The sequence below is a fragment of the Ensifer sp. Root31 genome (assembly GCF_001424825.1).
GTDB classification, from domain to species: Bacteria; Pseudomonadota; Alphaproteobacteria; order Rhizobiales; family Rhizobiaceae; genus Ensifer; species Ensifer canadensis.
In genome coordinates, this window is the sequence record NZ_LMCO01000029.1 from 1 (window position 1) to 55,276 (window position 55,276).

General features: G+C 57.9%; 54 protein-coding genes and 6 pseudogenes (1 of these 60 cut by a window edge). 21 read left to right on the forward strand and 39 right to left on the reverse strand.

Annotated features, from left to right (window positions below; genetic code table 11):
- Positions 1–560: 560 nt before the first annotated feature.
- Positions 561–1,057 (reverse strand): annotated as a pseudogene (locus ASD00_RS23375) (ATP-binding cassette domain-containing protein); the annotation flags it as partial.
- Positions 1,058–1,857: 800 nt separating this feature from the next.
- On the opposite strand from ASD00_RS23375, the gene ASD00_RS23385 reads away from it, so the two are divergent.
- The gene (locus ASD00_RS23385) at positions 1,858–2,145 is read left to right on the forward strand and encodes a hypothetical protein (protein ID WP_057209221.1); all 288 of its coding nucleotides are present in this window, start codon (positions 1,858–1,860) and stop codon (positions 2,143–2,145) included.
- A gap of 88 nt (positions 2,146–2,233) precedes the next feature.
- Here the strand turns inward: ASD00_RS23385 and ASD00_RS23390 are convergent, their stop codons facing one another.
- The 5 genes from ASD00_RS23390 to ASD00_RS23410 form a co-directional block, all read right to left on the reverse strand.
- A complete protein-coding gene (locus ASD00_RS23390; RefSeq protein WP_057209223.1) occupies positions 2,234–3,313 on the reverse strand; it encodes a glycine betaine/L-proline ABC transporter ATP-binding protein in 1,080 nt (359 codons plus the stop codon).
- Positions 3,306–4,193, reverse strand: a complete 888-nt coding sequence (locus ASD00_RS23395) for a proline/glycine betaine ABC transporter permease (protein WP_057209225.1) — start codon at positions 4,191–4,193, stop codon at positions 3,306–3,308. The genes ASD00_RS23390 and ASD00_RS23395 overlap by 8 nt, the downstream gene beginning before the upstream one ends.
- A gap of 102 nt (positions 4,194–4,295) precedes the next feature.
- Positions 4,296–5,297 (reverse strand): ABC transporter substrate-binding protein, encoded by a 1,002-nt coding sequence (locus tag ASD00_RS23400; protein WP_057209228.1) that lies wholly within the window; start codon positions 5,295–5,297, stop codon positions 4,296–4,298.
- Between the two features lie 66 nt (positions 5,298–5,363).
- Positions 5,364–6,164, reverse strand: coding sequence for a pyrroline-5-carboxylate reductase dimerization domain-containing protein (locus ASD00_RS23405; RefSeq protein ID WP_057209230.1), 801 nt, complete (start codon positions 6,162–6,164; stop codon positions 5,364–5,366).
- A gap of 7 nt (positions 6,165–6,171) precedes the next feature.
- Positions 6,172–6,801: a TetR/AcrR family transcriptional regulator gene (locus ASD00_RS23410; RefSeq protein WP_057209232.1), complete on the reverse strand. Its 630-nt coding sequence runs from the start codon at positions 6,799–6,801 to the stop codon at positions 6,172–6,174.
- A 149-nt stretch (positions 6,802–6,950) separates the two neighbouring features.
- Between ASD00_RS23410 and ASD00_RS23415 the strand changes: the two genes are divergently transcribed.
- From ASD00_RS23415 to ASD00_RS41885, 3 genes and pseudogenes are all read left to right on the forward strand, one after another.
- Positions 6,951–8,987 carry an NADH:flavin oxidoreductase gene (locus ASD00_RS23415; RefSeq protein WP_057209236.1) on the forward strand — a complete coding sequence of 679 codons (2,037 nt, stop codon included), beginning with the start codon at positions 6,951–6,953 and terminating at the stop codon, positions 8,985–8,987.
- Positions 8,988–8,989: 2 nt separating this feature from the next.
- A complete protein-coding gene (locus ASD00_RS23420) occupies positions 8,990–9,595 on the forward strand; it encodes a dimethylsulfonioproprionate lyase family protein (protein WP_057209243.1) in 606 nt (201 codons plus the stop codon).
- Positions 9,596–9,629: 34 nt separating this feature from the next.
- Positions 9,630–9,843: pseudogene (locus ASD00_RS41885) on the forward strand (hypothetical protein); the annotation flags it as partial.
- A gap of 45 nt (positions 9,844–9,888) precedes the next feature.
- Here ASD00_RS41885 and ASD00_RS23425 read toward each other — a convergent pair.
- Both ASD00_RS23425 and ASD00_RS23430 read right to left on the reverse strand, forming a co-directional pair.
- Entirely contained in the window at positions 9,889–10,974 is a 1,086-nt protein-coding gene (locus ASD00_RS23425; protein ID WP_057209245.1) for a hybrid-cluster NAD(P)-dependent oxidoreductase, read from the reverse strand.
- Positions 10,964–12,217, reverse strand: a complete 1,254-nt coding sequence (locus ASD00_RS23430; RefSeq protein ID WP_057209247.1) for an SRPBCC family protein — start codon at positions 12,215–12,217, stop codon at positions 10,964–10,966. Before ASD00_RS23430 ends, ASD00_RS23425 begins: the two co-directional genes overlap by 11 nt.
- A 120-nt stretch (positions 12,218–12,337) precedes the next feature.
- Here ASD00_RS23430 and ASD00_RS23435 point away from each other — a divergent pair, with 120 nt between their 5' ends.
- Entirely contained in the window at positions 12,338–13,249 is a 912-nt protein-coding gene (locus ASD00_RS23435; protein WP_057209249.1) for a LysR substrate-binding domain-containing protein, read from the forward strand.
- A 383-nt stretch (positions 13,250–13,632) separates the two neighbouring features.
- The gene (locus ASD00_RS41010; protein WP_164474995.1) at positions 13,633–13,809 is read left to right on the forward strand and encodes a hypothetical protein; all 177 of its coding nucleotides are present in this window, start codon (positions 13,633–13,635) and stop codon (positions 13,807–13,809) included.
- A 148-nt stretch (positions 13,810–13,957) separates the two neighbouring features.
- On the opposite strand, the gene ASD00_RS40330 is transcribed toward ASD00_RS41010, so the two are convergent.
- Positions 13,958–14,158, reverse strand: a complete 201-nt coding sequence (locus ASD00_RS40330; protein WP_156585754.1) for a hypothetical protein — start codon at positions 14,156–14,158, stop codon at positions 13,958–13,960.
- 298 nt (positions 14,159–14,456) lie between these two features.
- Between ASD00_RS40330 and ASD00_RS23450 the strand changes: the two genes are divergently transcribed.
- Positions 14,457–14,708, forward strand: a complete 252-nt coding sequence (locus tag ASD00_RS23450) for a hypothetical protein (protein WP_063963335.1) — start codon at positions 14,457–14,459, stop codon at positions 14,706–14,708.
- A 290-nt stretch (positions 14,709–14,998) separates the two neighbouring features.
- Here the strand turns inward: ASD00_RS23450 and ASD00_RS23455 are convergent, their stop codons facing one another.
- The 4 genes from ASD00_RS23455 to ASD00_RS23480 all read right to left on the reverse strand — a co-directional run bounded on the left by ASD00_RS23455 (position 14,999) and on the right by ASD00_RS23480 (position 19,116).
- Positions 14,999–15,331 (reverse strand): YciI family protein, encoded by a 333-nt coding sequence (locus tag ASD00_RS23455; protein ID WP_057209260.1) that lies wholly within the window; start codon positions 15,329–15,331, stop codon positions 14,999–15,001.
- 840 nt (positions 15,332–16,171) lie between these two features.
- Positions 16,172–16,924 carry an ABC transporter ATP-binding protein gene (locus tag ASD00_RS23470; RefSeq protein ID WP_057209268.1) on the reverse strand — a complete coding sequence of 251 codons (753 nt, stop codon included), beginning with the start codon at positions 16,922–16,924 and terminating at the stop codon, positions 16,172–16,174.
- Positions 16,918–17,982: an iron ABC transporter permease gene (locus ASD00_RS23475; RefSeq protein WP_057209271.1), complete on the reverse strand. Its 1,065-nt coding sequence runs from the start codon at positions 17,980–17,982 to the stop codon at positions 16,918–16,920. Before ASD00_RS23475 ends, ASD00_RS23470 begins: the two co-directional genes overlap by 7 nt.
- Before the next feature lie 3 nt (positions 17,983–17,985).
- Positions 17,986–19,116 (reverse strand): ABC transporter substrate-binding protein, encoded by a 1,131-nt coding sequence (locus ASD00_RS23480; RefSeq protein WP_057209274.1) that lies wholly within the window; start codon positions 19,114–19,116, stop codon positions 17,986–17,988.
- A gap of 108 nt (positions 19,117–19,224) precedes the next feature.
- Here ASD00_RS23480 and ASD00_RS23485 point away from each other — a divergent pair, with 108 nt between their 5' ends.
- The gene (locus ASD00_RS23485; RefSeq protein WP_057209277.1) at positions 19,225–20,043 is read left to right on the forward strand and encodes a class I SAM-dependent methyltransferase; all 819 of its coding nucleotides are present in this window, start codon (positions 19,225–19,227) and stop codon (positions 20,041–20,043) included.
- Positions 20,044–20,651: 608 nt separating this feature from the next.
- Here ASD00_RS23485 and ASD00_RS23490 read toward each other — a convergent pair.
- The gene (locus tag ASD00_RS23490; RefSeq protein ID WP_057209280.1) at positions 20,652–21,335 is read right to left on the reverse strand and encodes a hypothetical protein; all 684 of its coding nucleotides are present in this window, start codon (positions 21,333–21,335) and stop codon (positions 20,652–20,654) included.
- An 89-nt stretch (positions 21,336–21,424) separates the two neighbouring features.
- Here ASD00_RS23490 and ASD00_RS23495 point away from each other — a divergent pair, with 89 nt between their 5' ends.
- Positions 21,425–22,069, forward strand: a complete 645-nt coding sequence (locus tag ASD00_RS23495; RefSeq protein WP_057209283.1) for a TetR/AcrR family transcriptional regulator — start codon at positions 21,425–21,427, stop codon at positions 22,067–22,069.
- 290 nt (positions 22,070–22,359) lie between these two features.
- Here the strand turns inward: ASD00_RS23495 and ASD00_RS23500 are convergent, their stop codons facing one another.
- Positions 22,360–22,623 (reverse strand): hypothetical protein, encoded by a 264-nt coding sequence (locus ASD00_RS23500; RefSeq protein WP_146160880.1) that lies wholly within the window; start codon positions 22,621–22,623, stop codon positions 22,360–22,362.
- 203 nt (positions 22,624–22,826) lie between these two features.
- The gene (locus ASD00_RS23505; protein ID WP_057209287.1) at positions 22,827–24,656 is read right to left on the reverse strand and encodes an ATP-binding cassette domain-containing protein; all 1,830 of its coding nucleotides are present in this window, start codon (positions 24,654–24,656) and stop codon (positions 22,827–22,829) included.
- A gap of 248 nt (positions 24,657–24,904) precedes the next feature.
- Between ASD00_RS23505 and ASD00_RS23510 the strand changes: the two genes are divergently transcribed.
- The gene (locus ASD00_RS23510) at positions 24,905–25,132 is read left to right on the forward strand and encodes a hypothetical protein (RefSeq protein ID WP_057209292.1); all 228 of its coding nucleotides are present in this window, start codon (positions 24,905–24,907) and stop codon (positions 25,130–25,132) included.
- 51 nt (positions 25,133–25,183) lie between these two features.
- Here the strand turns inward: ASD00_RS23510 and ASD00_RS39170 are convergent.
- The 4 genes and pseudogenes from ASD00_RS39170 to ASD00_RS23525 form a co-directional block, all read right to left on the reverse strand.
- Positions 25,184–25,477: pseudogene (locus tag ASD00_RS39170) on the reverse strand (type II toxin-antitoxin system RelE/ParE family toxin).
- Positions 25,474–25,719, reverse strand: a complete 246-nt coding sequence (locus ASD00_RS23515; protein ID WP_057209295.1) for a CopG family ribbon-helix-helix protein — start codon at positions 25,717–25,719, stop codon at positions 25,474–25,476. The pseudogene ASD00_RS39170 and the gene ASD00_RS23515 overlap by 4 nt, the downstream one beginning before the upstream one ends.
- A gap of 149 nt (positions 25,720–25,868) precedes the next feature.
- Positions 25,869–26,059, reverse strand: a pseudogene (locus ASD00_RS23520) (GSU2403 family nucleotidyltransferase fold protein); the annotation flags it as partial.
- A gap of 32 nt (positions 26,060–26,091) precedes the next feature.
- Positions 26,092–26,823 (reverse strand): GntR family transcriptional regulator, encoded by a 732-nt coding sequence (locus ASD00_RS23525; RefSeq protein WP_057209303.1) that lies wholly within the window; start codon positions 26,821–26,823, stop codon positions 26,092–26,094.
- Positions 26,824–27,029: 206 nt separating this feature from the next.
- Here ASD00_RS23525 and ASD00_RS23530 point away from each other — a divergent pair, with 206 nt between their 5' ends.
- Both ASD00_RS23530 and ASD00_RS23535 read left to right on the forward strand, forming a co-directional pair.
- A complete protein-coding gene (locus tag ASD00_RS23530; RefSeq protein ID WP_057209306.1) occupies positions 27,030–28,043 on the forward strand; it encodes an SIS domain-containing protein in 1,014 nt (337 codons plus the stop codon).
- An 82-nt stretch (positions 28,044–28,125) separates the two neighbouring features.
- On the forward strand, positions 28,126–28,938 hold the full coding sequence (locus tag ASD00_RS23535) for a PfkB family carbohydrate kinase (RefSeq protein ID WP_057209384.1): 813 nt from the start codon (positions 28,126–28,128) through the stop codon (positions 28,936–28,938).
- 266 nt (positions 28,939–29,204) lie between these two features.
- Here the strand turns inward: ASD00_RS23535 and ASD00_RS23540 are convergent, their stop codons facing one another.
- The 3 genes from ASD00_RS23540 to ASD00_RS23550 form a co-directional block, all read right to left on the reverse strand.
- Positions 29,205–30,176, reverse strand: a complete 972-nt coding sequence (locus ASD00_RS23540; protein ID WP_057209309.1) for an amino acid ABC transporter permease — start codon at positions 30,174–30,176, stop codon at positions 29,205–29,207.
- A gap of 22 nt (positions 30,177–30,198) precedes the next feature.
- Positions 30,199–31,479 (reverse strand): FAD-binding oxidoreductase, encoded by a 1,281-nt coding sequence (locus tag ASD00_RS23545; protein WP_107027287.1) that lies wholly within the window; start codon positions 31,477–31,479, stop codon positions 30,199–30,201.
- A gap of 63 nt (positions 31,480–31,542) precedes the next feature.
- Positions 31,543–32,370 carry a transporter substrate-binding domain-containing protein gene (locus ASD00_RS23550; protein WP_057209312.1) on the reverse strand — a complete coding sequence of 276 codons (828 nt, stop codon included), beginning with the start codon at positions 32,368–32,370 and terminating at the stop codon, positions 31,543–31,545.
- A gap of 872 nt (positions 32,371–33,242) precedes the next feature.
- Here ASD00_RS23550 and ASD00_RS23555 point away from each other — a divergent pair.
- Together ASD00_RS23555 and ASD00_RS23560 are read left to right on the forward strand one after the other, a co-directional pair.
- On the forward strand, positions 33,243–33,998 hold the full coding sequence (locus tag ASD00_RS23555) for an SDR family oxidoreductase (protein WP_057209315.1): 756 nt from the start codon (positions 33,243–33,245) through the stop codon (positions 33,996–33,998).
- A 451-nt stretch (positions 33,999–34,449) separates the two neighbouring features.
- The gene (locus tag ASD00_RS23560) at positions 34,450–35,619 is read left to right on the forward strand and encodes a zinc-dependent alcohol dehydrogenase (RefSeq protein ID WP_057209317.1); all 1,170 of its coding nucleotides are present in this window, start codon (positions 34,450–34,452) and stop codon (positions 35,617–35,619) included.
- A 191-nt stretch (positions 35,620–35,810) separates the two neighbouring features.
- Here ASD00_RS23560 and ASD00_RS23565 read toward each other — a convergent pair whose 3' ends face one another.
- Positions 35,811–36,083: a hypothetical protein gene (locus tag ASD00_RS23565; protein WP_057209320.1), complete on the reverse strand. Its 273-nt coding sequence runs from the start codon at positions 36,081–36,083 to the stop codon at positions 35,811–35,813.
- 289 nt (positions 36,084–36,372) lie between these two features.
- Here ASD00_RS23565 and ASD00_RS39175 point away from each other — a divergent pair.
- The 4 genes and pseudogenes from ASD00_RS39175 to ASD00_RS23580 all read left to right on the forward strand — a co-directional run bounded on the left by ASD00_RS39175 (position 36,373) and on the right by ASD00_RS23580 (position 37,981).
- Positions 36,373–36,626: pseudogene (locus ASD00_RS39175) on the forward strand (aspartate-semialdehyde dehydrogenase).
- A 222-nt stretch (positions 36,627–36,848) separates the two neighbouring features.
- On the forward strand, positions 36,849–37,325 hold the full coding sequence (locus ASD00_RS23570) for an Hsp20 family protein (RefSeq protein ID WP_057209322.1): 477 nt from the start codon (positions 36,849–36,851) through the stop codon (positions 37,323–37,325).
- A gap of 66 nt (positions 37,326–37,391) precedes the next feature.
- On the forward strand, positions 37,392–37,691 hold the full coding sequence (locus ASD00_RS23575; RefSeq protein ID WP_057209325.1) for a DUF982 domain-containing protein: 300 nt from the start codon (positions 37,392–37,394) through the stop codon (positions 37,689–37,691).
- A gap of 8 nt (positions 37,692–37,699) precedes the next feature.
- The gene (locus ASD00_RS23580) at positions 37,700–37,981 is read left to right on the forward strand and encodes a hypothetical protein (protein WP_057209328.1); all 282 of its coding nucleotides are present in this window, start codon (positions 37,700–37,702) and stop codon (positions 37,979–37,981) included.
- Positions 37,982–38,270: 289 nt separating this feature from the next.
- Here the strand turns inward: ASD00_RS23580 and ASD00_RS23585 are convergent, their stop codons facing one another.
- Positions 38,271–39,314 (reverse strand): SDR family oxidoreductase, encoded by a 1,044-nt coding sequence (locus tag ASD00_RS23585; protein ID WP_057209332.1) that lies wholly within the window; start codon positions 39,312–39,314, stop codon positions 38,271–38,273.
- A 78-nt stretch (positions 39,315–39,392) separates the two neighbouring features.
- Here ASD00_RS23585 and ASD00_RS23590 point away from each other — a divergent pair, with 78 nt between their 5' ends.
- Positions 39,393–39,842, forward strand: a complete 450-nt coding sequence (locus ASD00_RS23590; RefSeq protein WP_057209334.1) for a MerR family transcriptional regulator — start codon at positions 39,393–39,395, stop codon at positions 39,840–39,842.
- 128 nt (positions 39,843–39,970) lie between these two features.
- Positions 39,971–41,227, forward strand: coding sequence for an arsenic transporter (locus tag ASD00_RS23595; protein WP_057209337.1), 1,257 nt, complete (start codon positions 39,971–39,973; stop codon positions 41,225–41,227).
- A 462-nt stretch (positions 41,228–41,689) separates the two neighbouring features.
- On the opposite strand, the gene ASD00_RS23600 is transcribed toward ASD00_RS23595, so the two are convergent.
- The 9 genes and pseudogenes from ASD00_RS23600 to ASD00_RS23635 form a co-directional block, all read right to left on the reverse strand.
- Positions 41,690–41,989 (reverse strand): hypothetical protein, encoded by a 300-nt coding sequence (locus ASD00_RS23600; RefSeq protein WP_057209341.1) that lies wholly within the window; start codon positions 41,987–41,989, stop codon positions 41,690–41,692.
- Between the two features lie 186 nt (positions 41,990–42,175).
- Positions 42,176–44,425 (reverse strand): heavy metal translocating P-type ATPase, encoded by a 2,250-nt coding sequence (locus tag ASD00_RS23605; protein WP_057209344.1) that lies wholly within the window; start codon positions 44,423–44,425, stop codon positions 42,176–42,178.
- A gap of 2 nt (positions 44,426–44,427) precedes the next feature.
- On the reverse strand, positions 44,428–45,234 hold the full coding sequence (locus ASD00_RS23610; RefSeq protein WP_057209347.1) for a DUF2189 domain-containing protein: 807 nt from the start codon (positions 45,232–45,234) through the stop codon (positions 44,428–44,430).
- A 22-nt stretch (positions 45,235–45,256) separates the two neighbouring features.
- A complete protein-coding gene (locus ASD00_RS42530; RefSeq protein WP_082523695.1) occupies positions 45,257–45,448 on the reverse strand; it encodes a hypothetical protein in 192 nt (63 codons plus the stop codon).
- The gene (ccoP, locus tag ASD00_RS23615) at positions 45,448–46,329 is read right to left on the reverse strand and encodes a cytochrome-c oxidase, cbb3-type subunit III (protein ID WP_057209350.1); all 882 of its coding nucleotides are present in this window, start codon (positions 46,327–46,329) and stop codon (positions 45,448–45,450) included. Before ccoP ends, ASD00_RS42530 begins: the two co-directional genes overlap by 1 nt.
- Positions 46,320–46,487, reverse strand: a complete 168-nt coding sequence (locus tag ASD00_RS23620) for a CcoQ/FixQ family Cbb3-type cytochrome c oxidase assembly chaperone (protein WP_057209352.1) — start codon at positions 46,485–46,487, stop codon at positions 46,320–46,322. Before ASD00_RS23620 ends, ccoP begins: the two co-directional genes overlap by 10 nt.
- 17 nt (positions 46,488–46,504) lie before the next feature.
- Positions 46,505–47,257 carry a cytochrome-c oxidase, cbb3-type subunit II gene (gene ccoO, locus ASD00_RS23625; protein ID WP_057209355.1) on the reverse strand — a complete coding sequence of 251 codons (753 nt, stop codon included), beginning with the start codon at positions 47,255–47,257 and terminating at the stop codon, positions 46,505–46,507.
- 4 nt (positions 47,258–47,261) lie between these two features.
- Positions 47,262–48,734, reverse strand: a pseudogene (gene ccoN, locus ASD00_RS23630) (cytochrome-c oxidase, cbb3-type subunit I); the annotation flags it as partial.
- A gap of 397 nt (positions 48,735–49,131) precedes the next feature.
- A complete protein-coding gene (locus tag ASD00_RS23635; RefSeq protein ID WP_057209358.1) occupies positions 49,132–49,335 on the reverse strand; it encodes a hypothetical protein in 204 nt (67 codons plus the stop codon).
- Positions 49,336–49,708: 373 nt separating this feature from the next.
- Here ASD00_RS23635 and ASD00_RS23640 point away from each other — a divergent pair, with 373 nt between their 5' ends.
- Positions 49,709–49,912 carry a hypothetical protein gene (locus tag ASD00_RS23640; RefSeq protein WP_057209361.1) on the forward strand — a complete coding sequence of 68 codons (204 nt, stop codon included), beginning with the start codon at positions 49,709–49,711 and terminating at the stop codon, positions 49,910–49,912.
- A 302-nt stretch (positions 49,913–50,214) separates the two neighbouring features.
- Here the strand turns inward: ASD00_RS23640 and ASD00_RS23645 are convergent, their stop codons facing one another.
- The 5 genes from ASD00_RS23645 to ASD00_RS41230 form a co-directional block, all read right to left on the reverse strand.
- Complete coding sequence (locus ASD00_RS23645; protein WP_057209363.1) at positions 50,215–51,495, reverse strand: MgtC/SapB family protein; 1,281 nt, start codon at positions 51,493–51,495, stop codon at positions 50,215–50,217.
- Between the two features lie 639 nt (positions 51,496–52,134).
- Entirely contained in the window at positions 52,135–52,866 is a 732-nt protein-coding gene (locus ASD00_RS23650; RefSeq protein WP_057209366.1) for a DUF899 domain-containing protein, read from the reverse strand.
- A gap of 201 nt (positions 52,867–53,067) precedes the next feature.
- Entirely contained in the window at positions 53,068–53,673 is a 606-nt protein-coding gene (locus ASD00_RS41225) for a hypothetical protein (RefSeq protein ID WP_057209369.1), read from the reverse strand.
- A gap of 7 nt (positions 53,674–53,680) precedes the next feature.
- The gene (locus tag ASD00_RS23660) at positions 53,681–54,586 is read right to left on the reverse strand and encodes a septal ring lytic transglycosylase RlpA family protein (protein ID WP_057209372.1); all 906 of its coding nucleotides are present in this window, start codon (positions 54,584–54,586) and stop codon (positions 53,681–53,683) included.
- A 465-nt stretch (positions 54,587–55,051) separates the two neighbouring features.
- Positions 55,052–55,276, reverse strand: the 3' portion of a protein-coding gene (locus ASD00_RS41230; protein ID WP_199197027.1) for a hypothetical protein. 36 nt of this gene lie beyond the right edge of the window; only the last 225 of its 261 coding nucleotides appear in the window; the start codon falls outside the window, past its right edge; it ends in the stop codon at positions 55,052–55,054.

Genomic DNA, 55,276 nt, shown 5'->3' on the forward strand with positions numbered 1-55,276 from the left:
TAAATGGCCGCCTTCAATTCGGAACGCCGGCCGGAATGAAATCGGAATGACCGGCCGGCTTCAAATCGGAATCGATGGCCGGCTTCATCGGAATACGCAGTCCAAATCGCCCCCCTCGCTGAGAGGTGTTGCTGCGATTGTCTTGATTTGTCGAGCGAGAGCCGCAAGCTTTTTTGCAAGATCCTGTAATTCGATCGGTGAAGCCGCGCGCTCGCGGGTGTCCTTGACGCTAGGTCCGTGCACGGTGTCCTCCTCTCCCATTGGACATAAGCACAATGTATATTTCAACAACGGAATATAAGGCTACCTCCCAAAACGCGCTATGATGGCGGTACACAGCCAATGGTTTATTTAGCAAAGGTGGCTGTCGCGTTGCCTCGCTATGGCTTGAAGTAGCCGGCTTTCGACGTAAGCGACCGGCATAGGCCGAGCCAAACTTTCTAGACGCGTCAGCGATGACAGATGCTGGAAAACGATGGCGCCTGTAGCTGACAGGGGTTGGATAATCGTCGCCAGTTATAAGCAAGCAGAATCATGGCAGGCTAACGATGAGATCATCGCTACAGAGGAACGTAGCCGCGACTGCCGTTGATCAGGGTGCGGGTGTAGGGGTGTGTAACGGCGCGCTCGATCAGCTGCCGCTTTTCCGCAACTTCGACGAAGCCACCATCCTGCATCACGGCAACGCGGTCGCACAGGTGGGCGACCACGGCGAGATCGTGGCTGACGAGGATATATGTCAGCCCTTCTCGCTCGCGCAGATCTTTCAGCAGGTTCAGGATCTCGGCCTGGATGGACACGTCGAGCGCCGACGTCGGTTCATCTAGCAGGAGAATGCGGGGTGACAGGATAAGCGCCCGGGCAATGGCCACGCGCTGGCGCTGGCCGCCGGACAGCTGATGCGGGAATCGGTATCGAAAATTCTGCGGCAAACCAACATCTTCGAGTGCCTTGTTCACCCGTTCCTGGCGCCGATCCAGCCCATGGATCTCCAGTGGCTCCAGAAGCGTGCGACCGATCGCGTGCCGCGGGTGGAACCGAATGGGTCCTGAAACAGCTGCGAGCCTAATCACCGGCGCGAACCTGCTGGGTGGACGGTGGATGATCCGTCGCCTGAGGCGGGGCTGCGTTCGACGAAGTAGATCTCGGGAAGGTGATCGTCGAGGGCGAGGACCGGTATGGCGAGGGCGTCAATGTCGCGGCCCGGCTTCGACAGGTGGCAGACCGGGCGAGATATGGTCTCGCCAAAGGTCACCAGAGGTTGAGAATAAGCTGGTTTCCGGCCTCGAGCCGATGGGCGCAGAAGGTGAAGAATATCGCGGAACCTGCAGGCTTTCCGCGTCATCCTTGAAGGACAAGTTCCACGCCAATCAAAGCGCATGGCCTGTTCGTCGAATGCATAAAACAGCGCCTGGCCGACCACGCGCTTGGCGCCACGCCCGCCGAGCGCTGCCTGAGGGAACCTTTCCTTTGGTTTCGATTTGAATCTTTAGAAAGACGACGAAATTGGAGACCAGCTGTGGACTTCGAGACGATCGGCCGTCGGCGTCTGATGATGCGCTTACCGGCGTATCGACGGCAGCTAGAAACGCTGAAAATCCCAGCCCTAAAGGACCTCCTAAAGGCCTACGGGTTCGCGGCCATTCAGAGAGACCAGGTGCGTGCGGTTGAAGGCCAAAAAACGCGCCATGTAACCCGACTGGATTGCGACTGCGCGAGGATCGAGATGGATGTTGTTCGGCTGCTCACGAATGTCGCCGCCCGGGCCGTAAAGGCATAGACCTCACCAGGAACTTTTCTTAGCAGTCAGAGTTGGACCGCAGCGGTTACTGCTTGTGGCCAAAACGGAGCAAGAAAATGAACCTGGAAAAGATCGGCAGAGCACGCATGATGCTTCGGCTGCCTGCCTACGGGCGCTTACTTTCCGAGTTAAGAAGCCGATCGATGATCGAGATTTTCATTGCCTATGCCGAGGCGTCAATCCAACTCGATGTGCTGCGTAGCACCGACACTCCCGATGGGGTCTTGATTGAAGAATACGACCAGATTTGCTTGAAGATCGAAAACAGTATCGAACCATATCTGAGGATGCTGACCGAGCAAAGTCTTACAAGTCACGCGACCAAAGAAACGCAGGCGCGATAGCACGCACCAACTACCCGGGACCTCGCGCTTTTCGGGGCAAAGGCCGTCCACCCGGAGCATGCAGCGTTTGGGCGACCGACCAGTCTTGTCACGCGGCGGTAGCTGCGACCGTCATTGTGCGATCGTAGGCTTCATGCGCATTGACCATCGCACCGGCCAGCTCGCGAAACGTGACGGTGCCGAGAGGCTTGCCGGAAGAATCGACGACGGTGATGTCGCCTTCGGGTGCAGCTGTGAGCGCACGTACCGCCTCTTCGATCGTGAAATCGGCGGGAATCCGTTGCCCGCTATCGACAGCGCCCGCCCCAAGTGGCGTCATGATGGCCTCGACATGCACGACGCGGCCCCGGTTCACCTCCTTCACGAAGTTCGCGACATAGTCGTCGGCGGGTCTCAACACAATATCCTGGCTGGTCCCCTGCTGTATGACCTCGCCGTCGCGAAGAATGGCGATCTGGTCGCCGAGTCTCAAAGCCTCGTCGAGGTCGTGGGTGATGAAGACGATCGTCTTCTTGATCTCCTTTTGCAGGTCCAGAAGCACCGTCTGCATATCCGTGCGGATGAGCGGGTCGAGTGCCGAATAAGCCTCATCCATCAAGAGCACCGGTGCGTCGTTGGCAAGCGCCCGGGCAAGGCCGACGCGCTGCTGCATGCCGCCCGACAGCTGGTTCGGGTACTTCTGCTCGAAACCTCTGAGCCCGACGCGCTCCAGCCATCGCATGGCGGTATCGATGCTCTGCGCGTGAGACACACCCTGGATTTCAAGGCCGAAGATAGTGTTGTCGAGCACGCTGCGGTGCGGAAGAAGGGCAAACTTCTGGAATACCATGGCCGTCTGGTGACGACGGAATTCGCGCAAATCCTTATCCGGCATCTTCACCACATCGATGCCGTCGACGAGGACTTCGCCGGCTGTCGGGTCGATCAGCCGGTTGATGTGGCGGATGAGCGTCGATTTGCCCGATCCGGAAAGCCCCATGATCACCTGAATGGAGCCCGACGGCATTTCGATGTTGATGTCGCGAAGTCCGAGCACGTGTCCGTGCCGCTCGTTCAGTTCGGTCTTGGTCAGACCGCTCCTGACCGCCTCGACATGAGCCTGCGCATTCGGCCCGAAGATCTTGTAGAGATGGCGGATCGCGATGCCGCCGAAAGCATGGTCAGCCATGGACAACCTCCCGATGCTTCTGGAGCCGTTCACCATAGGCCTGACTGACACGGTCGAACATGATAGCAATGCCGACGATGGCAAGGCCATTGAAGATGCCGAGCGTGAAGTATTGGTTCGCGATCGCTTTGAGCACCGGCTGGCCAAGACCTTGAACGCCGATCATCGAAGCGATGACGACCATGGCGAGCGCCATCATGATGGTCTGGTTGATGCCGGCCATGATGGTCGGAAGCGCTAGGGGGAGCTGCACCTTGAAAAGCTTCTGTCTGTTGTCAGCGCCAAAGGCGTCGGCCGCCTCCAGCACATCCTTGTCGACGAGACGAATGCCGAGATTGGTGAGCCGGATCATCGGCGGGATGGCATAGATGACAACGGCGATCAGACCGGGAACCTTGCCGATGCCGAGCAGCATGACGACGGGGATCAGGTAAACAAAGCTCGGCATGGTCTGCATCACGTCGAGCACGGGATTGACGATCCGCTGGACCTTGTCTGAGCGCGACATCAGAATGCCGGTCGGCAGTCCGATCGCGATCGACAGAACGGTGCACACGAAGATCATCGAGATCGTCCGCATCGTGTCGTCCCACATGCCGAAGTAGCCGATCAACAACAGCGTCGCGAGACAGCCGCCGACGATCCGCAGGCTCCTCGTGGCTGCCCAGGCGATGACCAGGATCAGGAGCGTGATGATCGGCCAAGGCGTCTTGGTCATGAACCGATCGGCGGCGATCAGAAAATGCTGCAGGGGCGTGAAGAAGCCCTCGATCAGGTCGCCGTAGCTGCGTGTAAAGCCGCGAAAAGTCTCGTCGATGACCTTCTTCAGATCTCGAAGTGCGTTGTCGTTCATGTGAGGAAATTGATAAAACCAGTCCATTCGGTTCCCCTTCTCGAAAGAGCCGATCCGTTCTTGTTGTTATATCGGCACGCACGGTGCGGTGTGCCGAAAGCGCACCGCACCGGCGTTCGGCGGTGGTGATTAAAGCGCAGCCTCGATCTTGGTGGCGGCCTCCGGGGAAACCCACTTCTTCCAGATATCCGGGTTTTCTTCGAGGAAGTGCTTGGCACCTTCTTCGCCGCTCGCCTGGTTGTCGGTCATCCAGGCCATGAGCTTGGCGATCGTCTCATTGCTCCAGGAGCGTTTGTTGAGATAATCCATGACCTCGGGGCCTGCCTTTTCGGAAAAGGGCTTGGCGACGAGCGTAACGATCGTGTCGACCGGCCATGCGCTGGGTTTGGGGTCGGTGCATTCGGCAACCGTAATGCAGCGCTTCCACTCGGCCGGATTGTATGGCACGCCGGCTTGCAGCTGCACCATCTCGTATTTGCCGAGAAGGGCGGTCGGCGCCCAGTAGTAGCCGACCCAGCCTTCCTTGCGTTCGTAGGCCTTGGCGATTGAACCGTCGAGACCTGCGGCGGATCCGGTGTCAACGAGAGTCCAGCCGGCTTTTTCAGCTTCGAAGGCCTTGTACAGCTGTGCGGTTACGACGGTGCCTCCCCAACCCTGCGGCCCGTTGAAGATTGCCCCCTTGCTCGGGTCTTCAGGATCCTTGATAAGATCGGGATGTTTCAGGAGGTCGGGAATTGTTTTGATGTCGGGGTGGGCATCGGCAAAGTACTTCGGGATCCACCAGCCTTGGATGCCGCCGTCGGGAAGGGGAGAGCCAACCTTGACGATGCGACCTTCCTCCGTACCTTTCTTGACCACGTCGGGCAGCAGATCGATCCAGGCTTCCGGCGCGATATCAGGCTCGCCTTTTTCGGCCATCGACGTGATGGTTGGGACGGTGTCTCCGATGGTGATCTCGGCGCTGCAGCCGTAACCTTCATTGAGGATGATCTTGTCGAGGTTGGAAATTACCTCGGCACTTTGCCAATTCATGCTGGCGATTGTGACGCCGCCGCAGTCCGCAGCATTGGCGAGCGACGAACCAGTGACGGTTCCAAGAAACAGGCATGTCGATGCAAGCAAGCGTTTCATTATCGTTCCCTCTTTTGGCGGCTTATCTTTTGAAAGCGGGGTGCCGCGGAACCCGCCCTTACGGCGCTAGGAGGCTTCCCCCATGCCAACCGATTTCCTCAATGCAGCCGTCAACCCGCGCGAAACGGCATCATCGAACCCGGCCGCGCGCATCTCCTCGATCGCGGCAGCTGTGGTGCCGCGATAGTCAAGGAAGGTCTGGACTGTTTCACTGGGACAGTCGTCCCGCTGTTCCAGCAGCCGGCCCGCACCCACCATGAGGGTGTTGACGGCCCGCTTGGCGATCTCGGGCGACAGTCCATGCGAGATGGCGTCTGTCATCATCGCTTCGGCGAGCAGCGCCGGAAAGGCGGGCCCCGATCCGGTGAGGCCGGTCAGATAGTCGATTTCCGCCTCTTCGCACACTTCATCTTGAGCGCCGCAGGCATCGAATATAGATCGCACGATCGCCCGATCATCTTTTCGCAAGCCCGCCGTGGCGATCCAAGGCGTGTAGGACTTTCGAACTTCGGCCGCCGCATTCGGCAGGGCACGGACCACACGGTCCGTCCGGTGGTGCGCACAAAGAGCGCTCAGGCGAATACCCGCCATGACGGAGATGAGCAGCTTGCCTTTGGCATCGACGTTCAGGGTGGGCCAGTCGGCCGGGCGGACGGAGAGAACGATAACGTCAGAGCGGTCGGCGAGTGCCTGGTTGTCTGATGTCCAGGAGGAGCGGTTGAAACGGTAGGGACGCTCGCTGCGATAGGAGAGGGACAGGTTTTCAGGTTCAACGACGCCTGCGCCGACAATGGCTTTGGCTATTGCGCCGCCCAGCCATCCGGCACCACCAAGTACGCCAACCCTCAAAGGTCCGCCCGTTTCCATTGTTCTCTCACTCTGCTTTGTAGCCATGCCGAGCGTAGAAGCGGTCGAGCTCCCTCTGCTGCGGCGTTTGTCCGGTATAAATCGCGATGTAATCCGGAATGCGCCTCATACGGAGCGCCAGGTCCTCCTTGGACTGCATCGAGATGTATCCAATCTGGACCAGGTAGGTTGTTCGCGCGCGAACATCCGCTGGTCCCGCCTCGTAGCCGAAACGCATGAACATGCGGCCCAGCGCCTCCATTCTGACCTGATCGGCCTGCTGGACTTCGGCCAGTATCTCCTGCGATTGCAGCGCCCAGCTACGAACGGCGAATTCGAACTGGGAGTCAAACAGGTCCTTGCTCACCCAGCAGTCGAAAACGTTCAGCATCGCCTCGGCCAGGGACTCCGCATAGGCTTCGGATTGCTTGACGAGGTTACCCGTATTCTTCTCCCTCCAGCGCGCAATGAGAGCGTTCAACAGTTCCTCGCGGTCCTTGAAGAACCAATAGAAGCTAGTCCGGGAAAGATTGAGCCGTTTGGCCAACGGCAGGATCTTCACCGACTCCACGCCAGACTCGAGCAGGGAGTCGTAGGCCGCTTCGAGCCACCCCTCCTGAGAACCGCGCCAGCCAGTGTCACTCATCGCCTGTTCCATGATTACCTCCTAACAAATCCAAAGGGCTGCTTCAAGCAAAATGTACACGAGTGTCGAAGTTCCAAACTACGGTGTTTTTGTTTGTTGACACTTGTGTACATTTTCGCTTACCGTTGCGAATTAAAGTCCCTTAAACCGGAGCCCATTGCATGTCGAACGATCCCCTGCTTCAGCCGTTTCAGTTGAAGCATTTGACCCTGCGCAACCGCATCATCGTCACGTCCCACGAGCCTGCCTACCCAGAAGACGGTATGCCGAAGGGCCGCTACCGCGCCTATACGGTTGAACGGGCGAAGGGCGGTGTGGCGCTGACGATGACTGCCGGCTCTGCTGCAGTCTCGAAAGACAGTCCCCCGGTCTTCAACAATCTGCTGGCTTACAAGGACGAGATCGTGCCATGGATTAGGCAGATGACGGACGCTGTGCACGAAGAGGGCGCTGCGATCATGATCCAGCTCACTCATCTCGGCAGGCGCACCCGCTGGGACAAGGGCGACTGGCTCCCGGTCATTGCACCCTCGCACCATCGCGAAGCCTCACACCGTGCGTTTCCGAAGAAGATCGAAGACTGGGATATCGAGCGCATCATCAAGGACTTCGCTGACGCGGCCGAGCGTATGAAGGCCGGTGGTATGGATGGCGTCGAACTTGAAGCCTACGGCCATCTCATCGACCAGTTCACCTCGCCGCTCACCAACGAGCTCGATGGTCCCTATGGTGGTTCGCTCGACAATCGCTTGCGTTTCTGTTTCGACGTCTTCAAGGCAATGCGTGAAAGGGTCGGTGACGACTTCATCCTGGGCGTTCGCTACACAGCCGACGAATGTCTTCCCGGCGGGACTGGAATGAGCGAAGGAATTGAGATCTCAAAACGCCTTCGCGACAGCGGCCTTATAGACTATCTGAATGTTATTCGCGGCCATATCGATACGGATGCGGGTCTGACCGACGTCATCCCGATTCAGGGTATGGCAAATTCGCCGCATCTTGATTTCGCGGGCGAGATCCGCGCCGCGACCAATTTTCCGACGTTCCATGCAGCCAAGATTCCGGATGTGGCAACCGCGCGCCACGCAATCGCGTCGGGCAAAGTGGACATGGTCGGAATGACCCGCGCCCACATGACCGACCCGCATATCGTGCGAAAGATCATGGAAAAGCGAGAGGATGATATCCGCCCCTGTGTCGGCGCCAACTACTGTCTTGACCGCATATATCAAGGTGGCATGGCCTTCTGCATCCATAATGCTGCGACCGGCCGGGAAGAAACGATGCCGCACCGGATCCCGAAGGCGGTGGTCCGCAAGAAGGTCGTAATTGTGGGGGCGGGCCCAGCTGGCCTTGAAGCCGCTCGCGTCTCTGCGGAGCGGGGGCATGAGGTCGTCGTTTTCGAGGCCGCGAACAATCCGGGCGGCCAGATCCGGCTTACGGCCCAAAGCGAGCGCCGACGGGAAATGATCAGCATCATCGACTGGCGCATGAACCAGTGCGAAAAGCTCGGCGTCACCTTCCGGTTCAACAACTGGGCCGAGGCTGACACCGTGCATGCCGAAACGCCCGATGTTGTCATCATCGCGACAGGCGGACTGCCGCATACGGAGGTTCTTTTGAAGGGAAACGAGCTTGTCGTTTCCTCCTGGGACATCATCTCGGGTGATGTAAAGCCGGGAACCAACGTGCTCATCTTCGACGATGCCGGCGATCATGCTGGTCTTCAGGCTGCGGAGTTCCTCGCCAGGGCCGGTGCGAAAGTCGAGATCATGACGCCGGACCGTTCCTTCGCGCCGGAAGTCATGGCGATGAACCTCGTTCCCTACATGCGCTCGCTGCAGAAACTCGATGTCACCTTTACCGTCACCTACAGGCTGGAGGCGGCAGAGAAGAGCGGCAATCAGATCATCGCGCATGTCGGCAGCGACTATGGCGGCGTGGCCAAGCAGCAGACCTTCGATCAGATCGTCGTCAATCACGGCACCATTCCGCTCGATGACCTCTATTTCGAACTGAAGCCTGGTTCGAGGAACCTCGGCGAAGTGTCCTACGACGACCTGATTTCTGGAACGCCGCAATCGGTTGAACGCAACCCGGAAGGTGCCTACCAACTTTTCCGGATCGGCGATGCGGTCGCGGCGCGTAACACGCATGCGGCCATCTACGACGCGCTGCGTCTTGCCAAGGATCTCTAACGATGGCGCGGGTCGACGCTCTGCAAGCTTTTCTGGATGCGGCTTTCGTCGCGTTCGACCAATTCGCTCAGGATTTAAGGGCGCGCCGGTCCGTCATGGAGATATTTGCCCAACTCGAAGCGCCACAACCCCAACGCTTGAACATCGGAAAGCGCCTTCCGGTGTGCAACCGACATATCGAGAGCGTTCTGGCAACGAAAACCTGGCGACCGTCACTGGATGCGCTGATTGAGCGCTTCGCGGACCTTGAGCCGATGCTCGAATGGAAGTGGCGCTCCGTCTACGATCATACGGCAAGCGAGAATTTCCTGATGAGCCACGCCAACACGATGATCGTCGGACCGGGTGGCTTGGAGGACCGAAGTGACCTATGGCTTGGAGCGACGCTGATGGCGCCGAACGTGCGTTATCCCGATCACGACCATGCCCCGGAAGAAACTTACCTGGTTCTGTCGGAGGGAGAGTTTCAGCATGGCACCTCCGAGTGGTTCTCACCCGGGGTCGGAGGCTCGTTTTACAATCCACCTGGTGTCCGGCACGCCATGCGCTCCGACGAAACGCCGTTGTTCGCCTTCTGGGCGTTGTTGCCTGATCGTCCGAGACATTGAAGTGAACGGCTCGGGTGCAACCGAGCGCAGGAGGAACATTGCCGATAACCATGCCTGCGGCTGCACCAAGTGCTGAAGCCCGATGGTGCTGTCTTCTCGGACGTCGCCGCCGCCCCGACAGACAATGTCGAGATACGAGAAAACGGCGACGAGAGCTTGGTATTGAGGCCTATGACTGCCACAACCCTGGCCTCATGGGACCCATCGCCACCTGGACGGCAAAGAAGAGTGGCGCGCTCGCGGCCTGACAAGCTAAGGCTCGAATGAACCCGTGTCCCGATGCTCGGATGATGCTAGCGATCGATGACGAGATCGCTCAGCGGCTTCGAACAGCACGGCAGAAAGAGTCCGGCATCTATCTCTCGTTGCCGGATGCCGCCATTGTGGTTGATCTCGACCGAGCCGGATACCAGTTTCGACTTGCATGTGCCGCAAACGCCATTCGAACAGGATGAGGGAAGCTTTACTCCTGCCTTTTTTGCGCAGGCGAGCACGGTCTGCTCACCTCCAACCTCGATCTTGCGAGCCTGTTTGGAAAATTCGACCTGGAATGTTCGGGTGGCGGGCTGTTCGACGTTAGGAATATCCACGTCGTCGATCACCGCTGCATCGAAGCTCTCCTCGATATAGTTGGACGCCTGAACGCCCAGTTCGGCCGTGATCGCGCGCGCCGCCGCCATGAACGGCGCAGGGCCGCAGCACATGATGATGCGTTCAGCGACGTCGGGAACCGCGAGTTGCATATATGCAGCCGATATGCGTCCCGTCAGACCGTGCCAATTGGCCTCACCGGAAACGACTTCCGGCAGAAACTGCAGTCGCAGGCCCTTCACTCGGTTGGCCAGATTGGCGAGTTCGTTGCGAAAGATGAGGTCCTTCGGGGTCCGCGCCGCGTGCATGAAGACAACATCGGCGGGTTCGCACGTGTCTGCCAACTCGCGGACCATCGCCATGACCGGGGTAATCCCTGATCCTCCGGACAGAAACAGATACTTCCGGCCGTTCGGCCGAACGAAGTGGCCGAGAGGACCGTTTGCCTTGACCTTGGCGTTGACGACGAGCTTGTCATGAAGCCAGTTCGATATCTTGCCGCCGGCGACCCGTTTGACCGTGACCGAGAACGCATTGCTGCGCTTCGGGGACGACGATATGCTGTAGCACCGGCTTTCCGGCTCGCCATCGACATCGAGGTCGAACAGGAAATATTGACCGGCTTCGAAGGCAAAACGTTTGCCCTCGGGAGACGCAAAGGTGAAGGTCTTCACGTCGTGCGTTTCCTGATGGACATCCACGCAGACCAGATCTTCATCCCTGTCGCGGCTCCACAAGTTGTCAGGCTCAAGACGACCGACCGGAGAAAAGGAGCTCTTAGTATCCATGGGCACGCATCCGGTCGATGTACCACGACGTGAACTTGTCGAGGTTGGTTTCGGAGAAGGGTGAGTAGGGGCCTGGCACATAGGCTGGATCTTCGATCCCGGCGTGCGAGCGGGCGACGAGTTCGGCGTCCTGCTCGGTCGTGGCGATCCAGACGTTGGTCAGCTTTTCGAGGTCGTAATCGATGCCTTCGACCGCATCCTTGTGCACGAGCCATTTCGTCCGCACGAGCGTTTTATCCGCTGAGAGCGGTATGACGATCGAAACGACGGCGTGGTCGCCCATGAAGTGGTTCCAGCTGTTGTGGCCCCAGAGGTGCATATCGCCGAGATCCTTGCGCAATATCGTGCCGAGCAGCGTTGCCGAGGCTGCGGTCGCGTCGGGGGTCTGGGATTCGCCAGCACCCGAAATGATGAGCCGTTGCGTTCGGAAATTAGTGGTGCAGTTCACCAATTGCTCGACCGCTGCAGATGGATACCCGTCTGCCTCCCACCGCTTGGTGCGTTCCGCATAGAGCGAGAAATGCTCCTCGGCCTGGGCGCGATCTTCCAGGCTCAAGGCGTCCGGGTCGAAGCCGAAATCGAGGTCGACAAAGGAGACGCAGAGTTCGGGATGGTTAGCGGAGCAGTGGTAGCATTCACGGTTGTTTTCGATCGTGAGCTTCCAGTTGCCCTGTTCGATGACATCGGATTCGTACGCGACCTTGGCATTGCTGATATCGTAGGGTGCAAGGCGTTCGGCCATGACGTCGATGAGGCGCTCGATATCTTCGGGCGGATTGTCCGATAGGCAGACATAGATGAGGCCGCCAACCGACTTGAATGCCACCGCCTTGAGGCTGCGGCATTCCTTGTCGAAGTTCTTGCCCATATGAGGCGCGTAGCTCAGCTCGCCCGTCAACTCATAGGTCCAGGTATGATAGGGACAGACGAGCTTCGAAACGATCGTCTTGCCCGGATCCAGCAGACGTGAGCCGCGGTGACGGCAGACGTTGTGCATGACGCGGATATCGCCGTCGTCGTCGCGAAGGACGATGAGGCTCGTCTTGCCGATATCAATAACGGTTGCATCGCCAGGCTCCGGCACATCGCATTCAAGGCCGATACAGATCCAGTGCCGGCGGAAGAACACCTCGAGATCTGCCTCGAACACGTCCTCGCGTGTGTAAAGGCCGGCTGGAAGTGAATGTCCTTCAGCCCTTGCGTCCAGGAGGGCCGATATGGGAGAAGCAAATGTCTGCAGCATAAATCCACCTTATGTTCCGATCGAAAGGCCGAGGGCTGAAAGACAAAATCGCTCAACTATTCTGGTCGCTCAACGGCATAAATATGCGCAGGTGACATTACCAAATGTAATGGAAGACAGATGTCGAACCTGAGGAAGAAACTACCGCCGCTCACCGCCTTGACGGCATTTGAAGCGGCGGCCCGCTTGTCCAGTTTCACGCGCGCGGCGACGGAGCTCGGTGTTACTCAGGCTGCCGTAAGCCGGCAAATCCATTTGCTGGAAGAAGATTTCGGTTTTCCCTTGTTTCGGCGGCTCCACCGCAAGATCGAATTGACGGAGAAGGGCAAGCTGCTTTCAGCAGCGGCCGGCGACGCGTTCAATCTGATTGCCGACACCGTAGCCGACCTCCGATCTGAAGGCCCGGATGATGAGTTGGCCATCTCGGCGACCATTTCCTTCTCGCACTTCTGGCTTCTGCCAAGGATCGCCGCGTTTTCTCGCGCCCATCCCGAAATCAAACTTCGCATCATTACGCAGGATGCCCGAACAAGCATCGAGACAAGCGATGTAGACCTGGCGATCCGCTACGGAACCGGTACTTGGTCGGACGGTCAGGCGGAGCTATTGTTCGACGACGAAGTTTTCCCGATTTGCAGCGCAGATTATTTGCTCACGGCTGGCGAGGTCCGCACACCGCAAGATCTTGTCGGCCATCCTTTGATATCAAGCGATACGGAAGATCCTACATGGACGGGCTGGGAGGAGTGGCTAGCGGCCTTTTCCGTGAAGGCGCCGAAAAAGGCCCGAGGCCTTCGATGCAGTTTCTACATCGAGGCCATTTATGCCGCAATGAACGGGCAAGGCATTGCGCTCGGTTGGAATCGTCTAGTGGCCGACCTTATCCAGCAAACTCGCTTGGTCCGTCTTACTGATGCATCCATCCGCACCAGGGCGGCCTACTTCGTCGTCGTTCCAACAAGGAAGCCAAAAAAAGAAAGTGGGAGACTGTTCATTGAGTGGCTGCGCGAGGTTTCCGCTTCCGCGGTTTGACGATTCTTACGAGTGTGTTGGGTAAAGCGGCCTGCCGTTCCTCTTCCTCTCCATCTTGAAGCGGGCTCGGGGTTGGGTTCCCGATAAGACAAGCGCTTGTTGCGGACTGCTAGCCAAGCCTTAGGCAGGCCATCTGGCAGGCACCAAAACCCGCGACAATGTGAAAAGTTCCGGCATGGGACTTCAGTCTGATCGGCCCTTGGCAAAAGTCTGAGGTCGATTGTTGGGAAGCCGCGTTGCACTAAATTTCTCAATTAGCCCATGTCGCTGAAGACCCTCACAAAAAAGCCATGGGTTTGTAACGGTGCCAGAGCGGCTCTTCCGTCCCTTCGGCTGCTCTGGTGCTGTTACCTCGGTTCGAGGAGACCATGGGAGATATCAGGATGCATGAAAGAAATAGCTATGGGCAGCCGGAAAAAACCGCATCAACCGGGTTGCCCATCGGTGTGATGCTTCTCTCGGTAGCAGCGATAGCCGTTTACCTGATCGTTGGAGGCGAAATTCTCAATGACAATAGCCGGGCCGTCGCCGTGTACCTTCCTAAGGTAGAGGCGAAATAGCTTTACTCAGGGCCAAGGGAGGCGCGGAATGAGCTTGTTAAAGCTAGGGCGGGCTCGCCTGGGGATGGCGCTACCGCGCCATCGTGGGTGGTTGCTCGCAACCAAGGACCGGCGCTTGGATGATCTCTTTGAATCCTACGCGCTGGCATCAACGACGCTCGACAATCTCCGGCGTGAGATGCACCATCGAGAGGCGCTTATAGACGAATACGAGGGAGTCTGCCGGGACCTCCAGGTAGATGTAGTTACGCTGCTCGCCCTGTTGGAGGAGCGAACCTTGCAGCGAAGCTAGCAGCTTGCCGGGGAGAAGGCGTTTTAAGCGCTCAGCTCGATAGCGTTGTTGCAGCACCCGCAAGCTCCAACGTCGCTGCCGGCATTGTAGATGCGGTAGTTGCATCTAGATCCATAGAAAAATTGTCGACGAAAACAAACTCGGCGCAGTACAGCGCAGGGGCCGTTCGTGCGTCCCGTAATTCAAATAGAAGGCCACGCTTGGCGCGTGAAACGCGGTGGGCACCGGACCTCTCAAGGTGGGTTTGACCGTCCCATGACCGGCCACGCCTGGCTCCTGTTAACCTTTCGTTAACCATATATCCGGAACCTCCAGCCCTGGGGCTTTCCGCAATCACTTACGGAAGGAAAACAGCATGAGGCTCGTGACACTGTCGGGAAGAATTATGGAGAACAGCCACCATACCTTGATCGTGATGAGAGATGGCAGCACCTGTCAGGCGGTCTGCGTGGTCAATGTCAGCGCGATTGGCGATATTCGTTCCAAGCTTACGATGCTTGAGAGGATTGCCAGCCGCAAGCTCGATGGCGGAGAATTGGCATTCGACGGTCACATTTGGATCACCGCTTCCGATCTGCCCGAGAGGACAGATGCCGTGCCGCATTGATCATCGTTGATCGTACTTGCCCCAAAAGGCCCAACATCTAGATAAGTTGCGGCACCTGCGGAAGGGGCCGGACGAGGTTTGACTTGCGATGAAGCGTAACGGCAAGATCGTCGAAGCTGTCGAGGGGGACACGGCGGTGAGGGAGCACTGTGGAACCCACACCCTGGTCAATGACAGTGATCTCGAGGTGCGGTCGGGCGAAATCCATCATCTGGCCGAGCGGTTTGCACGAAACGACCCTGCCAGTGCATCGGCGATGCTCGTGGCTGCTGAAGCCGTTGCGGCTCGGATCAAGTTGCCTGTTTCAATGGCCAAACTTCAACGACGCCATGCGCAACCGCACAGGGCACGCACGAAACCTTTTTGATAGCTTCGCTCAGGTCGGCAGCTTCGATGATGGCGAAACCGGCGATCGGCAAGGCGGACGACATGAACGGTCCATCGCGGGTTTCCACGCCGTGAGCGTCTGGATTGCGAACCTGCACCGGTTCGCCAGCGATCCCCATCACAGCGCCGTCGGACCGAAGTTTGGCGTCCTGGGCGTGCGCGGCGTCTCTGGCGGACTTGGCCGTGCGGTCGTAGTCGGCCGGATCGCCATATCCGATTGTGATGAACTTGGGCATTGTCTCGTCTCCTTTCAGTCACGAAACCACCGAGGGTCCGTCCTCGAACATGATGCCCCGCAGGAACACCACTTCACGGAACGCCTCTGCGGCCATTTCAATCGGGCAAATGGATCACACCTCCGTCCCCGCAGGATCGCAAATCTGCTTGCATAATGCAACCGGAGTCTGACGCGCCGGAGTTTGTGCAGATGGCCGACGATCAGTCTTTGATCGCAAAAGGCGACGCGAAAAAAGTCAACCTTACCCGGCTTCGAATTCTCAACGTTTTCAGCCTAGTCCGCCGATCTGTTAATTTGAACGCTCAGACGGAGCTTCAACTGTATCCGTATGAGAAGCGGCCATTTGCGATTCTGTGAAATCCTTCAAAGCGCTTGCCGCGTCTTGCTCGCTGCATCGCGGCAAGTCTGCAGAATGTCCTCTTTCTGCAAGCTGCGAGTGGTCCCGCAGACAAAGCACTGGAACATCTCTCTCGTCTCCATGCCCGAGATTGTGAGTCTCTCGCGCATGCCGCACCTCGGGCACTGAATTTGAAAGCTGTCGGAGAGATCCACGGCTGCCTCCCGCTTGCTTCAGAGTTGAACAATCAACTGGCTCACCGAAAGGTAATTTGGAGCGATCGAAAGCCCGTTACCCGCAAGATCCCGATGTAATCGCGCACCCGCAGCTTTCTACGAAATCCCGGTCCGGAGGCGATCCTGTCGCATGCGGAAGGCAACCAAGCAGGCCGGTGAGTGCGATCTCACCCGGCTTCCGTTCGCCCCCAAGGTGATCGCTTAGGCCTATGCACATCACACGCGCCGTGAAGCCAAAGTCACTGCCATTTGCCAGCGGCTCGGACTAGATCGGGCCGTCGACGATCACCAATGCACGGCCCTGCGAGCAATTCTCGATGCGGGCATTGACCTGGTAGATTTCCTGCAACATCGGAGTGGTGATGACGCTTGCGGTCTTGCCGCTTGCAACCATTGTTCCATTGGCTATGACGATGGTGTTTTCGCAATAACGCAGGGCATGGTTGAGGTCGTGAAGCGCGATGAGAACGATCATGCCTTTGCGGCGAGCAAGGTTGGAAACAAAACTCAGCACGTCAACCTGGCGGTGAAGGTCAAGAGCCGAGGTCGGTTCGTCCATCAGCAGCACTTCGGGCTTGCGGATTAGCGCTTGGGCGAGGGAGACCAACTGGCGCTGTCCGCCGGAAAGTTCGCCGAGGCCGCGAAACGCAAGCGCGTCGATCCGTAGTGCCTTCAAAATGATGTCGATTTCATCGAGCTCGTCATTGTGAACGCGCCAGCCGCTGCCTTGCTTTGCAGATAGGAGAATAGATTCATATACCGTCAAGACAGCGTTTGCGCCGGTGTCCTGCGGCATGTAGCAGATGCTCGTTTGCGCGCGCTCGGTGTCAGACAGATGGACGAGACCTGGCCCGGGAATAAGCGACGCTATGCGTTTGAAAAGTGTCGACTTGCCCGCAGCGTTCGGGCCAATCACGGCGGTCATACTGCCTTTTTCCAGAATGTCGGTACTGACGCCGGAAAGGACAGAACTGCGGCCATACATGGCGCCGACTTTATCAAGTGCAAGCGCTACCATGCGCGCCTCCGATTGCTGAAGATCAGGACGAAGAAGAACGGTACGCCGATGAGGGCGGTGATCACACCGATCGGCAAAATCGCACCAGGGATGATCATCTTACTGACGACCGATGTCGCCGAGAGCAGCAGCGCGCCGCAAATAACCGAGCCCGGCAGGAAGAAGCGCTGGTCCTCGCCGACGAGCATGCGGGCGATATGGGGTCCGACCAGGCCGACAAAGCCAATAGTGCCCACGAACGACACCGGGATGGCAGCAAGCAGGCTGACGATCATCATCGTCTGCAGGCGCAGTCGACGCACGTTCACGCCCATGCTGGCTGCCTTATCATCGCCGAGACGAAGCGCCGTCAATGCCCAGGCGTCCTTCATCAGGAACGGGACCATCGCAACCAGAATGGCCCCAGTAAAGTAAACCTTCGGCCAGGTCGCCTTGGTGAGGCTGCCCATTGTCCAGAACACCACCGCTGCGAGCGCCTGTTCAGAGGCCAGATATTCCAGCAAGGAAAGTGCGGCGTTGAACGTGAAGACAAGCGCAATGCCGAGAAGCACGATCGTTTCGACGCTGACGCCGCGCATTGTCGAGGCGAAATGGATGAAGAGGGCTGCCACCATCGCCATCAGGAAGGCATTGAGTGGAACCATGTACTGGATCGCTGCCGGAAACAGCGCGACGCCACCGACCAATGCCAACGCAGCGCCGAAACTGGCTGCAGCGGAAATCCCGAGCGTGAAAGGGCTGGCAAGCGGATTGGAAAGGATCGTCTGCATTTGGGCGCCCGCAACCGATAGGGAGGCGCCTACCGTCACTGCCATCAATGCAATCGGCATGCGGATATCCCAAACGATGACGCGCAGCTGTTGCGCGACGGCGGCCGGGTCGAGCATTGCCGACAGGACGTCCGAAAGTGGGTAATTTGCCGGCCCGAGCGCCATGTCGAGCGATATGCTGAAGCACAATGCAATGACAAGCAAGCTCAAGATGGCAATGCGGCGAAAAGCGAGGGCGCGATATAGAACGCGTCCTGTTGAATTGGTGGTCGCAGCCTCGATGGCCATGGATCATTCATCCTTGAGCGAGACGAAGTATCCCGGCTTGTAATCGAGCGGCAGGAAGCGCGCGTGCAGTTCCTTGAATGTCGCTTCGGGGTCAAGGTCGGCAAACAGTTCCGGATGCAGCCACTTGGCGATCTCCTGGATTGCAACGAACTGATACGGATTGTTATAGAACTGATGCCAGATGGCGTGGACATTGCCGTCCGCGACAGCCTTGACGCCGGTAAAGGCTGGACGCTTGGTCAGCGCTTCAAGCTTGCGATGGGCTTCCTTCAGATCGGCACCGTAGCCGACACCGACCCAGGCACCCCCTGGAACATACTTGTCCCAGTTGCCGCCGGTAATGATGATCTGGTCCGGATTGGAGGCAATCACCTGCTCCGGATTGACCGTACCGAAGGTGCCGGGGATGATGTCCTTTGCGATGTTGATGCCACCGGCGATCTCGACCATCTTGCCGAAATTCTCGTTGCCAAACGACATGCAGCAATCATCGGAATATCCACCGGCACGCTCGACGAACACCAGCGGTTTCTTCGGGTCGGCCTTCGCCAGCACGCCCGTGACCCGCTCGATGCTGTCGGCGCGGAACTTGATGAAGTCTTCGGCGATTGATTCCTTGCCCATCAGCTTGCCCATGATGCGCATGCTCGGCTCGGTGTTTTCCATCGGCTTTTCACGGAAGTCGACATAGACCAGTGGGATGCCGACCTTGCCGAGCTTTTCGATGTAACCAGCTTCTTCCGTGGCAGTCTTGGCGTCGACGTTCATGAGGATCACGTCGGGCTTAAGCGCGACGGCTTGTTCGATGTCGAAGGTCCCGTCCTTCATGCCGCCAAACGTCGGCAGCTTGGCGATTTCTGGGTATTTTGCCAGATAGGCTTCGTAGGATTCAGGGTCGGCTTTCGGCAGGTCGTCGCGCCAGCCTACAACGTGTTCGAACGGAGCTTGCCTGTCGAGCGCAGCAAGGAAATAGATCTGCCGGCCTTCGCCGAGAATCATGTTCTTGACCGGAGCTTCAACTTCGACGTCGCGTCCGGTCACGTCCTTGATGGTAATCTTGTCGGCGAAAGCCGGCCAGGTAGCGGTGGCAAGTAGACCCATTGCAAGTGCGGCTGCTTTGGCTTTAATGCGCATCGAATTTCACTCCGTGGAAACTGCGATGCCTGTATTATTTTATGACTTTAACAGTCAAGTTATATCTATTAGAACCATTTTAATCTCATGCAATCAGGATCGAGCAGGATGAACACAGGAGCGGCTGCGGGCCACAATTTTGGGCTGCGGGACGAGATTAAAACCTATTGGTCGGCGCGTGCGGCGACTTTCGATCAATCGCCCGGACATGAGATCTTTTCAGAAGAGGAACGCCAGGCCTGGCACAATTTGATCATCAGGCACCTCGCTCGAGGAGAAGGACGTCACGCATTGGATCTGGCGTGCGGCACTGGGGTCATATCGCATCTCATGGACGATTTAGGTTACAAGGTCACAGGCCTTGATTGGGCAGAGCCGATGCTGGAACGGGCCCGGGCAAAGGCGAAGACGCGTGGACGAGCGATTGAGTTTCGCATCGCCGATGCTGAAAATACCATGGAACCGGATGAAAGCTATGATGTCGTGGTAACACGTCATCTCGTTTGGACACTCGTCGATCCGAGGCAGGCATTTGCGGAATGGTTGAGGGTCTTGAAGCCTGGCGGAACCTTGCTTGTCGTTGATGGTGACTTCGTCAACCTCAGTATGGCGGAGCGTGTGGTGAAGACAGCAGCAGAATTGCTCCAGCAGTTGGGATTGACGAAAGCGGACCAGGTCCCCGCGCCGGCGGGCATGGCCGAAATTCACAACCGCATCCTGTCGCAGGTGCATTTCTCAGAAGGCGCGCGCGCTGAGGATGTTGCTGCCCTGATCCAGAATACCGGGTTTGCGAACGTAACCGTCGATACTGATCTGAAGGCAATCTATCGTGCCCAATCGAAGCACTTAAGTTACCTGAAAGGGCTTTCTCGCGGATTGCAACACCGATACGCGATCGTCGCCCGTAAACCGTCAAGGGACCTCTAGATATCATCTGCTGAGCACGCATCTCTCGCCACGAGGTTGACTAGATGTGGGCGGCATGGCTTCCGCATCGAGAGTGGGGTGCAATAATTCAAGAAAAAAGATTGTTTGATCCGACTATCGTTCGAAGGCCGGAAATCCCAAGCCCATGCGGCGAAGGATGCGGCAACTGCCAGTCGGCGACGCCGCGCGCGGGTTTTCGCTCAGCTCCTGATTGCGATGCGCTTGACCTGCGACGCGCCTTATCAATCTTTGGCAAGATTACGCTCGCGTTTTCCTCATAGTCGTATCCTCCTTGAAAGCAAGATGGATACAAGGTGACGCCGAGAGCGGCTGACGCCCCCTGGACTTATGCCGATCGCTCTGCGGCGACCCCATCAGGAAAAATTTACGCTCCTAACGACAGGTGACAGCAAGTGGCACCAATGATCGGCCAAGCGTAATCCGCCGCTGTGGATGAAACCCGGCGACGTTCTCGAAGTCGACAATGCAAGGAGTGCATGAAAATACAATCATCGACGAGGGAGCTTATTCCATAGTCAGAGTTTCAGAAGGCCGAGCGTTCCTGGTGCTTGGACGCTCGGCTATCTTGCGTTATGCTCATCGAGCAACTACCAGTTGTCGGCCGGTCTTGGGTTTGCTGGATCACCGTAAAATACAGACGGGAGTGCCTTCGCGAGGAATGAAAACTCCGAATGGCAATGGCGCATCAGGCCCAGTCCGATTTCGTCCGGGACGGCATGGCCGCCCTTGTCGCTATCGAGACCAAGAACGAATCTGCTTCGCAGAACGAGGCCATCGGGCGTGTCCCGTGTGACGTGCATCATCCGGCCGCTTATTGGAATTCCATGCTCGTCAATCTCAACATCATCGCCAAAGCCAATTCCGGCGTAGAAAAGTGCGGATACGCCGCCCACCCGCTTTGCGGCATCGATGTCCGTGGCACTGAAGTATGCGGCTGGGCTTAGGAATTTGATGGTTGCTTTGATCGGAGGAACCTCTCCTAGCGACTCCGTCGCCCTGATCGTCGCGCCGATGTAGTTCTCACCTCTTTTCCAAAACTCGTCCCAACCGAAATGGCGCTTGTGATCAATGGGGTGCCACCAGCGAAGGTGTTCGTCGGTTTCAAAATACTTGAACCACCATTCCAGCATCGCTCCATCGCACCCTGGCATTATCGTTCTGCAGGCGACCGTGAGAGTGCCGGAGGCGAAGCGCTCGATCCCCATTTCGAGTCTAATTGGGTCGGCACGCAGCAGTTCGACAGGGATTGCTGATTCCAAATCATGTTGCATTTCCAATCTCCCATATTTAGGAAACGTGTGGCGTTTCCTAAATATGATCGGTATACCGTTCGTACGACGTTGGTCAAGGAGATCAAGATTTGGAAAAGCGAGCGAGAGGGCGTCCGGCCCGTAATCGGCTTGAGGTGGAACGCAATATTCTCCAAGCCTCTACCCAGCTTCTGTTTGACCAGGGATTTGCCAAGTTCAGCATCGATGCAGTCTCGCGTAGCGCAGGAGTTGCCAAAAAGACTGTTTACGCTATGGCGACCAATCGTGAGGAACTAGTCGGGAAAATCGTAGCGTCCTGGACTGAGCAACTCCAAACCGGTGGAGATCCCCGGCCGGGCGAGGCGCGTCCTGATCCGGGGAGCCTGCGGGCGCTATTGAGCAGGATTTACCGGATCGCCCTATCCAAGGAAGCTGTAGCACTTTTCCGTCTCATCTGTGCTGACAAGGAGGGTCGAGAACGGCTCGCAGAAATTTATAATCGAAACGGGGTCGAGCGAGGAGTGCAGGCCGTGGCGAACTGGCTGCGCGAGTACGAAGCCGATGTCCCACCATGTGATGTCAACCGATCTGCCCGGATGATCCTTGCTGCTCTTGTTGCTGAGCCCTTGCGCAGGGCCGCTATCGGCCTTGAAACACCATGGAACGATACCGACGAGGAGGTCGCGGCATGGGTTGGAGAATGCATGGATTTTTACGCACCCATAATGTTCAAAGAGTTAGGCACTGCACCATAGCGGCCTCGTGGCGTGTCGCGGACGCCGAGGCGGTGTCAAGGCAAGCATGGCGCTGAACCAGATGGTTTACGGCTCCCCGGCCGCGATTGCGAACCGCTAGATATAGACCGAAAGCTGTAATCTTAAGAACTGGCCAGCGCTATGCCCCGCAGCCAGTTGGGTGGTGTGTGCCAAGCGAATCTGCGGTTCTAGCCAGCACAGCCTAATGCGACTCCCGACGGCCCGACGTGTCGTGCGCCTAACGGCGCTCACCAAGCCCTACTCGCGGCGCCGTAAGCCGATCCTGTCCTTTACGGGCCGTTTGACTTTGAAAAGCGCGGCTTCATCTCGTGGGCAAGATCATCAAGATACTCAAGCGCTTCACCCGTTGCGATCGCGGAGTTTGTGCTGCCATCGTCTGCCGAACGGCGTATGTCGCTCCTGGCTGCTTCCAATGCACTTTCGATGAAGGCATGAGGATCCTGGCTGTGCGCCGCAGCCCATTGAAGGAGGCGACAGATCAGCTGCTCATTGACGCGTATAGCGGTGATCGCGTGGCTGAGCATCAGGTTCATCTTATGGGCTTTGTCGGCTGTGATCCTTCGTGCCATCGGGTGGTCTTTCAACTTTGCGGGTGAAGGTCTGCGCCGCGACTTTCGAAAATCCAACTGCCTACGCCGGAATTTGTTCCGTCCGCCAGTGGCTAAAATCCTCGTGTGAACCGAGGGCGTAACGGGGGCTTCTTCGAAGAGTGGTAGCGAACTTCGTGCTATCGATCCTATCCCTGTGCGTCACGCCAGGCATTTATTGGTATCCTTTCCGCAACGCCGTCGTTGATGGCGAGCACACTATCGAAGAAGTCTGCTCCTTCTTCTGACTGGATGGACGAGGTATCGTGCATAACGGCAACTACGATCGCCTCTGGACAATGGTCCTTGATCGATTGGTGAAACGACTGCGCCGCCTGGCCATCAAGTGCGCTCGTCGCTTCGTCAAGGAATAGCAGATCCGGCCTTAGCAGAAGAATTTTCGCAAGGACGAGTTTTTGTTTTTCACCCCCCGACAGGAGTTTGTCCCAGTTCTGCCCATCGCGTCCATCGCTCAAAAGCTCCTCCCCGAACTCTCCGAGGCCGGCGCCTTCCAAGGCCGCCACTACAGAGGCGTCGGTGTGCGCGTCAGCCCGGTCTGGCAAACAAATGAGATCCTTCAGGCAAATACTCTGAAGCTTCACGTCCTGTGCGGCATAGAGGCTCTTTCCGGTCTCTGGCGTCGTGATCGTGCCGCGGCCGTGCGCCCAGAGACCATTTACCGCCTTGATAAGCGAGGTTTTGCCACTTCCGGATTCTCCCACGACTAAAATCCATTCTCCGGGAACGAAGCGCAGCTGGTCAGCGACCAAGAATGGCTCGTCATCACCCGTGTGCAGGAGCTCAATCCGCTCGATGGTCAAACCGAGCGCAGCATCCTGGGTCTTGTATTCGAACACTGAGGGACCGCTGCGAGCATAATAATCCTGCGGCTGCTGAACCGCTTCGACCGCTTGCGCAAGTTCGGTGATTCTGCGTGCGTCGGCCCTTAACGTCGCAATATCGGGCATCGCATGGATGAACCAGGAACATTCGTTGATGAGCGCTGTCGCCAGCTCGGCGCCGGTGACGTAATCCTGCAAGCTGATCGTTTTGTCGACATAGGGGATCAGTCCGGGCGCATAGGCGACGATACGCGATCCTAGGAAATTATGCACCAGCTCGAAGCCCATGTAACCGGCGGTCACGCGATTAAGGCTCGCCCAAGTGTTGTCAATCTCGCGATATCGGCGCCCGTTGATGGCTCTCTGTGCCGGTTCGCCCTTGATGACTGCAACATGAAAACTACGGTGCAACAATTGGTTCAGTTCGCCACGATAACTCCCCTCTGCGGATTGAATGCGCACGGATAGGCCTTGCATCACACTGCCGAGCTTGGCTGCGACGAATGTATTGAGTGGCACGTAGATCGCGATAGCCAGCAATGTCAGACAGGCGGTACCGTAGCTACCCAGAAACTCAATTCCACTGACGGGGCTCGAGGTTTCGATCAGTTTTGTCCCGACAAATCCCAGCGATAGCACAACGCCGGCGATTCCCACGCCAAGGCCGATCGCGCCACCCGTCATGCCCTTTATGGCTTCCTGTACCCTCTGATCGATGTTGTCGGGCGATGAAGTGTCCTGGCCCGTCGTCGCCCCGAACCCGTTTTGCTGAAGATGAAAATGGGTATGGTTGGAATCGAGCAAGGCCTGGTTAAAGCGTGCGTCAAGCCATTGGCGCCATTTCCGATGGAGCGTGGTCGAAAAGAAGTGACGGACCGCAGTAAATCCCGCATCCCTAGTGATCGCGATCGCGGCCAGGGTCGCCGCGGTAGTCAGCAGCGACGAAGGTGTGGTGGGCACGGTTGGATGGTGGAAGTTGGCAATCCGATTGACGAGCTCGCCGGACGTCAAAGCGAACCAGACGCTCGCTTGAGCCGACAAACCGGTGAGTAGAAGGATGAGGAACGTTAAGCCCCAGGCCTCGCGCCACCGTTCAGATAGCCAATAAGCCAGCAATAGGCCCCAGAAGCTGCGCATTGAGGAAACAGGGCTGCTCCGGCGTCGGCGTTTTCCGCGGAGGGGCCATCTTACCAGTGCTGTTGCTCGTTGTGCGTTGCTGCGCACGACCTCGCTCAAACTCATCTTGATGAATTGGGGCGCCGATCAGACTTTGTCAATTCGGTAGTCGAGAGGCCGGCCGGTTCCGCTGCTGCTGGCCGGGTTTGACGACCGACGTCGGGAACTATCGTGCTCGCGAGCTGTTGGTGCCTAAAAGGAGAATACCGATGACACGAGATATTAGAAGCTCGACATTTTACGTCCTGGAACAGCACGACGCCTCCAGCTCCACCGATGCGATTCCTGTCAGTTTTGAAGAGGCTTTCGAGCAGGCCAAAAAGCTCACTGCAAGCGGCCGTGCCGTTCACGTCCTTTATACCGACGACGCTACTCAGATGCAGTTGACCCGCTTTGCCGAGGCCGGCATCAGAACGAGCCTCGCTCCGCAAGGATAAGACAAACAGCGACGCGCGGAAATGGGAGGCCGTTGAAATGAATGCGCGCGCTTACAGCATCTTCGGCCATTTCTGAGAAGCGTGCATCACAGTAATGATTTCAATGTCCTTGTCGAACCCGAAAAGGGATTATTGTAAGGAATATCGGATAATACAATTTCGCGCGTGCCTGCGATGCGACCGATGCGTCCCAGCTGCCGGCAGCTCTGCTAGCATATCGACAGACGCTACGAGACGGGCAACGACCCGTGCAGCAGCATCTGGATCGTCATGTTCGATGTACGCACCGATTTCGTCAAGCCGCTGCAACGCCCGCACGGTCCAGCGGATGCGCCTCTGCTTCATGACCGAGAAGCCGCCTTGACGTATTTGCCGATCACGCGTGCCACGTCGTCCTCACAAGCGAATTCACCTCGGTCCGCCTCGGCAATACCAGCTTCCATTTCCGCAATCTGGCACTCTTCGCGTGATACGAAATCTTCAATAGCCTGTGCGGCCATGTAGGAGCGGGAACGGTCGAGTTTTTGGGCAAGTTGGTTTAGACGGTCGGCAACTTCGTCCGGGACGCGGATTGTAAATGCTGCCATGAGGGGACCTTTCAGGTTCACTTTGAATATATTTGAACCACTCTGTTCGTAAAGGTTCAAGGGATCCTTCTTGCAGAGTTTTCGTGTGCGATGATCGTAACGCTAATGACAGCCGGCGACGCCGGGTTGCCCGTCGAGAAATTGGTCCGGTTTACGAATGCGGTCACACGCGCCTTGTCGGCCTGATGGGGGACCGCCCGAAACGAGGGATCGACAGCTTCCAGGATACCCAAGATCGGAGGCAGACTGTCATCGACCTCCTGTGAGATCGCGAAATCGATAACCAGGTTGCATTGCCAGTCTGCATTGCCGTCGCGGGCAACCGGACGCCGACGCTCCCGAATCGCGTCCAGCATCCTTTCATCGGACAGCCTATTTGCGCGTCAGGCTGAAGGAGAAATGGCTGCCGCGATGATAGTCAAGCGCGTAGTTCACCGGGATGCCGGCTGCGTTGAAGCAGGTTTCGGTGATGAGCAGGGCTGGCCCGAAATCCCTGAGGTCATGGCGCGCGACGACGTCATCGGGAAGCATGATGGAGGATACCCTTGCGGCGGACATACGCGGGCGGCTGCCTCGTTCCTCGAGCAGGTCCATCAGCGATCCGCTCCAGTCGAGGTCGTAGAGCTTCGCCGGGATAATGCTGCGCGGAACGTAGTCGATACAGTACAGGATCGGCTCGTCCTCATGCAAACGGATGCGCTCGATGCGGATCACGCGACCGGTGGGTGGGAGATGCAAGCTATCAGCGACGCGCGCGTCGGGTGTTTCCTCGGAAATCGACAGCACCTTGTTGACGGTCGTATAACCGTAGTGGCGCGCCATGTCCGTGACGCTCTCGAAGACCGTGATCGGGCGATCGACCTTCACGGCCGAGAGCGCCGAAACGAAACGGCCGCGACCGTGCTCAACATAGATGACGTCGTCCTGTTCGAGCAGCTTCAGTGCTTCGCGAAGCGCCGGGCGGGAAATTTTGAAACGCTGCGTGAGCTGCGCTTCTGTGGGCAGCTTGTCCCCGGGTTTCAGCCCCTCCAACCGGATGAGATCGGCAATCCTGTCCCGAAGCTGAATGGCCAGGGTGCGCGAGTCGCGAAGGGGCTCCTGCACTTAAACGCCTCATGTCGTCGTTGATCGTTCAATTGTTCTTGTCTGACAAATCCTTGCCGGTCAAGTGTACGAAGCCCGGCTTTGGACAGCGCGTCCGCCTCGCTTCACGTTTGTTTCCGTAGATCGCGGAAAAGCCGCCTTGACAGATATTCCTGATGATGTCAGTTGTCTTACAACTATCTCATGTAGACACCGAGAACAGAACCATGCTGAATTTTGACGAACAGAGATTCCTGCGTATCCAGTCCGGCGCAATCGCGCTGCAGAGCCGCCTGGAAACAGTGATCGTATCCTGTCTTTCGGCCGGCGCAGAGAACATTTTCTTCCTCGGCACCGGCGGCGCTGCGATCCTGATGCAGCCTGCAGTTCAGTTGCTGCAACAGCGCTCACGCTTTCCCACCTTCATCGACATGCCGGCGGAACTGGTGCTCGCAGGCTCGGCGCAGCTGACGGACAAGTCGATCGTCGTCATGCCGTCGCTGTCCGGGACGACGAAGGAAAGTGTAGCCCTTCTCTCCAGCCTGAAGGAAATCGGCGCGACAGTTGTTACCCTGGTCGGCCATCAGGAGACTCCGCTCGGCAGGGGCGGGGACCACGTCTTCGTCAACTTTGCCGAGGACGATACGTCCTGCGAATCCTTCTATCTGCAGTCGCTGTTCATTGCGCTCGCGATCCTGAACCATCGTGGCGAGATCGAAAATTACGCCGAGATCGTCAGCCAGCTCTCCGGCATGCCGGCGCTGCTGTTGGAGGTGAAACGAGCCTATGAGCCCAAGGCAGAGGCCTTTGCCAAGATCCTCGCCGCCTCGGACTACCACATCATTACCGGCGCCGGGAACGTCTGGCCGGAAGCGTTCTATTACGGCATGTGCATCCTCGAGGAGATGCAGTGGATCCGCACCCGTCCCGTGCATGCGTCCGATTTTTTCCATGGCACGCTCGAACTCGTCGAAAAGGGCGTCAGTGTCATTCTCTTCAAGGGTGAGGATGCGGCACGCCCGCTTGCCGAACGCGTCCAGAACTTTGCGCCGGGCTACACCGACAAGCTTACCGTTCTCGACACTGCCGAGTTCGAACTGCCCGGCGTTTCGGCCGATGTGCGGGCGCTGGTGTCGCCGGTGCTGATGGCGACTGTGCTGGAGCGCATCAGCGCCCATCTTGAAGTCCTGCGCAATCATCCTCTCACGACAAGGCGTTACTACAAGCGCGTCGCCTACTGATATTGCTGCTTGCCGCTATAATCCGGAGCTGCGAATGCGCATCATCGCGTTCGCGGCTTCCGCGTCCTATCCCGAGATGCGCATGAAAACCCTCCGCTTCGCCGCCGTCGGCGACAATTGCATAGACCGGTTCCAGCCTCCGCTTTCGCAATCGCTGGTTGGCGGCAACGCTGTCAACGTTGCGGTACAGCTCGCCCGGCTCGGCCATGGCTCGCACTATTTCGGTGCCGTCGGTTCGGATCCGGCCGGACAGCGAACGCGACATCTCCTGGCTGACAACGGTGTCGACGTAACCCACATACAGGAACGTTTCGGCGTCACCGCCTATACCGAGATAGACGTGCTTCCCTCCGGCGAGCGTGTCTTCGCTTTCGAGGATTTCGGCGTCTGCGCCGGCTACAAGCCGGACGCGGACGAAATTGCTGTCCTCAAGACCATGGATCACGTGCATCTCGGCTGGATGGACGATGAAGGCGTGGTGCGTCGCACGCTCGCCGATGCCGGGGTCAGTGTGTCCCAGGATGTGTCCGTCAATGCCGATCCCGTCAATCTGGGAACCGAAGGTCTGACGATCGCCTTTGGTTCCGCCGGCGACGACGACGCAACGGCCAAAGACTTGCTGCGCCGCCTGCTGGAATGCGGCGTGCCGCTTGCTGTCGTTACCCGAGGCAGCAAGGGAGCCGTGGTCAGCGATGGAAGACAAACTGTTTCGATCGGCATCCGGCCGGTCGAGGTGGTCGACACGACCGGTGCCGGCGACAGCTTCGTTGCCGGCTTTCTCGCAGCCCGTGTTGCAAGTCTGCCGCTGCCTGATTGCCTTGCGGCCGGGCGCGATCAGGCCGCAATGACCTGCATGCATGTTGGCGGTTTTCCGCAGGTGCCGCAGCCGCTCTGACGGGTCGGGCGATGCACGCCAGACGGGGACACCAGGCTGGCGCGGTAACAGCCGCAGCCTTCGGCCGATTGCGAAAGACTGGATTTACAGTGCCACGAGGACGGCGGCGGTTACAAGAAAGGTCGCCTTAGGCGCCGGCAACCCCCCATGCCATGACCTTCACGATGGCACCAGTGGGCGGAGAAGATCGCGAGGGCAACAACAAGAAGATCCACGGCTGTTCGGCGGCACGATGGATGCGCCGCCGCGGGTCGTGGGCGGGCGCATCAACGGGCATTGAAGCGGCCGAAACGTTCCTCGATGCGAGACTGGGCGTATTCCAGGCCGATCGAAAGGATCCAATAGATCATCGAAGCGGTGATCAGCATCTCGATGTGACGGAACTCCGTCTGGCCCTGGGTGCGGGCGAGATACATGATTTCCCAGACGCCGACTACGGAGACGAGTGAGGAGTCCTTCAGCATGGCGATGAACTGGTTTCCGGTCGGAGGAATGATGACACGCATCGCCTGCGGCAGGATTACGAGCGCCAGGGTCTGGTTGGGGCTGAGCCCGAGCGCGGTGGCGCCTTCCGTTTGGCCGCGTGAAATGCTCTGGATGCCGGCGCGGAAGATTTCCGTCATGTAGGCGCCGTAGCACAGCGAAAGCGCCAGGATCCCGGCAGGCACCGCGCCGATCACATAGCCGACCTGTGGCAGGCCGAGATAGATGATGTAGATCTGCATCAGCAGCGGCAGGCCGCGAAACAGCGAGGTGTAGAAGGTGGCGAGGCCGTAGATGACACCGTTGCTGGACAACTTGGCGATTGCGCCCGCCAACGCGATGACCGTCGCGATCACGATGGAGATCGCGGAAATGTAGAGCGTCGTCACCACGCCCTGTGAAATGAGAAAGCCGATCTTCTTGGCGATGAACGCGAAGGACAGATCGAACGAGTAGAAGAAGAGCATCAGAAGAACGAAAAGCTCAAGCCAGACGCCGACCACCTGCTGGCGCCGTGACAGCTGACGCAATGCCTTCCAGTTGGCGGCAACGATGAGCGCGATCAGGAGAGACGAAGCCAGCCGTCCCATGGTGGGGTTTTCGCCAAGCCAACCGGCCGTGGCGGGCAAGACATGGCCGATCCAGGCGGAGCTGACACCGAGCATATAGAGCGCAAGGACCACCAGGGTGAGGATCAGCAGCGCTCCGGCACGGCGCGAGGCCTCGGGATAGATTAGTATCAATCGACCGATCATGGTTTAGACCTTTCCCGTCTTCTCAGGCGGCGCGCTCGCGCCACCAATCCTGTGCCTGGAGCTTCCAATAAGTGAGCTGGGCGACGGCAAGCCCGGCAAGCCCGCCCGCCCAGACGAGGCCGAACGGTTCATAGAGCTTGTAGCGTTCTGTCTCACCGAGAATGCCTTCGGCGATGACCTTGCCGCCGATCGCCGTCGTGTTGAGGCCGTGCCCGCCGAAGGCAGTGCAATACCACACACCGGGGCTCATGCGCCCGATCTGGGGCATCAAATGGCGGGCGTAGGACATCAGGCCGGACCAGGCAATTTCGGTCTTCAACCCGGCGAGTTGCGGATAGGTGCCGACCATTTCGGCCCGCAGTTCGCGCACGAGCGCGTCGCTCGAGGCTGCGCGAGTGGTGATGCGACCGCCCCACAAGAGGCGCCGGCCGCCATCGATCACGCGGTAGTAGTCGCCCGCGCGCCGGTTGTCGCCGATGGCATCCTTCGTTGCGATCGCCGATGCGATAAGATCTGGTGCATCCTCGCTGACCATGACGTATGTTGCAATCGGCAGGAAAGAGCGCTTCAATTTTCCGTTGAGCGATCCGGTGTAACCACCTGTCGTGAAGACGACATCGCGGGCGGTCACGTGTCCACCTGCGGTTTTCACCCGCTTCTGGGCGCCTGCCAGGTCCACGGATTGTACCGCTGACATTTCGCAGATGCGGCCGCCAAGGCGTTCGATTTCGCGGGCGATAGCGCGCAGATAGTTCAGCGGGTGCATGTGGAACGCATTGCCGTTGCGCAATGCCTGGAAATACCGGTCTGACTTGAGGGTCGCGCGGACCGCTTCGCGATTCATGAATTCGAGTTCGTAGCCATAGCGCCGGCTGGTGTCTTCCGCATAGGCCTTGAGGCTTGCAGCATTGTCGTAGCGCAGCACGCTCATCAGGCCGGGTTGCGGCTGAGCGTCATCGATCGATAGGTCGCGGATGTTTTCGCGGATGAACTCCATGCCTTCGATCGACAGCAGATGGAGACTACGGGCTGCTTCTTCGCCGGTGATACGCGCGATTTCGTCGCCGTCGGTTGCATAGCCCGGGCTGACGAAGCCGCCATTTCGGCCGGATGCGCCGTAACCAACGCTTTCGGCTTCCAGAACCGTAACGCTTTTGCCGGCTCGCGCCAGTTGCAGGGCCGTCGACAGCCCCGCGAGGCCGCCGCCGACGATCACGACGTCGCAATCGTTCGAGTTTGACAGCGAAGGACGCGCAGTCAGATCTACCATGGTGCGTTTATAATAGGTATCAGGATATGTCATGCTGTCCGGCTCCCCCAGATGCTTAGTGCGGCGTGAGACAGATCGGCCCACGCCGCCATGTCGTCAGTCCGTGCTGTAGTCCTTGCCGTACCACTTGGTCGTCAACGTGCTGAGAGTGCCGTCCTTCTTCATCTCCTCGATGATGCTGCCGACCTTTGCCGTCCACTCCGGATCGACTTTTTCAGCGATCACGACGAGCGGCTCGCGGAAGGCATATTCACCTTCCAGGCTGCGGAGCGGATAGCCATTCTTGATGGCATTGAGGGCCGTTTGCTCAGGCGCGATCACCGCGTCGAGGCGCACGCCGCTACCAAGCCGAAGATCGTCGAACGGCAGCATGGAATCGGCAAAGGTTCGCACTTCGCCCGGCTCCAGTTTGTATTCGATCGGCGGCAGGCCAGGCGCGTCGATTTCCAGTCGGCGGTTGATGAAGTCTTCCGACGTCGTCGCGGTCTCGACGCCGATGACTTTGCCGTTGAGGTCAGCAACTGACTTCGCGTCACTGTCCTTGTGCACGACATAGACATAGGGGCTGTAGTAGTAGATGCCGACAAAATCGATGACCTGCGCGCGCGCTTTGGTCGGCGTTACAGAACCGACGCCGAGATCGTAGCGTCCTTGCCAGCGGCCGCCGGTCAGCGTTGCCCAGTCTGGCGTCTCGAAGCTCACTTCGACGCCGAGGCGCTTAGCGATTTCGCGGGAGACATCGATATCGAAGCCGACCATCTCGTTGCTGTCGTCCAGATAACTCTGGGGTGGCCAGCCGCTGTTGGTGGCGACGACCATTGCCTTTTTTTCCATAACGCGGTCGAGCGTCTGCCCGGCATGGGCAGACGCGGCCGCGGCGACGAATGCGGCGCCTACGGCCAATCGTACAAAGAGCTTCCTCACATGATCCTCCTATTCGATCCGTCAGCCATGATCCCCTGTTATGTAAGATGTCTGACAACCGAATGTGTCAGTGCTTGTATTCTCGAGTCAAGGCCGTCGAGCCGACGAAATCATGAAAGGTTCAGATGGAATCATATCTTTCCGTGATGAGTGGCAACCTAAAGAAGCAGCATTCGAAATCGTCCCAGAGCTTTGGCCGTGACGGTCACTTTTGCCATTTGGGGCCGAGGAACGCGAAAGTCAGCCGCGGTCTCCGAGGAGATTCAAGATCAAGGAGATCAATCTCCAATTTCATCGCATCCTGGATGCGCTCGTCAAACAACCGGTGAGGCCGAACGGGCCCGGGCGACATCACGACGAGGCCAGGATGGCGCTCACTTGAACCGGCAATTCAATCTCTGATCTCTCGCGGCGGTAAGCCTTCGATTATTATCCGTTCTGATCGGTGTCTTGGCATTCACCTTGCGCCGGCTTTTTCCGCCAAGAAGTGATCTGCGTCGTTATCCAAGGTTCATGCAAAGCGAAACCTGCGCGCCGCGTCTCAAACCCTGCTTTGCCAGACCGTGCACAAGTGTGACTATCAGGCGAGCTCGATTGGGCCTAAAGGATGCCAAGTGAGCAAGCGCCACCGTTAGAGGCGATCGCGTGGGATACCAAGGACGGGCGCGACCGGGTAAATGGCTGCCGAAGCTCGGCCATGCCGTTTCCGCGCATCTAGGGGCTCGGCCTGATCGACGTCAAGCCGCTAATCACCCATACTCTGCCACGGCCCGATGCGCTCAAGGCTTTCGATATTGGCTCGGAGAAGGGCGAGGAAGGCGCAGATCGATTTTAGCGGATATGCGAAGCGACGAAACCATTTGGGAGGAACCATGAGCATCCAACTCTTCGACCTGTCAGGCAAACGCGCCCTCATTACGGGCTCCTCGCAGGGCATCGGCCATGCGCTGGCACACGGGCTGGCAGCGGCAGGCGCCGAGATCATTCTTAATGGACGCGACGAGGAAAAGCTGAAGGCTGCCGCCGAAGGCCTCGGGGCAAGGCATACACTTGCGTTCGACGCCACGGATCATGATGCTGTGCGGGTGGCCATTGACACCTTCGAGGCGGAGGTCGGCGCAATCGACATCCTCGTCAACAATGCCGGAATGCAGCACCGCATGCCGCTGGAAGATTTTCCGGCCGATGCATTCGAGCGGCTCCTGAAGACGAATGTTTCGACCGTGTTCAACGTCGGTCAGGCGGTTGCGCGCCACATGATTGAGCGCGGCGCTGGCAAGATTATCAACATTGCCAGCGTGCAAACAGCGCTCGCTCGCCCTGGCATTGCACCCTATACGGCTACGAAGGGCGCGGTCGGCAACCTGACCAAAGGCATGGCGGCCGACTGGGCGAAGTACGGTCTGCAATGCAACGCCATCGCACCAGGCTATTTCGACACGCCGCTGAACGCCGCCCTCGTCGCGGATCCGACCTTTTCCGCCTGGCTGAAAAAGCGCACGCCGGCCGGTCGCTGGGGCAAGGTCGAGGAACTCGTCGGCGCCTGCATCTTTTTGTCTTCGGACGCTTCCTCCTTTGTAAACGGCCACGTCCTCTACGTCGACGGCGGTATCACAGCCTCGTTGTGAGGCCGACGCGCCCGGGCGCGAGCTCCCCGCCACTGGTCATCTCGGTACAGGTGGTTTCATTGGCAAAGGCTGGCTTGCAGTACAACGCGTTCTTTCCGGAATGGATGTGTACAGCCGTTCCATCGCGCCACAGATTGCGCACCCGGCCTGGCTGGACAAGCACTATAAGGCGATATCTAACCAATTTGATCTCGAACGCCTGGTTTTCGGCGGCCGGCGCGCCCTTTGCATGTAGCGCCAGGCAAGGCCCGACGCGGATCGCGATGCTTGTGCGGCCGCAATGGTTGCGGCCTAAGCCGCCCGAGCGCTGCGGTTCGTTAGCACCGATCCGCGTGACTGAAAGAAGGAAACCGTGCGGGTGGGCCAGAGACCCCCAAACCTCACCGGACCTCAACGGATCAAATTGGCTTGCGCGTGGTTGGGCACAGACTTTCGAACTGTGGAGGCCCCGATGAAAGCTCTGACCTGGCATGGCAAACACGATATCCGCTGCGAAAGCGTGCCTGACCCACAAATCCAAGAGGGTAGGGATGCCATCATCAAGGTCACGGCCTGTGCTATTTGCGGCTCCGACCTGCATCTGTTCAATGGCGTGATGCCGGACATGCACAGTGGCGATATCATGGGGCACGAAACCATGGGCGAGGTCGTCGAGGTCGGCAAGGACAATAGCAAATTGAAAGTGGGCGACCGTGTCGTTGTTCCCTTTACGATCTCCTGCGGTGAATGCTTTTTTTGCAAACGCGGGTTCTTTTCCGGCTGCGAGAGAAGCAATCCAGATCGCGCCAAGGTCACAAAGATGTGGGGAAACTCACCGGCGGGGCTGTTTGGTTACACCCATCTTTTGGGCGGATATAGCGGCGGGCAGGCTGAATATCTACGTGTGCCCTATGCCGACGTAGGGCCAATCAAGGTGCCGGATGAATTGACCGATGAGCAAGTCTTGTTTCTTTCCGATATTTTCCCGACCGGCTACATGGCAGCGGACTTCTGCGACATTCTGCCAGGTGACACGATCGCGATTTGGGGTTGCGGCCCGGTTGGGCAGATGGCAATCAAATCGGCCTTTATCTTGGGTGCCGGCCGGGTCATCGCCATCGATACAGTGCCTGAGCGGCTTGCCTTAGCAGAGCGGTCAGGCGCCATCATACTCGATTTCATGGACAAGGATATCTACGACCGGGTCATGGAGTTGACCAATGGCCGGGGTGCTGATTCCTGCATCGATGCCGTGGGCACAGAGGCTGATGCGGCCGCGAGTTGGGATTCGCGCATCGACCGGATCAAAGTGGCAACCTTCATGGGTACGGACCGGCCTCATGTGCTACGCCAGGCAATCCATTGCTGTCGAAACTTTGGCACTGTCTCCATCGTCGGGGTTTATGGAGGGTTCCTTGACAAGATTCCCATGGGATCAGCCATCAATCGGGGTTTGACCTTCAAGATGGCGCAGACGCCTGTCCAGCGTTATCTGCCGCTGTTGATGGAGCGCATCGAAAAGGGTGAGATCGATCCCTCCTTCATCATCACCCACCGAGCGTCCTTGGAAAAGGGACCTGACCTCTACAAGACCTTCCGCGACAAGCAGGACGGCTGCATCAAGGTCGTCCTTAAGCCCTAAAGCCAAAGACCATGGCGGTGGCACCTGGCAGAACGCGCAAGAAGGCCTGCGCTAAAGCCACTTCGACCGTGATCGTCGATCGTCCTGGCCCGAGGAGCAATAAGGTTATGATCTATAATGACGCTACTTCCCGATTTGCGCGGCAATGGCGGCGCGCTTTCGGGTTCCAAGGGTCCGGTCGGCGCGGGTCGTCAATCGGTAGCAAACGACGTTCGAGGCATGCGGCGGCCGCATTGAATGTCCTGCATCAGTTTGAAGAGCCATAACCTTTGATCCCGTGAGAGGATGAAGATGTCAAAATCCTCAAGAGCTAGGTCCAACGTTTCCTCTACCAGGGCCGCTGCTGAAGTCGGATTGGAGCACATCCCGCGGGCCCATGTCCTCAGGTCCGGCATGATGTCTTTGACCTTCATCTCCCTCACCATGATCGTCATGAGAAGCCTTTCAAACGCGAGAGTGATCACGCCCAACTTCCCGAAAGCAGCATTGTTCCTAAGCTAATGAGGCTCGTGGAGGATCGGGAAAATCAGGTGCCCGACCAATCAATTGCGGCGATGGTCCACGATGCTGGAAGCGCAGACCATCGAACCGGTGGTGTAGCTGTGCATCCGGTCCCGACTTGCTCATCACTCCAAAGTCAATCGATCCACTATGCGGCGTCTTGAAATTTCGCCTTGTCGGCGTCAAGTTTTCTTGGGTTCTTTTTTCATCCGGTGTGTAGATGCGAATGGAGGATTTCATGCTCTGCCCGGAATTGGTTTCTATGACGCCCGTTCATCGGATCTCGATTACCAGCTTAACGGTTATGGTCTCACCACTGCGCATATCCTCTATCGCATTCCGATTTCGAATCCGTCCTGCAGGCCCATGTCTGGCAGGACTACGATTTGGCTCCCGATTTCCCGCAATTGCATAGGTTCCTCGACTTCTGGCAGGCCAATCTTGAAGGTCCGCTGCACTCTGTCCGCTATTCGTATCAGCGTCTGATCGGGCTTGAACGGAATTAGTTACTCCCTGGCCATGTGCTCTCGAGGATCGATGAGCTTGATCGGGAAACCAGAGATTTACCGCTGGTCTGAAGGCCGAAAATTTTCCCAGCCATCGCTCTTGAATCCGAAATTCGCGAAAACCAGATCAATTGTCGCCGGCCGCTGCGATCAGGGCTGGCTTTGCTGGGAGCCCCGTCTTTCGGCGCTTCCGTACCCATGTTGCTCAAGGAGGATATGGCTATGGCAACATCTTACGACTACGCACCGCTGTTCCGCTCGAGCATCGGCTTCGACCGGATCTTCAATCTTTTGGAAGATGCGCAGCGCGGCCGCTCGATCAGCGACTGGCCGCCCTATGACATCGTCAAGACCGGCGAGGACAGCTACCGGATTTCGATCGTAGTGGCCGGCTTCGCGCAGGACGATCTTGACTTGACCTTTCAGTCCAACCTGCTGGCCGTGACCGGCAAGAGGCAGGAACCTTCCACGGACGGCTATCTGCATCGTGGCATTGCCGGCCGCCCGTTTGAACACCGGTTTGAGCTTGCCGACCATGTCAAGGTGACTGGCGCGGATCTGAAGAACGGTCTTCTGTCCATCGATCTCGTTCGAGAAATCCCGGAGGCACTGAAGCCGAGGAAAATCTCCATCCAGAGTGAACAATCTCTGGCGCCATCAGCCGCTCCGGCACAAATCAAAGCGGACAGGGCTGCTTGAGAAGCTGTGAGGGGGCGCCGATGCGTCGGCGCCCTATGACACTTCGGGTCAGGAAGGAGAGAGACGATGAAACCCGATATGTTCAAAGCGCCCGTATCCATTCTCGTTGGCCTCGGTTTTCCCGCAGAGGTTCGCAGCGTCCTCGAGGCCTACCGCTATCTCTCCGAGTGTCCGACGTCACTCAGAGACACGGCACATTCTGTTGCGTTAAGGGCATGTGGAGCCGCGCTTCGCGGCGAGATAGAAGCAGAGACCGCGCGTGGCTTGTTCGCCGCCTTTGCAGAGAAACATGATATGCTGACGCCGGACACCAAATCCATCGTTGCGTTTCGCCTGCCGCGCGATAGAGATCCGCACGTGCGTTGAGTGGCCCAATGATACACAAGACTCTGGAAAACGCGGTCAACAATGCGATGACGAAAGGACCAACAGTTCTGGCCTTGCAAGGTCTGGCGTTTCAACGGCCAATCGACGTTGTGATGGCACCTGCACTTTCTGTCGATGACAAGCGCGCGATCCTCGCTGCCTGGGCTTCGGACTATTACGCGATAGACTCACAACCGGCCCTGCGTCAAATTCCGGGAACACCTGAACCGGTTCCTATTGACGAGGTTCAGCGCGCTTTGGCAGAACTCGATTGTCGTTACCAAGCCTGACGGCATTTCCAGGAGGGGAGCCAGTAGCGACGAGGAAGGGCTCGCAGCTCTGCCGTCGGGTGCTGGCCAACCCGAAACCTGAGCACGCGGTGGCGGTCGAAGAAACGTCCCCGATCCTGTTCACTTTGATGCCCTATCACATGAGAGGTGACGCCCGCCAGCGTGGGGTGGGTCCTCGAGTAGATCGGGACCACCATTGGCTGGCGAGCGTAAATGATCGGCGCATTGCCCTTGCACCTCGGCACCATCTTGCCGATGGACTCGCATGCGGGCCTTCTCACCGAACGTTTCAGCTAGGCAAGAAGCCGTGCGTACGGAACCAAGCCACTTCATCACGCAGGGTCTCGATCACCGGCCGGAACTCCAGACCCAATTCTCGTGTGCTCTTCGCACAATCATAGCGAGAGCGATCATTCTCCGCTGCCACCGTTTTCGCCATGGCCCAACTCAAGAGGACCGGCTTGCCAGTTATCCGAGCGTAGAGTTCATTGCCAGCGCCGATCAGGTAAAGCAAAATGAGCGGAATGCGGCGCGTCGGTGCCTTTGCCGTGGTGGCTTGTGCGATCAAGGGCAACAAATCGGTCATGGTCATATGCTGTCCGGCGGCAAGGTAACGTTCGCCCCGTTGCCCCCGGCGGTTAGCCAGGATCATCGCCCGCGCCACATCGCGCGCATCGACCACCGAGAAGGAGCCGGGTGGAACACCGGGCAAGCGCTCGAGCGCCACGTCCAGCACCGTCTGGCCAGCCGAGGTCGGCCCGATATCCCCAGGCCCGTGCATCCAACCCGGTAGCACCATGGCCGCCCAGAAATCGGGATGTTTGTCGAGAAAATCGAGCACCACGCGGTCCGCCAGGATCTTGCTGCGATAATAATCATCGGCATCCCGCTCATCCCGCAACATGGACTCGTCTATGGTCTGTCCCTTCGCACCACGCAGTACAGCGACCGAGCTGGTATGGACGAAGCGCCGCACGCCGGCTCGATAAGCGTGATCGAGCAAGCCACGGGTACCCGCGATATTGGCGGCGTAGAGCGCGTCCCAATGACTCCCGCCCTTGTAAGAGTCGCGGAAATAGGCCGCTGTGTGGAAAACCACGTCCACGCCCTTAAGCGCGTCAGCGAAACCCCGCACGTCGAGCATGTCGCCGGTGATGATCTCCAAATCCAGCCCGGCAAACTGCAATGTTGCTTTTTCGGGCGAGCGAACCAGCGCTCGCACGCTCCAGCCGTCGGCGATTAGTTCGCGGACCAGATTGTTGCCAAGGAGGCCGGTTGCGCCCGTCACGAAGGCAGTCGGCGCATGGGAATCATTATTGGGATAGTTCAGCATGAAAGTGTTCCATATTTGAGGGAACACCTCGTATAAGGCTGGACTAAGGTCCATGGTCAAGAGCTTGAGGGGTGAAATATGCTGATCGGAGAATTCGCCCAGCGGACAGGGTTGAGCCAGGACACTGTCCGATTTTACGTCCGCAAAGGTCTGCTCACGCCGCAACTCGGTGCCCAAGGTGGTCGCAATCCCTATCAGATCTTCAGCGACCGGGACGCCTCGACGGTTCGGATGATCCGTTTCGCACAATCACTGGGTCTGCCACTCAAGGAGATCGCGGAGATTGCTACGGAACTGCAACGCGAGGGTTTATCGCCGGCGCGGGAAATCGAGATCATGAACGTCCAGCTCGTCAAGCTTGAGCAGAAGGCAACCCAATTGGCCGAGCTGACCAATTACCTGCGGGCGAAGCGCGACTGGGTCGTATGCGGCAAGCCGGGCGATGAACCCCGATTTACCGATGACACGCTTTGCCTAATCCAGCGCCCGGTTTCCGGCTTCAGCTGCACTTCTTCAGACGCGGATTGATTCCGGACAGGTTGGCTACCCCAACTCAGGGCAGCGCATTTCCACGGGCCTTTTTTCGGTGAGCGATTGCGGATATACCGCCCTTCTTTCCTGCTGTTGCAGCCTCCGAAATCTAATTTGGAAACACGATGAACGCATTGACCATGACCTGGGGCATAGCTGGCTTGACCGCACTCGGGGTGATTACACGGCCCTTTGCCTGGTCGGAATCAATATGGGCGATGCTCGGCGCGGTTCTGCTTGTTGGGTTTGGGCTTATCGGTCCGACCGATGCCTGGGCTGGTATTGCAAAAGGTACCGATGTCTATCTGTTTCTAATTGGCATGATGTTGCTCTCCGAGCTCGCTCGTCAGGAGGGGCTGTTCGACTGGCTGGCTTCGATCGCCACCACCCACGCCAAGGGATCGCCCAAACGCATGTTTGTCCTGATCTACGCGGTCGGAGTTGTTGTGACCGTATTCCTGTCGAACGACGCTACAGCGGTCGTGCTCACTCCTGCAGTCTATGTGGCCTGCCGGGCAGCGAAGGTGAGGGACCCTATGCCCTATCTCCTTATCTGCGCTTTCATCGCCAACGCTGCAAGCTTTGTCCTTCCCATCTCCAATCCGGCCAACCTGGTGATTTTCGGAGGCGGGGACATGCCGCCACTATCGCGTTGGTTCGCCTACTTCGCACAGCCTTCTCTCGCCTCCATCATCGTCACATTTCTCGCACTGTACTGGACGCAACGCTCGGTCATTGCGGCTGATGGCGTCGCGTCCAATGTACAGGCCGTGCCATTATCCTTCAGTGCGAAGCTTGCTGGTTTTGCTTTGTGCGGGACGGCCGTCATACTGCTTGGCGCATCGGCGCTGCATTTCGATCTCGGTCTCCCTACGTTTCTCGCCGGTTGTGTGACAACCGCCGCAGTTCTGCTGATCACGCGAAAAAGCGCTATCGAGACGCTGAAAGATGTTTCGTGGAGTGTGCTGCCTCTGGTCGCCGGCTTGTTCGTCGTTGTTGAGGCATTGAACCGAACAGGACTGATTGATCATCTCGCGCAGTATCTTTCCGACCAGGCATCGGCCTCTCCGGCACAGACCGCAGCTGCTGCGGGCGCAGTCGTGGCTCTGACGTCCAATCTCGTCAACAATCTGCCCGCGGGGATTGTCGCTGGAAGCGCCGTTCAGTTGGCACACGCGTCCGATAAGATTGCCGGCGCGGTGCTGATCGGCGTCGATCTTGGTCCCAACCTCTCCGTCACCGGATCGCTTGCGACGATACTTTGGCTAACCGCGCTTCGCCGCGAGGGACTTCAGATCGGAGCCTGGGCATTCATGAAGACTGGCTTTGTCGTGATGGTGCCCGCGCTCGCTGCTTCGTTGGCCGTCCTCGCGATCCAGTGATCATAGTGGCCAGGCTTTGCTGCAGGTCGCTTGGCAACAATCCTGCGCTCTCGTAGGTAGCGAGGGGTAGACTAGAGGCGAGCCGCATGAGGCTGATTTGATGCTGATGTTGGGCGAAATGTCGACTCTCTACAGCCCTGTGCGGGCCAATGCTGTGCTCGATCCTTACGGTTTAGCGCTGACAGGGTTCATGCTGCTCGTAGCCTGGAAAGCGCCGCCCTGGATTGTTGTCAGCTGGTGGGCAGGTGGAGCCTCACTCTCAAAAGAGCGCCGACTGTCGCTGAGGCAGTAGCAATCAGCTGGTCTGTCAGGATGTGTCGCCGGGCTTGGCGGTGTTTTGCTTGCCGCCGATCTCGGCTTTTCGATCGAGCCGGGCGAGGATCACGCCCCATCACTTCGCCGCGACGCATCAAGAGCCGTCGCTCCGTCAAGCCGACCTAGGCTTATGGATGGCCATTCGGCTCAAGGTTGCTCAATGGCCTTTGGTACGCGGCGGCCCCGGACGACGCCCAGAACCGCTCCCAAAGTTCCACCTGTAACCGCGCCTGCGGAACCGCCCGCAAGAACTGCGATGAAGGCGTTCAGCAGTGCAGGCAGGACGCCGGACGCGGCCTGCACGTAAATCCCTGCCGCCAGCCCCAAAACGGCACCCACAATGCCAAGCATAATTGCGAAGCCCGTCACCGTTTCCGACGGATCGATCATTGTTGAACGTGCGGTGTCATCAATCGGCGGATGTTCGTTTTCTGCGCCTTGCTCCATTTTCCACTCCCTATCGCCGCTTCAATTGCCCACTTGCGAAACGCCCTTGTATCGCCGGCGACCCTCGCCGTCGTTCAAGAGGATTCGCGCCGCTGCACCGTCCAAATCGCTGAACTGCTGAACTGTCAGCACACAGGCCGACTGGGCCCATAAGGAGTGCCACGGGTATGAGAACCACCAGATAACTCATGATATCACGGCGGGGTGGCCGCTCCATTGTTCCCAGCGAAATATCGGGCTAGCTAACCGCATGGAATTGCAAACGACAAGAACCGACGACAACGACATTGCAATCGCTGCTGCTAGCGGCGTGACGCTTCCCGCAATCGCAAACGGAATACTGACGACGTTATAGGCCACCGCGAAACCGAAATTTTGGCGGACAAGATCGTTTGCTCGTTTGGCGGTCTCGATAATGTCTCGCACAGCCAACAGATTATCGCCCAGGAATATGAAGTCAGCATGGTTTCGGCCAATGTCCGAGGCCGTTGATGGCGCGATCGAAACATCGGCTGCGGCGAGGGCAGGGGCGTCATTTAACCCATCGCCAACCATCACGACTTTATCTGATGAGGATTGGAGAGCCCTTATCGCGGCAACCTTGTCAGCTGGGAGCAGCTCCGCGCTGTATCTTTCAATACCGAGACGGTTTGCAACGCGAGATACGGCACGTTTATTATCTCCCGAGACAATACCGAGCGAGGTCCCACCCGCCCTCAGTGTTTGAACCAGCTCTGACGCTCCTGGTCGGACGACGTCCTCAAATTCGAAGACGGCAAGTATCTGATCGTCTCTGGTGAGCACCGAAGCGGTCCCATCGAAGTCTCGTGAAAAGTCCGGAAGGTTCGTTGCCCAGGATGCTCGGCCCAAACGGTAGGTCTGCCCGTGCCTGCGCCCTTCGATACCAAGACCGTGAATTTCGTCTACACTGTCGAATACTTCCGGCTTCGAACCCGCGCGCGTACCCGCATCGGCAACTGCTCGCGCGACGGGATGGTTTGAAAGCTGCGCAAGGCTGGTTGCAATTCCAAGAGCGCCGGCAGGTATTTGCTCGGCCTTGACCAACTGAGGTAGGCCAAGCGTCAGCGTTCCTGTCTTGTCGAACAACACGGTGCGCGCGTGGCATACCCGTTCCAGGGCAGAACCGTCCCTCACCATGATGCCCCGTTCGAAAAGCCGCCGTGTTGCGACGACCTGGACCATGGGAACCGCCAATCCAAGTGCGCATGGGCAGGTGATGATCAGAACCGCGATCGCAGTTGTGACGGCTTGGTGAAGGTCTCCCGAGACGTACAACCAGCCAGCAAGCGTGATTGCGGCAATGGAGTGGACCACCGGCGAATACAAGGCTGCGGCGCGATCCGCCACGCGCCTGTAGTTTGTTCGAGCGCTCTCGGCCGCGTCCACCATGCGTGCCATTTCTGCTAAAAATGAGTCGCCGGCATTTTTGGTCGCAACAACCAGGATTGGGCTACCAGCGTTCAGTACGCCCGCTGACAACGTTGCGCCCACGTCGACGGACCTCCATCGACTTTCCCCTGACACTAAGGACGAGTCGATTTCGGTTCCTCCCTCGTGCACAACGGCGTCGACCGGTACGCGATCGCCTGACCGGACAAGCAGGCGCATTCCCGGCTGAACTTCCTCGAGTGGGGTGTAAGAAAACGTCCCATCCTCATGCGCGACGTTGGCGCCCATCGGTATGAGTTTTTGAAGATCCTCGATCGCGGAACGTACCTTGCCCCGCATCATTTGATCCAGGGTCCTGCCAGCCAGGAGGACGAAGATGAGCGACACGCTGGCATCGAAATAAACATGTCGCGCGCCTGTAAAGGTATCGTACAAACTGAGGATGAAAGCGAGGATGATGCCGACACTGATAGGTACATCCATGTTGGTCTGTCCGCTCCGCAGCGCCCTCCATGCGGATGCATAGAAAATCCTGCCGGAGTAGAAGACAGCCGGAAGGGCCAAACCAGCGGAAATCATGTGAAATGCGTTTCGTGTTGCTGGATCTGCCCCTGACCAGACCGAAACAGAGAGGATCATGATATTCATTGAGCAAAAGCCGGCAACCGCAAGCGCTACCAAGAACGACGACAAGGATTCATCGGCGGACACATCAGTGACGATGTGAGCAGAATAGCCCGCCCTGGCTAACGCCCCGATGAAATCGGGGCATTGGGCCTTTTCGCTGTCCCAACTGACTGTGACGCGTCTTCGTGACAGGTTCACGCGCGCGGATTCAACAGCTTGGAGGTCGCCCAACGCCCGTTCGATCTTTGCGATACAACCTGCGCAATGCACCTCAGGTGTAGAAAGGGTTACCTGTCGAAGTCCATTTCCAACACCCCGGCTTGCCAGGAATATTTCCTCGCCACGAGAGCGAACCGCATCCTTGTCTGGACAAATATCAGCGAACGAGCAGCAAGCCATGGCTATTTCACCGCTTTATACGCGTGCCAGGTTGCGTGGCCGAGAAGCGGGAAAATGACGATCAACCCGATGCCCGCGGTGGCCACTGCGATCACAAACAGAGCCAAAATCAGCGCACCCCAGAGCAGCATTGGACGCAAGTTGTTCCAGACCAACGCGGCACTGACACCCATCGCCGTGAAGGCATCGATCTGCTGGTCGAGTAGCATTGGAATCGAAAAGGCGCTGATTGCAAATGAGAAACCTGCGAACAAGGCCCCCACAAATAGACCCACGGCTAGCATCGCCCAGCCGGTCGGCGTGGTGAGGAGCAGTTCGGCGACGTGCTGGAGGCCGGGGAAGGGGCGAACGCCAAAAAAGAGTGCATAAATCAGGACTGCGGCTCGCATCCACAAAAGCATGAGCATGCAAAGGAGCAATCCTGTGAAAAATACCTGAGCGCCAGCTCTCGGGCGGACGCCAAGCATCCCACCGAACGTGGTCTGCTGCGCGCTCTCAAGGCGAGCACTCTTCAAATAAAGACCCGACGCCAGAAGTGGTCCGATGATCATCAGACCGGCAACAACTGGAAAGAGAAAGTAATCGCGCCCGGTTGCAAACAATACCCATACCGAGAGGCTGCAAAGAGCGCAGACGACGACGCCATAGGCCAGGCTTTGGGCAGGGGAGATCAAGAAGTCGCGCCAGCCTTTAGCCAGCCAGGTGAACGGGGCGTTTATGGGCAGGTGTCGTTGCCATTTTGGGTTCCAAGTTTCTTCTATACCCGAGACCTCACTAATGAGACGCCTGGTTTTGTTGTGCGAAACCATATGACTCTCCTTAAGCTCGCGATCAGCACGATGACTTGGCTGCCTTGAACTGCCCCGGTCCAGTTCCGGCATCCTTCAGATGCGCTACACATCCAGGATCGCTGTCGTACGCCACAAACAACAAATGAGCATTCGCGCCCACAAAGAGCGCGCATGCCGCAGCAATGAGAGAGAAAACCAGGATGGCCGATTTTGATCGGTTTCTTGTCGTCATCACGGCTTCTCTACTCCAAGGGAGTTCACATAAAGAGCCAGGACCTTGATCTCGAGGGGCGTCAACCGCTCGTCCCAAGTTGGCATGTGGCCCTGCCGTCCGCCGTGAACTGTATCGATGATATTTTGAAGGCTACCGCCATATACCCAATACTGGTCTGTAAGGTTGGGTGCCCCAACCTCCTGATTTCCTTGGGCATCCTCACCATGGCACGCAGCGCACGTTGTGAGGAAGACTTCGCGGCCGCGCTCCATTTGCCCGACGTTATCGGCAGTGGAGGCGGCGGGAATAGTGAGGGAGCGAACATACAATGCGACATCCCTGACCTGATTGCGATCCAGCATTTCGTCACGGCCAAAGGCGGGCATCTGCGCCACCCGGCTCTCCTCATGCTGGGTGTTGATCCCGACTTTGAGCGTCTGAGCAATGTTTTGCGGACTGCCGCCCCACAGCCAATCGTCATCCGTGAGGTCTGGGTAGTTATTCCTACCCCGCCCATCGACGCCATGACAGGCAGCACAGTTATCTCCGAACAATTGGTGCCCCATCGATCTGACGGTGGCCATCAAACGTTCGTTGGCTCTGATTTCGTCGAAAGATAGGGTTTCAAGTTGTGTCGTCAGGGCGGCCCGGGCTGATGTGGCACTTGCCAATTTCTCTTCGACGGTTTTGCGCTGGTCGATACCCAGCAGCCCCTTGGTGTAGGTCGAACCAAGCGGCCATGTAGGAAGCAGTACCCACCATACAAGCGCGAAAATATGCGTGATGATGAGGAAAAGAAGGACCCCTCGCGGTACCGGAGTGTCCAGTTCTTTTATGCCGTTCCATTCGTGCCCGGTTGTTTTGCGGCCGCTAACGGGATCGATTTCGTCTACTTCCATGGCACATCGTCCTCATCGAGAATGTTGTGTTTTGCCCGGTCGAACCGAGCCTTGTTAGACGGCCAGAAAGTGTAAACAAGCACGCAAATCGAGAAGCCGATGAGGTAGAATAAGCCCCAACTCTTGGCTGCTTCAACCAGAGTATCGTGCGTAAACATTTCGGCTCTCCCCGGGTTCAATCGTTGGGATCGGGTGCTTGTTCCGTCGCTGCCGTGTTGGCATAGGCGGCTTCGGTCAGACGGCCAAGCACTTGGAGGTAGGCCACGAGCGCATCCATCTCGGTCACGTTCGTGGCAACGCCATCGAAGGCAGTGACTGTCGTATTCTCCCCGTATCGCTCGGAGACGCCTGAGGATTGCGTGCTGTCGGGCATTGCCTGGCCGTAGGCGTCAGACGAGGCATTGGCAATCATAGCGTCTGTGTAGGGCACGCCAACCACTCGCTGAGCTTGGAGGTGCTCGGCAAGGTCGTTCATCCGCAATGGCGTCCTCGCAAGCCAAGCATATGCCGGCATGTTCGACTCCGGCACAACGTCACGAGGATTGCTTAGATGAGCGACGTGCCAGAAGTCTGAATACTTCCCACCGATGCGGGCAAGATCGGGTCCCGTGCGTTTAGATCCCCATAACATTGGATGATCGTATTTCGACTCGACTGCAAGCGAGTAGGGGCCGTACCGTTCAACCTCATCGCGTAGCGTGCGGATCATCTGGCTGTGACAGGCGTAGCAACCTTCCCGGACATAGATATTGCGGCCTGCTAACTCGAGCGGCGTATAAAGCCGCATATCGTCCACAGTTTCGACCGTCTCGTCGATCGTGAACAAGGGGGCAATCTCCACAATGCCTCCTACACTTGCCGCAGCGATGATTGCCAGTACAAATCCGATTGCAGTCCGTTCGAGCTTGCGATGAAACAGTTCTGGCATCGCTTTACTCCGCTGGGCCTGTTGCCGTGTTCTGTGGGATTGACGTGATGGGCGGCGCATCTCCTGCGTAACCCCCCACAGGGGCTTCCCGAACGGTCATCCAGATATTGTAGGTCGCAACGATCGCGCCCAACAGGAAGAGGAACCCCCCGAAGGCGCGGGCGATATAATAGGGATACATTGCAACCAGTGAATCGACGAACGAGTAGGTAAGATTGTTGTCTTCACTATAGGTGCGCCACATCAGACCCTGGATGATGCCCGAGTTCCACATGGCAAACACATAGATCAGCGTGCCTGCAAGAGCGAGCCAGAAGTGGACTTCGACCAGCGTGGCTGAATACATGCGTTCCCGTTTCCAGATGGCGGGCACCAGCGTGTACAGTGATCCGTAGGTGATCAGCGCCACCCACCCGAGTGCACCCGCATGCACGTGCCCGACGGTCCAATCCGTATAATGGGAAAGGGAGTTCACCGGGCGTATGGCGAGAAACGAGCCTTCGAAGGTGGACAACCCATAGAAAAAGGCGGCGGTCATCATGAAACGAAGTGTGGCGTCATCCCGAACCTTATGCCACGCTCCGTTGAGCGTGAGCAGCGCGTTCCCCGCTGAGGCCCATGATGGAACGAGCAACATGACCGAAAATGTCATGCCAAGATTTTGTACCCAATGAGGCAATGCTGTGTAGTGTAAGTGGTGGGATCCGGCCCACATATAAAAGAACGTGATACCCCAGAAGCTTAGTATCGATAGGCGATAGGAAAAAATAGGTCGTTCGGCTCGTTTCGGCAAATAGTAATAAAGCATTGCCAGAAAGCCGGCAGTCAAAAAGAAAGCAACAGCGTTGTGCCCATACCACCATTGCACCATAGAATCCTGGACGCCTGCCCAGATTGTATAGCTTTTTGCGTGGCCGAGTGAGACGGGGATCGTCAGGTTGTTGACGATGTGCAAGATAGCGACCACCAGGATGAAAGCCATATAGTACCAGTTGGCGACATAGATGTGAGGTTCACGGCGACGCGCCAAAGTCCTGATGTACAGGATGAAGTAGGTCACCCAGACAATTACCAGCCAGAGATCAGCATACCATTCCGCCTCGGCATATTCTTTCGATTGGGTGATCCCCATGAAATACCCGGTGACTGCCAATATGCAGAATAGATTATAGCCCATCAGCACGAACCACGGACTGAGCTGGTCGGCCAACCTTGCGCGGGACGTTCTCTGGACGACGTGGAATGAAGTTGCGATCAAGGCATTGCCACCAAATCCAAAAATGACGCCCGTCGTATGCGCTGGACGGATGCGGCCGAAACTTGTCCATGCCGTATCGAAGTTAAGACTGGGCCAAGCGAGCTGTGCGGCCGCCCAAACACCGATGAACATCCCAAAGATCGCCCAGGCGAGGGTGAATGCGACACCGGCCTTGATCGGATCATCATAGTATCGCTCGATACGGGTCGGATCGGGCGGACGCCAGCCCCCGTTCGATGGTCGTCAACTGTCCCATGGTTGGCCCCCTCCTGCAGCGCCTCGTGTTCGACCATCTATCTTCCGCTAAGTGCTTTTCAAGTGCGAAAACAACGAATTGATATTCGTCAATGGGACACGAGAGTGACAACAAACTACCCTACTGTTCACTGATGCCGTGGTCAGTCGGTCGCGCCCTAGCAAGGTAGCAGAACTTTCCTCGCAAGGGCCATGAAGAGTTGTCGAAAGCAGCTTCGCGGCTTGAATAGATTGGACCTTTCCAAGACCCAGACAGGATCAAAGACGAGCTATCGATCCTGCCCTCATTGCTCGGCCGGTTCGAAATCTTGAGCCGTTGCGGCCTACGCAGTGCCCGCTTGTTTTGGAGCGGCGACGACCGCTAACAGCTCATAAGGTGCCTGAGGGCCTCCGCGTCTTGGATGCCGCTTTGGTACAGCCCTATAAGGCGGGCGGCGAGCGCATCAGCCTCTTCACTTTCCAGTGCAACCCGCTTTCGACGCACCAATTCGCGAAACACACCTTCGATTTTCCTAAAGTCTTCAGGCGCTATTATCTCTTGGCGAGATCCAACGGTTTTGTTCATCACACATAACTCCCCACCGGTAAGGAGGACATGTCATGCTGTCCCAGCGCAGATAATTATGCGCCGCATTTGGCGCGGTGCAATCGCGAATTTCCGGGAGTAATGCCTGCTCAAGTGCTGGGGTTGCGGTAGCATTGGCGAATTGATGAGGCACCGCTCGATTAAGTTGTCCACCGCACAGCAACCATCTCAATATCGAGCTGCATGTCCCTGGCTTCGACCAACGACATCACCCAAGTCCTGGAGAATGTAATTTCCATCTGGGGAACGCGCGAGGCGTCGAGCGATCGACAAGCTCTTCAAGTTTCTCGCCGAGAACGACTTCCAGTGGGCTCGCACCGGTCACCTTCCGGCGGTCAAGGCCGTCTTCGACATGTCAGAATTCAACTCGCTGCCGCATCGTGAAAGCATCGCCGCCGATACTGGCCGCTCGCTGCCCGGCGCCGTCCAGCGTCAGTTCGCCATCCAGGACATCATCGGCGAAGAGGTGGGTGCGGCCGTGAACGGCGACAAAACCGTCGACGAAGCCCTTGGCAGAGCGCAGAGTTCCGTCAACGACCTGCTTGCCAATCGCTGATTGGCGAACAGACCATTTCGGGCGTGGGACGGACTTGGGTCCCTACGCCCGAATGCAGAAAAGGATGACCTCCGTGGCGAAGGTCATCCTTGCACACGATCCCGACGGATCATCATCTGGATCGTTTTTGTGCGTGCACTAATATAACCGCCAGAGCACCGTTTTGTTCAGCCGCGTCCGACCACTGCAAAAGAAATCTTGCGGCGGCGGTGATTGACTTCGGCTGCGCGCCTGTACTGCGGCCAATCGCACGGCTGGCGAAGCTACTCTCACCGATTTTCGAACTGCTGGATCGTTGCTGCTTACCGATAATTGGGAAAGTTGGTACCAAGCAGGAAATAGGCGGACAAACCTGCGGCGATTGCAGCAAACGTCGCCAAAGCGAGCGTGAGCGCGTAGGGTCCTTTGCCGCCGGCTGAAAAGGCCAGCACCACTTTCGTCAGCAAATTGATCATCACCGCGATCAGGATCGCCGCGACGGCAGTTGTGAGATCGACCGACGTTGGCGTAAGCCGTGCAGTCGAAAGCGTGATCGCATCGAGATCCATCAGGCCCGAGACGGCGGCGACAACAAAAAGCATGACCTGGCCGACTCTCTCGACCAGAAACTTTGACGCCACAGTAACGCCGCCGAGCAGGGCGCCGAAACGCAGTACCTCCCCGAGTTCGAATGGGTTTTTCAGGTGAAGATCCGGCGCTTCACGCTTACCGCCGCTTCGCCACAGAATCAAACCACTTGCAGCCAGTAGCACGAACACGGCCGGCGCTAATACGATCCCGAGAGGTACCAGGAGAACAGGCGCTATGACGGCACCGATAATGACGACACGGACCAGCGACAGGGCGCCGGCAATCACCGCGCCGCAAGCCAGTCGCCGAGCACTCTCCGGTGCGTCAGCTGCGAAGCGAGCAAAGGAGAGTGTCAGCGCTGTGGAGGAGACCAGTCCACCGGCGGCACCAGCAAACAGTATTCCGCGACTGGGCCCGGCAACGCGGATTGCGACATAGCCGGCAAAGGAGATGGCGGCGATCGTGATCGTCAGCAGCCACAGCGCGAATGGGTTTAGCGCCTGCCACGGATCGATGGGCTCGTTCGGCAACAGCGGGAGAGCAACCAAGCTCATGGCAAGAAGAACGAGGGCTGCTCGAACCTCCAGCCAGGTCAATTGCCGGAGAAAGCCATGCAGGCTGCGCTTGGCCGCAAGCAGTGCCGTGGTTGCAACCCCACCGGCGGCGGCTAGCCGTATGTCGCCCACGACCGCAACCGCGCCAAGCGCGACGACAACGAAACTCGCGATGACTGTCGTTGCGCCGAAATCCTCTTCTTCCTCCGCCTCGCGCCGCTTGAAAATGACGAAAGCAGTGCCGAAGAGCAAGAGCAGCACCGCAGGCATGATAGGACCCGATCGTAGCTGGAGATAGCCGGCAAGTCCGCCGAGGAAACCAGAAAGTCCGAACGTCCGGATGCCCGCGGTTCTGCCGCCGGATGGCAAATCACGGTCCTGCCAGCCTCGCTCGCACCCCACTAGGAGCCCGATTGCAAGCGCCACGCCGAGTCGTTGGAAGGCTTCAACAAATTCCATTCGAAATCATAATTCTCCGGCGGGCAGAAGGACAGCGTGCACCGCGGTTACAAAGTAATCTTCACGCAGTTCGCAACGGTCAACCAGCCGACCGGCCAAAGGACATTCTCACAGGCTTCATCGGCGCACGTGATACGCCCATGGGCAGCACGGTCGCGGTGACTTTCGACCAGACGGGACGCCCCGAAAAACTGTCGCCGACGAGGTGGGCAACGTCATCTCGCGGGTACACCCGCCCAACGTGGGGAACGAGCCAACCTTCTGGCGGGGATTTCTGTCGTGAGCGTCTTCCTTGATCCGAAGGGCAGGGAACACGATGGAACATTTGTATTCGAAAGAAGTTTTGGGAGTTGTGAGTGAGCCGGACGGTATCTCACCCTTTCATCGTGCCTGCCCCCCGGGGGTGAGCCGTCCGGTTTTCCTTACATGCTGCTTTTTGGGACCCGTCTCAACGAGGTTTCATTCCCTGAGTGACAGGATTGGGTGCGTTCGCAGAAATATCGACTAGCCAGGACCTGCATACGCAGGCTTGAGCACCACGCCTTGCCGGCGCGACGCTGTGGGGAGGCATCGGCGGGCATATCTTCACGATCGTCAGAATGCGCAAGGCGGCATTAGGCAGGACGCCCGCTGGAGATATCAGGCCTTGCTCGCAGGGCCGTAATGATCGTGCAAGCGCCACCACTTGTATGGCTCTGCCTGTGGGCGGCCGGATGGCACGTCCTGCCAAGTTTCCTGTCTGCCGAGAGGCGTGAGGTCCAGAAGCGTAAAGATCGGACCGACTGCCTCTACGCCGCGGCCATTCATGAAGTAGGTGCGATACGCCCGGTCACCGTCACGAACGAACACGTTGATGCCGAACGTTTCCTCGACATCGAAATCTTTCGAGAACCGATCATCCGGCAATGTCACCCAAGGCGTCGACCAGCCCATCCGCTTCTTGTATGCAGCGATGCTGTCCTTAGGCGCGGTCGACGCGAAGACGAAGGTAACGTCCCGCGCGGCTAAGTGCTCGTGATGCGTGACACTGTCTGCAAACATGGAGCATCCCGAGCAGGCGCCGTCCGGCCAGTTCTCCACATCGGGAGCATAGAAGAAGCGGTAGACGATGAGTTGGCGACGGCCCGCGAAAAGACCGATCAGGTTCGTTTCGCCGTCGGCCGTTAGAAACGTGTAGTCGGTAGGCACTTCCACCATCGGCAGCCGGCGCCGCTCTGCCGCTAGCGCGTCGTTTTGCTTCATGAGCGCCTTCTCTTTTGAAAGAAGCGCGTCTCGGGCCTTTTCCCACTCCTCCTGCGCCGCGACTTTCGGCCACTCAATATGTTTCGCAGTCGCGGACGGTGCAGAAACTCCTAATGGTTCGTGGGTCATGAGCGCTTCCTCTGAGGGCAATCTTCAAAAATTCGTCGGTCCGCACCGCTCCTGTCCCAGATCGCATAGTCAGCAATTGCAGAGCACCGAGACGAACGCAGGTTACCACCAGTAGCCTCGTCCCGACTGACGATCGTTCCGCGGCCGCAGCACCCGTTGCATTTGTTTCGCGCTTGAACGACTGTGGCTGTTTTGGTGGCTTTACGTACACCTTGGAGTGCCGGTGAAGCCGGCAGTGAGGTCATCCGTCGCCACGTCTTTTTTCCTTTCTTGATGTGATGGAGAACTGGCGACGGAGCGGAAAGTTCCAGAAGTTGGTGGAAGGGAAGAGCGCGGCTGCCCCATGCACAACACACTATGGGACTTCGCCAGCTGAGCTATTTCGTGGCGGTTACCGAGGAGCTTTATTTTGGTCGCGCGACAGCCCGGGTGCATATCGCCCGGCCGGGCTTGAGCTGTCAGATTCAGTCGCCGGAAAAGGAACTGAGCGCCTGTTGGAGCGATCGACGCGAAAGCCGAACTAACCAGGACAGGCAGATCTACTATGGTCAGTTTGTGAGGATCTTGGGCGATGTCGATCTGTCGCCCAAGGTGTTGCGTTCGGTTGCCGGCAATTCGATGGGCAAGATCGGGATCGGAATTGTCTATCCCGCAACCATTGACGTGCCGCCGGCGTTCCTGGCGCGCATCGGCCGCAAATACCCCGATATCGAGCTGCATATCATGATCAGCTCGACCAACGACATCATGCAATGGCTGGAGAATGACCAGATCAATCTCGGCTTCATCCGCCCAATCGAAAAACATCGGCTCGTTAACCGGAAACGCTTCCGCAAGAGCGGCGTCGCCTTATGGAGATCACACCGGTCAGACGCTTATCGCGATCGGCAGCACCCGGCATGGGGACAACTTGAATCTCGCACATGTCGCGCGCACCATCATCAATGTCCTCGTCTAAGCAGTATTTGACATCTGCATCGCCGCCCAGGCCGTTGGCCCAGGCGTATTCGGACGGCCGTTCGAATATAACCTCGCCCATCTCAGGCAACATCAAAGGCTGCTCGACTGTCTGGAATGCGGCCGCGGTATTGGTACCCGCCAGGTAAGAGGCGCTTTGTCGATTGCCGGCAAAGTTCGTCGGTTTCGACCTGAGAGGCTGACCGTCGCTCCGTGAATGGTCGTGCTTCGCCTGCTTCGAGGCCACCAGAACGCCGGTTGCAATCTGAGGCTCCGGATTGACGGCCGGGAAGCGATCACCTTTCTTCACAAAGGAGGCCATGAGATAGGGCATATCCTGTCCCCCCAGGCGGGCGCGGCCCACGTACTGCACCCGAACGGCGCCCGTGCCACGGGGCTTCAGGTCCAGCAGTTCGGCTGCCTTGCTGGAAACGTCGATGATGCGACCCCGATGAAACGGACCGCGATCATTGACGCGCACGATCACCGAAGAACCATTTTCAAGATTAGTCACCCGCACATAGCTGGGCAAGGGAAGGGTCGGATGCGCGGCGGAAAGGTGATTCGGATCGAAAATTTCGCCATTTGCGGTCTGCTGCCCGCGAAACGCGGAGCCGTACCAAGAAGCGGTTCCCTTCCTGTTGTAGTTAGGGTCTTCCTTCGGATAATAGCGCTTGCCTTTCACCACGTAGGGTTTGCCGATTATATAGCGGCCACTACCCTTGCGAATATTCTTGCCGTAGCCCCGCGCGCTCGTCTTCACTCCATGTAGGCTTTGGGAGGTATATCCACTGCTGCGGTTCTTGTGCGGCACTTGCGTGGATGTACAGGTAGCACAGCTGACGCAGACCATCGTAATGGCCAGGCATCGCAAGCCTTTGACAGCCGTCCTTACATCAATAACCATCCGTCCAATGGCGACAGCCTCCCGTGCATCTGCCGCAAGTCTCGACACAAACGCTCATATCGCTCAGGCGCGCGCAGTCCGCTGTGCATCGGGTCGAGGGACAGCCGGAATTGCAGCGGAGGCACTTGTCGATGCATTGCTGCAGTCTGGGGTCGGGCCACTAATTCGCTCCTTCCGTGAATAATTGTAGAATCGGACCTGATGCTAAAAGTTCCATTAGTGTGCGCGAATATATTCCGCACCCTCTACGTGGGCCGGTCGCTTCTTCATCCGGGCGTCGGGCTCGAAGGGCTTTCCCTTGATGATGCCAATTGCGGCCAGCTACCCCATAATCTCTGGATCGAGCGCCTCTGCCGGTTCCTTTTGCACCAGGTCATTGATCATCTCGAAATAGCTGAAGTCGTTGGGCGGGATCGTATTCATCGCCTTGCCGGTGCCCTCTGTGAACTTGACAGGCTCTTGGGGTTTCAGGAACGACCAATCCAATTTGTGGTCAGGCGTGCGCTGCAACGTGGCTTTGCCGTCGAGCGCGGAGGCGATGCTGGT

Excerpts from the sequence above, each read along its gene's own strand:
- ASD00_RS23385 (WP_057209221.1), top strand. The coding sequence starts at position 1,858 with ATGAACCTGGAAAAGATCGGCAGAGCACGCATGATGCTTCGGCTGCCT.
- ASD00_RS23390 (WP_057209223.1), bottom strand. The coding sequence starts at position 3,313 with ATGGCTGACCATGCTTTCGGCGGCATCGCGATCCGCCATCTCTACAAG.
- ASD00_RS23395 (WP_057209225.1), bottom strand. The coding sequence starts at position 4,193 with ATGGACTGGTTTTATCAATTTCCTCACATGAACGACAACGCACTTCGA.
- ASD00_RS23400 (WP_057209228.1), bottom strand. The coding sequence starts at position 5,297 with ATGAAACGCTTGCTTGCATCGACATGCCTGTTTCTTGGAACCGTCACT.
- ASD00_RS23405 (WP_057209230.1), bottom strand. The coding sequence starts at position 6,164 with ATGGAAACGGGCGGACCTTTGAGGGTTGGCGTACTTGGTGGTGCCGGA.
- ASD00_RS23410 (WP_057209232.1), bottom strand. The coding sequence starts at position 6,801 with ATGGAACAGGCGATGAGTGACACTGGCTGGCGCGGTTCTCAGGAGGGG.
- ASD00_RS23415 (WP_057209236.1), top strand. The coding sequence starts at position 6,951 with ATGTCGAACGATCCCCTGCTTCAGCCGTTTCAGTTGAAGCATTTGACC.
- ASD00_RS23420 (WP_057209243.1), top strand. The coding sequence starts at position 8,990 with ATGGCGCGGGTCGACGCTCTGCAAGCTTTTCTGGATGCGGCTTTCGTC.
- ASD00_RS23425 (WP_057209245.1), bottom strand. The coding sequence starts at position 10,974 with ATGGATACTAAGAGCTCCTTTTCTCCGGTCGGTCGTCTTGAGCCTGAC.
- ASD00_RS23430 (WP_057209247.1), bottom strand. The coding sequence starts at position 12,217 with ATGCTGCAGACATTTGCTTCTCCCATATCGGCCCTCCTGGACGCAAGG.
- ASD00_RS23435 (WP_057209249.1), top strand. The coding sequence starts at position 12,338 with ATGTCGAACCTGAGGAAGAAACTACCGCCGCTCACCGCCTTGACGGCA.
- ASD00_RS41010 (WP_164474995.1), top strand. The coding sequence starts at position 13,633 with ATGCATGAAAGAAATAGCTATGGGCAGCCGGAAAAAACCGCATCAACC.
- ASD00_RS23450 (WP_063963335.1), top strand. The coding sequence starts at position 14,457 with ATGAGGCTCGTGACACTGTCGGGAAGAATTATGGAGAACAGCCACCAT.
- ASD00_RS23455 (WP_057209260.1), bottom strand. The coding sequence starts at position 15,331 with ATGCCCAAGTTCATCACAATCGGATATGGCGATCCGGCCGACTACGAC.
- ASD00_RS23470 (WP_057209268.1), bottom strand. The coding sequence starts at position 16,924 with ATGGTAGCGCTTGCACTTGATAAAGTCGGCGCCATGTATGGCCGCAGT.
- ASD00_RS23475 (WP_057209271.1), bottom strand. The coding sequence starts at position 17,982 with ATGGCCATCGAGGCTGCGACCACCAATTCAACAGGACGCGTTCTATAT.
- ASD00_RS23480 (WP_057209274.1), bottom strand. The coding sequence starts at position 19,116 with ATGCGCATTAAAGCCAAAGCAGCCGCACTTGCAATGGGTCTACTTGCC.
- ASD00_RS23485 (WP_057209277.1), top strand. The coding sequence starts at position 19,225 with ATGAACACAGGAGCGGCTGCGGGCCACAATTTTGGGCTGCGGGACGAG.
- ASD00_RS23490 (WP_057209280.1), bottom strand. The coding sequence starts at position 21,335 with ATGCAACATGATTTGGAATCAGCAATCCCTGTCGAACTGCTGCGTGCC.
- ASD00_RS23500 (WP_146160880.1), bottom strand. The coding sequence starts at position 22,623 with ATGAACCTGATGCTCAGCCACGCGATCACCGCTATACGCGTCAATGAG.
- ASD00_RS23505 (WP_057209287.1), bottom strand. The coding sequence starts at position 24,656 with ATGCGCAGCTTCTGGGGCCTATTGCTGGCTTATTGGCTATCTGAACGG.
- ASD00_RS23510 (WP_057209292.1), top strand. The coding sequence starts at position 24,905 with ATGACACGAGATATTAGAAGCTCGACATTTTACGTCCTGGAACAGCAC.
- ASD00_RS23515 (WP_057209295.1), bottom strand. The coding sequence starts at position 25,719 with ATGGCAGCATTTACAATCCGCGTCCCGGACGAAGTTGCCGACCGTCTA.
- ASD00_RS23530 (WP_057209306.1), top strand. The coding sequence starts at position 27,030 with ATGCTGAATTTTGACGAACAGAGATTCCTGCGTATCCAGTCCGGCGCA.
- ASD00_RS23535 (WP_057209384.1), top strand. The coding sequence starts at position 28,126 with ATGAAAACCCTCCGCTTCGCCGCCGTCGGCGACAATTGCATAGACCGG.
- ASD00_RS23540 (WP_057209309.1), bottom strand. The coding sequence starts at position 30,176 with ATGATCGGTCGATTGATACTAATCTATCCCGAGGCCTCGCGCCGTGCC.
- ASD00_RS23545 (WP_107027287.1), bottom strand. The coding sequence starts at position 31,479 with ATGACATATCCTGATACCTATTATAAACGCACCATGGTAGATCTGACT.
- ASD00_RS23555 (WP_057209315.1), top strand. The coding sequence starts at position 33,243 with ATGAGCATCCAACTCTTCGACCTGTCAGGCAAACGCGCCCTCATTACG.
- ASD00_RS23560 (WP_057209317.1), top strand. The coding sequence starts at position 34,450 with ATGAAAGCTCTGACCTGGCATGGCAAACACGATATCCGCTGCGAAAGC.
- ASD00_RS23570 (WP_057209322.1), top strand. The coding sequence starts at position 36,849 with ATGGCAACATCTTACGACTACGCACCGCTGTTCCGCTCGAGCATCGGC.
- ASD00_RS23575 (WP_057209325.1), top strand. The coding sequence starts at position 37,392 with ATGAAACCCGATATGTTCAAAGCGCCCGTATCCATTCTCGTTGGCCTC.
- ASD00_RS23580 (WP_057209328.1), top strand. The coding sequence starts at position 37,700 with ATGATACACAAGACTCTGGAAAACGCGGTCAACAATGCGATGACGAAA.
- ASD00_RS23585 (WP_057209332.1), bottom strand. The coding sequence starts at position 39,314 with ATGCTGAACTATCCCAATAATGATTCCCATGCGCCGACTGCCTTCGTG.
- ASD00_RS23590 (WP_057209334.1), top strand. The coding sequence starts at position 39,393 with ATGCTGATCGGAGAATTCGCCCAGCGGACAGGGTTGAGCCAGGACACT.
- ASD00_RS23595 (WP_057209337.1), top strand. The coding sequence starts at position 39,971 with ATGAACGCATTGACCATGACCTGGGGCATAGCTGGCTTGACCGCACTC.
- ASD00_RS23600 (WP_057209341.1), bottom strand. The coding sequence starts at position 41,989 with ATGGAGCAAGGCGCAGAAAACGAACATCCGCCGATTGATGACACCGCA.
- ASD00_RS23605 (WP_057209344.1), bottom strand. The coding sequence starts at position 44,425 with ATGGCTTGCTGCTCGTTCGCTGATATTTGTCCAGACAAGGATGCGGTT.
- ASD00_RS23610 (WP_057209347.1), bottom strand. The coding sequence starts at position 45,234 with ATGGTTTCGCACAACAAAACCAGGCGTCTCATTAGTGAGGTCTCGGGT.
- ASD00_RS42530 (WP_082523695.1), bottom strand. The coding sequence starts at position 45,448 with ATGACGACAAGAAACCGATCAAAATCGGCCATCCTGGTTTTCTCTCTC.
- ccoP (WP_057209350.1), bottom strand. The coding sequence starts at position 46,329 with ATGGAAGTAGACGAAATCGATCCCGTTAGCGGCCGCAAAACAACCGGG.
- ASD00_RS23620 (WP_057209352.1), bottom strand. The coding sequence starts at position 46,487 with ATGTTTACGCACGATACTCTGGTTGAAGCAGCCAAGAGTTGGGGCTTA.
- ccoO (WP_057209355.1), bottom strand. The coding sequence starts at position 47,257 with ATGCCAGAACTGTTTCATCGCAAGCTCGAACGGACTGCAATCGGATTT.
- ASD00_RS23635 (WP_057209358.1), bottom strand. The coding sequence starts at position 49,335 with ATGAACAAAACCGTTGGATCTCGCCAAGAGATAATAGCGCCTGAAGAC.
- ASD00_RS23640 (WP_057209361.1), top strand. The coding sequence starts at position 49,709 with ATGTCAGAATTCAACTCGCTGCCGCATCGTGAAAGCATCGCCGCCGAT.
- ASD00_RS23645 (WP_057209363.1), bottom strand. The coding sequence starts at position 51,495 with ATGGAATTTGTTGAAGCCTTCCAACGACTCGGCGTGGCGCTTGCAATC.
- ASD00_RS23650 (WP_057209366.1), bottom strand. The coding sequence starts at position 52,866 with ATGACCCACGAACCATTAGGAGTTTCTGCACCGTCCGCGACTGCGAAA.
- ASD00_RS41225 (WP_057209369.1), bottom strand. The coding sequence starts at position 53,673 with ATGTTTTTCGATTGGGCGGATGAAGCCGAGATTGATCTGGTCATTCTC.